The organism is Pseudomonas sp. Fl5BN2, assembly GCF_009908205.1.
Lineage (GTDB): Bacteria > Pseudomonadota > Gammaproteobacteria > Pseudomonadales > Pseudomonadaceae > Aquipseudomonas.
Genome location: NZ_JAAARL010000004.1, coordinates 285,806 through 342,124, shown reverse-complemented (window position 1 = coordinate 342,124; position 56,319 = coordinate 285,806). Strand labels below are relative to the sequence as shown.

Sequence of the window (56,319 nt, the reverse complement as noted above, 5' to 3'; positions counted from 1 at the left end):
TGCTCCACTCCTGCGCTCAAGTAACCGTAGGCGCCGTCTTCGGAGAGGCTGATGCAGGACCGGGCCTGGCTGCCATCGTCATCGTTGACCAGGACAATCTGCTGGGTGAAGTACTGGATCGACTGCTGCTCCGGCCCCAGCAAGAGCAGGTTCCAAGCTTCGGCGCCCATGCGGAATTCGCCCTGGTTGGTGAATTCGGCGGTCCAGCCGTTGGCGAGGGAGATGTGGTGGCTACTCATCAGCAGTCCTGATCGTGGTGTATTGGAAATCGTGCCAGGGTACTGCCAATCCGTTGAGTAGCAGTGTTGGCCAGCAAGAGGATTTCGTGCGCGGCGGTTTTTTCGTGGCTGCAACCTTGATGGATGGGTCGCAAACATCCTCAGTCTTGTTATAAGCCTGCTGCTTGCCAGGGGCCGATTGCGTTCGCGGGTTTGGCATCAAGCCCATTCATGCTCGGTCAGCCTTTTGAACTCGGCGCAGGCTTCTTCAAACTGCAGCCTTGAGAACTCGGCGCGTTGAACATGGAGGTTCCAGGCGACCGCAGTGACAACGCCATTGATCAGGTCGACGGCCCGGCCAAATCGCTCCCAGATCAGCTTCTCTCCCCGCACTACTTGCTCGACTACGGCAACCGTGCAGCTCAGGTCCATGTCGTCGGGGCAGATCAGCAGAGGGACAACGGTCGAGCAGTCCTCGGGCAGCGGCGCCAGTAACTGCCAGGCATGTTTTTGCTGCTCGTCATCGATGAGCCAGCCTTGGGCCGGCACCAGCCCCTCGGTATCGTCTTCACCTGATTGGGTGTAGATCACGCCCTTGATCCACTGGTCGAGGGCTACACCGTCGATGGTGAAAACCGGGTGGGGGGCCTTGCTGTACTTCGATTGATGCATGACGGCGTTGATCGAGTTCATGTGGCTCACGTTAAAAGCTGGGTGGGCGGCTTACACACGGCGAGCAGTGCGGGATTCAGTGGTGCAGCGCCAGGCGTCTCTTGGCCTTGTAGCTTTGCTCCAGGTGTTGAAGAACGGGGCCGTTACGGCCCCATCCCACACCTGTCACTGACCGCTCAGCAACGCCGGCGTACGCGGTGGAATCAAGCGTTTGCTCCCGGTCGACTCGAACGCCGAAGCCAACCGCAGCAGGCGCGAATCGTCATAGGCACGGCCGGCAAAGGTCAGGCCCACCGGCATGCCGATGTCCGCCATCACGCCCATGGGCACGGTCACCGTCGGTACGCCCAAATGGCGGATCGCCAGGTTGCCATTGGCCACCCACACGCCGTTGCTCCAGGCAATGTCCGCCGACGCCGGGTCGACATCGGCATTCGCCGGGCCGACATCGGCCACGGTAGGAAACAGCACCGCGTCCAGCCCCAGTCGATCCATCCACTCTTCGAGGTCGATGCGCCGGGTCTGCTCGAGCCCGCGCAGGCCGTCGGGCAGGGTGGTGATCTGGTCCCAGGTCTTGAGCCCGCGCTTGGCCATGTTCACGTATTCATCCATGCCGGCGGCCAGGTCATCTTCGCGGTTGGGCAGGGTGCCCGGGTCGTGGGGGAAGATCTGCGGTCCGTCGACATCGGCCAGGCGGTTGAGCTTGGGATCGTCGTTGGCCCGCAGGAAGTCGTCGAAGGCCCAGCCCGACAGCTCCCACAGCTCGTCATGGAGGAACTCCTTGCTGACCAGGCCGCGGTTGTACACGGTCGGCGCGCCGGGACGATCGCCTTCGCAGTTCGACACCAGGGGGAAATCCACTTCCAGTACTTCTGCGCCGGCCGCTTCCAGGGCTTTGCGCGCCTGTTCCCAGAGAGCGATCACCGAAGGCCGGGTGTTGATCCGCTGGCCAGTGGGGCCGCCGATGCCCGGGTTCTCGCTGGTGCCGGCTTCGGCGTCGGCGTTGATGTACATGCGCGGCACCCCCAAGCGCTTGCCGGCCAGGGCGGCCGGGCTTGCTGCCAATTGCGGGTAGGACGCCGGGCGCACCGAGGCCACGCTGGGGATTGGCACCCAGGGCTGCAGGCGCCACAGGTCGCCGCGGGTGTCCGGGTCTTCGGCCACCACCACGTCGAGCACTTCCAGCAGGTCGGCCATGGTCCGGGCGAAAGGCACGACCACGTCCATGGTCGGGGTCAGCGGCCAGTTGCCGCGCACCGAGATCACTCCGCGTGACGGGGTGTAGGCGCACAGGCCATTGTTGGAGGCCGGGCCACGGCCGCTGGACCAGGTTTCCTCGGCCAGGCCGAAGGCGGCGAAGCTGGCGGCGGTGGCCGTGCCGGCACCGTTGGACGAGCCCGAGGCGAAGGGCGCAGTCAGGTAGTCGGCGTTGTAAGGGCTTTCGGCGCGGCCATAGACCCCGCGCTGCATGCCACCGTTGGCCATGGGCGGCATATTGGTCTTGCCCAGGCAGATAGCCCCGGCGCCGCGCAGGCGCTCAATGGTGAAGGCGTCACGGTAGGCCACCAGCTCGGCGAAGGCCGGGCTGCCGGAAGCGGCGCTCAGGCCCTTGACCAGGTAACTGTCCTTGGCGGTGTAGGGGATACCGTCCAGCGGCCCTAGGGCCTGGCCCTTGGCGCGACGGGCATCTGCGGCCTGGGCTTCCTTGAGCGCCTCGGGGTTGGGCACCACCACCGCGTTGAGGGCCGTGGCAGTGCCCGGGCGGTCATAGGTGTCGATTCGCGCCAGGTAGGCCTGGACCAGCTCCACCGAGGTGGTCTGGCCGGATTCGAGGGCCGCGCGCAATTGCGCAATGGAGACTTCGGTGACTTCGATCATGCTGCTATCGCCGCTGGCTGGTGAGTGACTGGGTGCAGAGGGCGCCCAGGGCACTGCTGTTGTTGTCGAGGGTGTGCATTGGGTTTCTCGTGGTACGGCTGGGTACGACAAGGGGTGCATGGGAAACAGGTGGGCCTTTTTAGCATTTAGCGCGAGGCAGAGGAATCGTTGCTGGCGTTTGTGCACGTTGGCTGCGGCTAAAAAGCCCCGGCATTTCCTTTGGCTATGACGGCGACCAGAATCCGCTGGCTACGGGTTGGGCCGGTAAGAACAGTGGTTTCCTGGTGCTTGATCGCAACAACGACGGCGTGATTAGCAGGACCGCGGCGAGCCATTCCCAAGGTGCGAATCACTTCGAGCCGGGGTAGAAGCTGGCAATCACCTTCCAACTCGTCTGACCCTTGGGGAAGATCGGCTCACCGGAGAAGCGGTAGGTGCTCATGGCTTGCAGCACGGCCTGGTCGATAGCGCTGTCGCCCGACCCCTCCAGCAGCGAGATCGAGGGCACATTGGAGCCTGGGATACATTCAAGCTGGAGTTTGAGCGGCTTGACCACAGACCCGGGTTCGAGCTTGCTCGACACGCTCATCTGCAGGCTGCGCATCTTGCTGCGCAGCCTGTACGTCGTGGTGTCGACCCAGACCTTGTTGTAGCGCTGTTCCTGTTCGGCGCTCAGCACCAGCCCTTTTCCACGCAACCTGTCTATGCCTTTCCACGCATCGCCAACACTGCTGGCAAGAGCGCTGAGGTAAAGCTGCAGCGCGCCCTGAAGATCCTCAGGGCCGCCTTTGCCTTCCACCATCAGCCTGGCCAGACGGGTCGTACTCTCCGAATTCCCGGGCTTGGCAGTGGCACGCTGATAAAACGCTCTGGCCTTGACGTAGTCGGGTGGGCCGCCAATACCTTCTTCCTCCATGCGCCCGAGCTGGTAGTAGGCCGAGGCGTTCACCTCGGCTACAGACTGATAGAGGGCTTTGGCCTTAGGTACGTCTTGCGCCACACCGTGGCCACGTTCATACAGGTCGCCGAGCAGGGTCTTGCACTGCAGGTCGCCGTTGTCGCTGCGGTTACGGATGTAGTTGACCTGCTCCCGGGTGATGGAGCTCTGATCGCGAAATTGCCAGCAGCGCAAGCTGGCGAAGGTGTCTTGCTGCTCCTGATCGACGCCGGTGCTGTGGCAGCCGGCCATGAAAGTACTGAGCAGCAGTAAAACCACAACCTTGTTCATGCGGGGCATCCGTTGAATTCGCCCAGGTAGTCGAGTGAGGGAGTGCTGGAAGGTTTGCGCTGATTCGGGCCTGAAGAGTCCGATCGCTGGTCGCCATAGATTGACTCGCTGGCGACGAGGATGAAATGGCTGTAACCCGTCTGCGCCCGGCAGCGAAGCTGCTGTTGCTCAGCGTCGCTGTGGATCAGTGACTCCAGGTACTGCGGGCATTCCTGGCTCGAAACCAGCTCGACGAAGTCGGAGTCCATATAGAAGCCCAGCTCCTGCTTCAGGCGCCAACTGGGGTTGCGGTCTTCCCAGGCCTGGTAGTCGGCGGCACCGCTGTCGGGCGCAGGTTCTGCTTCCCACTGTTCGAAGGCGAAGCGTTCGGCCTCGGTGTTGTCGGCAAATCTGCCTGCGAACAGGTGGAAGGCGTAGTAGGTGTTGTGCTCTGGCATTGAGTGATTGGTCCCGTTTGATCCTGAATGTGCTCCAGCACTAGAGGGGTTGCCCGGTGGAACTCGGTTCATACCAGGCTGGTGCGCTCCAGGCGGACGACATGGCCGAGTCCGGCGTTGTTCAGGCGAGTTACCAGGTCTTCACGGGCAGCCCGGCCACCGTTGCGTACATATTCCAGCTCGGCGGCGCTGATCAGCACCACCGGCACCAGGCTGACCGGGGACAGGGGCATGTCTTCCAGGCGGGTCGGGAAGTCGGGGGCGGGGCCGCCGATCAGCACGCCGACGCAATCGTCTTCAGTGGCGAAGTGCGCAGGCAACTGGTCGCTGATGAAATGCGACTCGCTGAAACCGGGCAGCTCCAGGGACAGCACACCGTGCTGTTGCAACTGGTGGGTGATGCCGCCGGCCTCGGCCACGGTATTGGCCACATGGCGCAGTAGTTCGAAGGCCCAGCTCTTGGCGAACGGCGAGACGTCGCCCAAGGGACCTTGGGCGTGGGCGGGAATGTCCGCGGTTTCGATGAACAGTTCCATTTCAAAGCCGTTGCCCAGGTCGTCGCCTTCGACGCCATCGAACGGGTCGCTAAGGCCTTCAGTGGTGAGCAGCAGGGTATTGGGCCGGCGCACGATGCGAAACGCCTGGCGGGTCGAAGGCCAATCGGGGCCGCCCATCAGACTGGGGCTGATCATGTAGCCAAGCACGTCGGACTCGCAGGTGCCGAGGCTTTGCCAGTGACGGTCGAGGCAGGCGGCGGAAGCTTCGCGGGTGGCGAGGTTGGCCTGTTCGGCCTTGCTCAAGTGCAAAGGATCGGTGGATTGATCAATGGCTTCGCTCGCGGGAGTGGCGCAGAGGATTGACTCGGCGCTTTGGGGCTCGGGCTTTTTGACGGCGTTGAGCAGCTTTTTGAAGAAGTCCATGGGCGGTCCTTGCAGTGGGGCGGTGTTGTGCTGGGGTACGGCGAGTGACAGGGCAAGCATTGTGCCGGGTTGGCAAGGAAGCGGAAACCGCAAGGTTGTTTTTACTCGAGGGAAGGGCGAATCGAAGGACGGGTGCCTTGCCTTTCCAGCGCCAGACACCGGAGAATTCGCACCCACCGAATATCAAGGAAAGACACTCAACATGCTCTACCCGAAAAAACTGAGCTCGGAGTTTTCCGGGGCACTGAGAACCTTCAGTTTCTGGGTCGCCAACGGCACCCTTGGTTATCCATTGCTGGAAGGTGTCGACTATCGAGCCTGCCTGGGCCAGGAGCCGAGCATGCTGGAGATGGCCTATGCAATCTTTGCCAATGTGCTGGAACTGGATGAGCAGGGTGTACCGGTGAACGCCAAGTACGCAGAGCACCGGGCGGCGCAATACATTCGCCAGTATTGTGACCCGGGGTACAGCGCGGTGCCGGGGTTTGAGGCGTGGGAGCAGGCGTTGCACGAGCCACCGGACAGGGATGATTCCAAGCCATGGCCGCTGGCTGTGGTCTAGGTTGCGGAAGGTGCTTGGCAGGCGTCGGCGTTGGGCGCTGAACCGCTAAGCGGGCGCTGTCCTCAACGCGACGCTGCGTGGCGCGCTACGCCAGGCACGGATCGATCATCCAAGGAATGAACATGACATTGACTGTCGAACGATTGGTCGCCATCGCGATGGCCAATCCAATAAACGCCGAGATCACTTCACGCTTGCCTGCACTCGGATTGGATCAATGCCTGCTCACGGCCGGCTGCCTGTTCCAAGCCGTGTGGAATGATCAATCGAACTTGCCCGCCGCTTGGGGAGTAAAGGATTACGATGTCTTTTACTTCGACAATGATCTGTCCTGGGAGGCCGAAGATGAGGTCATCCATTCGGCCCAGGGACTTTTCCAGGACCTTGAGGTTAACGTTGAACTCAAGAATCAGGCTCGCGTCCATCTCTGGTACAGCCAGCGGTTTGGCCGACCTTGTCCTCGGCTACAGTCGGCGAAAGAAGGCATTGACCGTTACCTGATAGCGGCGACCTGCATTGGACTGGATGTGCAAACGGGTGAGGTGTATGCGCCGTATGGCTTGGCCGACCTAGAGCTAGGCGTGCTTCGGATCAATCCAGAAAATCCCCAGCCGGATTTGTTTGCTCAGAAGGCAAAAAGTTATCAAGCTCGCTGGCCTTGGCTGAGGATCGTGGAAGCCAACATTGATGATTAAGGACAATGCATGTCACTGATTGCGCAACGAGTAGCGCAGGCCCGCAACGGCGCCAACGATAAAGTCATTTGCCGGATGGCCTCCGGTTGGGCAGTCATGGGCGACGTACAGTTTCTCGAGGGGTATTGCCTGTTGCTGCCCGACCCTGTGGTTGCGAGCCTGAATGATCTCGATAGCCAGGCCAGAGCCGTTTATCTACTGGACATGGCCCGCATCGGGGACGCGGTTCTGCAGGCCACCGGGGCCCTGCGCATGAACTATGAAATCCTCGGCAATACAGAGCCTGAACTGCATTGCCACATCTTTCCTCGCTACGCCAGCGAGCCAGAGCAAAAGCGCAAGATGCCCGCATGGTTCTATGACTGGAAAACCGCGATTGCCTATGCCGAGGAAACCCATGGGCAATTGCGCAAGCGCATTGCCCAACTACTGCAAGCAGCGAACCCCAACCCTTGAATGCCGCGGGCTAGCGCTTGCTATTGAGCGCAGCGGGCCTGTTCATGAATGGTCCCGTAGCCCTGAGATTCACTCATTCGTCTCAACATCAACATGGAGTAGGCAGTATTCGATGGACATCCAATTTCGCGGTAACGCAATGCTTGATAACCCAGCGGTAGGCACCTGTGACGAGTACCGCGTGAGCGCCATCTCCAGCCTGGAGGATCTGCTTGAAGCCTACCGCACGATCGCCGCCAACCACCCTGGTTTCAGGCCGCTGCTGTCGCTCGATGATCTGCCGCAGGCCCGCTACACCTCGGGGCATGCACGCAATAACCTGGGGCTGGACGATGCCTCGGAGCAGGAGATCGCCGGGTTACCGGCAGAATGTTTCGAGGACGGCGAGTACCTGGGCTATCCAACCACGAAAGCCGAGTTCGCGATCCTTTATCGCAACTTCGTCGAGCAGGCGGCAGCCACCTCGTTCGCCGACGCTTGCGCTCATGGCCTGACGCTCGATGAACATGGCCTGCAAGAGTGGATTGATTACCAGGACAATCCCGTTTCGCTGCTCGATCAGCCGCTCTCGGCGCTGCTGGTTCCGGTCGAGCATAGCTGTGAGGCACTCGCAGCTTTTCCCAACGGCTATTTCACCAGCGACCTCGGCCCGGCACAAAACTTTGCGGTTGCGCGCCATTTTGCTCTCAGCCATGGCTATGAGTTGATGGGTGTGGGCGCGTCCTATCTCGGTTTTCTACGTGCAGAACCTCCTGACCTATCCGTAGCCAACGCGGTGGCGACAGACTTCTGTGCGCTCTACAACACCCTTGAAGAGCACCGGGAAACATTGGTTTCAGTCGTTACAAAGGCTATTGCCGCTCGGACACATCTGTGGCTGCGCTACGTGGAGTGAGGCTCAGGGAAAGGCGGTGCCGAGGGGCGCGGTAAATGACTACGACCCTCGACACCTGCTGTGGGGCGGTTGCTAGCTGTGGCAAGCAGCAGTGGGTGACGACCAGGTGCGGCGAGACAAGCCCGCCCGAACCGAAACATCAGGCTCTCTTGCCAGCGCATCCGTGGTTAAACATCCATCAAATAAAGTGAAGGTGCATGTCCTCTCGTAGATCACCGTTAATTGCCTTTGTCATGTCCTGCCTGATAGCCGGTTGGGGCCTGGTGTATGTCGGTCGTGTCAAATGGGCGCTGCGTGTCGCAGGGCTGTCGTATGGCGGGTTGGTGTTGGCTGGCGCCCTGGGCTGGATTGCCAGCCCCAAGGGCATCTATGCATTCTTCATATTCGTTATGCTGGTCAAGCTGGTCTCGGCCATCGCCGCCGCAGTACTCAGTTGCCGACATGATGATGCAATGACGCTGCCCAGTGTCCGGTTCCATTGCTTTTATGTCGCCGCTCTCATCGTCGTTACCCTGGTATTGCTCTATCCGCTCAGATCGACAGTGTTCGGTTATCAGCTTTATTACGTCCCTAGCGGCTCTATGGTGCCGACCTTGGCAATCGACGATTACATCGTCACAGACACCCGCTACAGCAAGCCGAAGGTCGGAGATATCGTGGTGTACCGGTTCAACGGTTCGGAGGCTACCAAGCGTGTTGCTGCAGTAGGTGGCGACACTCTGCAAATCGTCAACGGTGACCTGATCGTCAATGGGCAGAATCTCGGGCTGTTCTTTGCACCCGCAACCCAGGTTAAACAGGCGTATTCGCTGAACCTGGCGCCGCTCAAGGTCGAAGCGGATCATGTGTACCTGTTAGGCGACAACCGCGATGTCAGTAACGACAGCCGTTTCATGGGCCAGGTCGCACGCGGCGACATTACGGGCAAGGTGACCGGGATATGGCTCTCCAAGGACGCGGCAAGGATCGGGAGCACTTTTGAGTGAGCGCCGCCATCGATGACGCGCGGGTTACTTCCGACTGTGGCCCATCATGAGTTCCGGTTTTCGCAGAGGGGCATAGGAGGGAATTGATGGAAGCATTCAAGGTTCGCGAGCTGAGACACACCGACATCGATGCGCTGCTGGCATTCGAAATCCACAACCGTGAATGGTTCGAGTCCCATATTGATGCGCGCGATCCGGCTTTCTACTCAGTGCAGGGTGTTACCGAGCACATTGATGGCTACTTGTCCGACTTTGCGGATGGCACCTGGCACCCGTTGGTTATCGAGGACGCCACTGAGCGCATCGTCGGGCGAGCAAATCTGAAAAGCATCCATGCGCCGGAGGGCGAGGCGCAAGTCGGCTATCGGATTGATCAGCACCTTTGCGGGCAAGGGTTGGCGACACTGGCGCTGAGGCATCTGATTCAACAGGCACAGGCGCGTTGGCAACTGAGGCAACTGGTCGCCTATGTCTTCAAGGAAAACATGGGCTCTCGGAAGGTGCTGGGGCGCTGCGGGTTCGTGCTTGAGCAACCCGCTGAAAACGCAGCGGTGGGAGGGGAGTACCGTTTCGTTCTTGCGCTCTAGCGGTCGCCCGCCAGGGATGTACCACCGCCCCTGGACAAAGGCTTGAGGGGCGGTCTTGGAGGCTCTTTGCCACGCATCAGCCTTGCAGATTGAGGCAGGCCTGAGTCTGCGCGGGCAGGCCATCCAAAAACTCGGAGATCTGCCGCGCACTTCGCAGATGGATCACCGGAACCAGCGGCCCGATGGCCGAGCGAACGGCCTCGATACCGGGACGGTTCACTCGGTCAAAATTCCAGATGAAGTGCAAGAACTTCAAGAACTCCTTATTCAGCTTCTCTGCGCAACCTGCCGGAAGATCAGCGCGTGGTCGTTTCAGTGCGCTGCGCAGCATCACTCGCCTCAAGCATGTGGCACGGGGCGTGTCGAGCCAGATGACCAGGTCTGCGCGGGGCAGGCGCAGATCGAAGGTTCGCCGAGCATAGTTACCCTCACAGATCCATTCATCCCCGCCGATGGCCTGCAGGACCCGGGAGCGGAAAACTGGGTTGTCGGCTTCGATCCAGCCGGGCTCCCAGAACAGCCTGTCGAGGTGCACCACCGGTAAGCCGAGGCGGCTGCCTATTTCACGTGCCAGCGTCGATTTACCACTTCCCGCGTTGCCTAATATCACGATGCGCTGCATGAGCAAATCCCTGCTGTAAACGGCCAAGTTTATCATCCGCATGGTTGTCTTGGTGTTCACCCAAGAGACTTGAATACCTTGGCCAGCGACTCTTTTCGCCCATGCTCTGCCGCAATCCCACGCAGGCAAAATGAGCAGGTGACAAGGAATAGCTAAGGAGCGAGCCATGACCCCGGTCGCATAAAGTTGAAATGCACCGCGTTGATCGACAGAATCGCCCCCGTTCCGGCCAAAGGTGCCGGGCGTTCGTGGTGAAAAGGGGCAGCAGTTGAACCAACAGACATTGTCCATGCGCCTGGAGCGCGTGGCAGCGCACGTACCCGCAGGTGCACGCCTGGCCGATATCGGCTCGGATCACGGCTACCTGCCGGTGGCGTTGATGCGCCGTGGCGCCATCGCCACGGCGGTGGCGGGGGAGGTGGCATTGACGCCGTTCCACGCAGCCGAGCGCACGGTGCGCGAGAGCAGCCTGGAGCAGCGGATCACGGTGCGCTTGGCCGATGGCCTGGCGGCGATCGAAGCGGCAGACAGAATCACCGCCATCAGCATCTGCGGCATGGGCGGCGAGACCATCCGCGACATCCTCGACAGTGGCAAGGCCCACCTGAGCGGCCAGGAGCGCTTGATCCTGCAGCCCAATGGTGGCGAGCAGCCGCTGCGCCAATGGCTGATGGAAAATGACTACCGCATCCTCTGCGAGGAGCTGCTGCGAGAGAACCGGTTCGACTATGAAATCATTGTCGCCGAGCGCGCCGGCCCGGTGACCTACAGCGCCGAGGAGCTGTACTTCGGCCCGCTGCAGATGCAGGCCCGCAGCCCGGCGTTCCTGGCCAAGTGGCAGCGCCTGCTGCGGGTGAAGCACAAGACCCTGGCCCACTTCGCCAAGGCGCGGCAGGCAGTGCCCGAAGACAAGGTCGAGGACGTCGCCCGGCAGGCTCGCTGGATCACCGAACTGCTGGCTTGACCTCAGCGAGAGGCGAGTGCTGGCTTGCTCGTTGGCCGAGCAAGATCAACCGATGGCGCTGTTTTGTCAGCGCGATTAGTTGGACAAGCCCGCCACCTTGGCCCGCGCCGCATGCAGCTTCTGGTAGCTGTCGATCAGCCGCTGGTGCCGGTCGAGGCCTTCCAGCTGCATGCTGGTCGGGGTCAGGCCGTAGAAGCGCACGCTGGCGTTCACCGAACCAATCACCGCATCCATCCGCTCGTTACCGAACATCCGCCGGAAGTTGGCCTCGTAGTCCGCCAACTCCAGATCTTCGTCCAGCTCCATCTCCAGCACCGCGTTCACCGCCTGGTAGAACAAGCCACGCTCGACGGTGTTGTCGTTGTACTGCAGGAACATTTCCACGAGTTCCTTGGCTTCTTCGTATTGCTGCAGGGCCAGGTAGATCAGCAGCTTCAACTCCAGGATGGTCAACTGGCCCCATGCGGTGTTGTCGTCGAATTCGATGCCGATCAGGGTGGTGATATCGGTGTAGTCATCCAGCTCGCTTTCTACCAGGCGCTCAACCAACGCCTTCAGCTCGGCCTCATCCAGGCGATGCAGGTTGAGGATGTCGGCTCGGAAAAACAGCGCCTTGTTGGTGTTGTCCCAGATCAGGTCGTCCACCGGGTAGATTTCCGAGTAGTCCGGCACCAGGATGCGGCAGGCGGTGGCGCCGAGGTGCTCGTACACTGCCATGTAGGACTCTTTGCCCATGGCTTCGAGAATGCCGAACAGTGTTGCGGCTTCCTGGGCGTTGGAGTCTTCACCCTGGCCGGAGAAGTCCCACTCGACGAACTCGTAGTCCGACTGGGCACTGAAGAAGCGCCATGACACCACGCCGCTGGAGTCGATAAAGTGCTCGACGAAGTTGTTCGGCTCGGTGACCGCGTGGCCTTCAAAAGTCGGCTGCGGCAAATCGTTCAAGCCTTCGAAACTGCGGCCTTGGAGCAATTCCGTGAGGCTGCGTTCCAGCGCCACTTCCAGGCTTGGGTGCGCGCCAAACGAGGCGAACACGCCGCCAGTGCGTGGGTTCATCAAGGTCACGCACATCACCGGGAACTCACCGCCCAGGGACGCATCCTTGACCAGCACCGGGAAGCCCTGGGCCTCCAGGCCCTGAATCCCCGCGAGAATTCCCGGGTACTTGGCCAGCACTTCGGCCGGTACATCCGGCAGGGCGAATTCGCCTTCGATGATTTCGCGCTTGACCGCGCGCTCGAAGATCTCCGACAGGCACTGCACCTGGGCTTCGGCCAAGGTATTGCCGGCGCTCATGCCGTTGCTCAGGTACAGGTTTTCAATCAGGTTGGAGGGGAAATACACCACCTCGCCGTCTGACTGGCGTACGAACGGCAGCGACACGATACCGCGCGCTTCATTGCCCGAGTTGGTGTCGAACAGGTGCGAGCCGCGCAGCTCGCCCTCACGGTTGTAGATTTTCAGGCAGTAGGCGTCGAGGATTTCCGTCGGCAGCTCATCTTTGCGGCCAGGCTGGAACCAGCGCTCATCCGGGTAGTGCACGAATGCCGCGTTGGCGATTTCTTCGCCCCAGAACTGATCGTTGTAGAAGAAGTTGCAGTTGAGGCGCTCGATAAACTCGCCCAGGGCCGAGGCCAGTGCGCCTTCTTTGGTCGCGCCCTTGCCGTTGGTGAAGCACATCGGCGAATGCGCATCGCGGATATGCAACGACCAGACGTTGGGCACGATATTGCGCCACGAGGCGATTTCAATCTTCATGCCCAGGCCGGCGAGAATCCCGGACATATTGGCGATGGTCTGCTCCAGCGGCAGGTCTTTGCCGGCGATGTAGGTGCCGGCTGCCGAGGTCGAATGAGGCATCAACAACGCCTGGGCATCGGCGTCGAGGTTTTCCACCTCTTCAATCACAAACTCAGGCCCGGCCTGCACCACTTTCTTTACCGTGCAACGGTCGATGGAACGCAGGATGCCCTGGCGATCCTTGTCGGAGATATCCGCCGGCAGCTCGACCTGGATCTTGAAGATTTGGTTGTAGCGGTTTTCCGGATCGACAATGTTGTTCTGGGAGAGGCGGATATTGTCGGTGGGGATATCGCGGGTCTGGCAGTACAGCTTGACGAAGTACGCCGCGCACAAGGCCGAGGAGGCCAGGAAGTAGTCGAACGGACCGGGAGCCGAGCCGTCGCCCTTGTAGCGAATGGGTTGGTCGGCCACCACCGTGAAGTCGTCGAACTTGGCTTCAAGTCGAAGGTTGTCGAGAAAGTTGACCTTGATTTCCATGGGGGGCACCGGTGCGACGAGGCAAAAAAATGGTGGGCATTATCCGGGTTTTTGACCAGGATGTGTTGTGGTTTTCGGTGAGGGCTGCTGATCGGTCCTGGGTTGCCGCGACGCAGGAAGTCGCTTTTTTGTAGCGAGCCCAGTGTTCAGGCAGGTTTCAGGCGATGGGGGCTCGAAGCCGTGCCGGGATGACTTCTGCTCCGTTGCCCTCGGTGCTGTCGAGCTTTATGGCTTTTTACAGCGGTAGGTCTCGCCGGCAATGATCATTGAGTCCTCTTTGGAGCAAGTGCGGGTGTAGCCCGAATACACCAGGGTGCCGCCTGCTACTTCACCATCAACGCACGACTTAAGCTCATCCTGGTCTGCAAAGCCGTACTCCATGAGACTGACCCCAGCAATGCCGGCCAGTCGCGACAGGTTTGCCCCGTTGATTTCTCCATGCTCGCCAAAGTCAAAAGCCATTGGCGTGCTTGTTTGTCTCGCTGGGTCGTACCGCTTCTAGTCGCCAGTTGCTCGGCGGTGAAGTGAACTTCGTCCATGGTTTGCAGTGGCCAGAAGATCCAGGAGGGCTTTTTTCATTTGGGGCGAGTTACTTGAGGCAGGTGGGCACTTGGGGGAATTTCAGCATGCGGGGTGGAAAGCCCACTCAAGCCGCGCTCCAGATCCAAGTTTTTCTAATGGCTGCTCTAAAAAATCGTGGTTTGTTGATTGCAGGCCATTAATTTAAGTTGGCCCGGTACTGAGGCCTGGAGCACCGGTTGCAGTTCGCGTTTTGAACCCTGTTTTTCTTCATTGCAGTGACGTACTGCTGACCTATCAATACCCATTTGGAAATCACTGATGAAGCGTTTGTCGCTTTCCGCTCGAAAGCTAATCCTGACCCTTGTCTTACCCCTGTCTTCGCTATTTGCCTGCCATTCAGCATTTGCCGGATCCGAGTCATTGGAGCAAAAACTCTCTGCACTGGAAAAGCGTGCCAATGGCCGTATTGGCATGGCGCTGATCGAGTCGGGCAGCCAAAGAATGCTGACCTATCGAGGGGATGAGCGCTTCGCCATGGCCAGTACTTTCAAGGCACTGCTGGCTGGCGCAGTGTTGCAAAAAAGCGTCGGGCAGCCAGGTCTCTTGAGCAAGCGAGTCACTTACGATAAAGCATCTTTAGTCGTCTACTCCCCGGTTACCGAACAGCACCTGGAGGAGGGCATGACGGTCAGCGAGCTGTGCAAGGCAGCGGTTGAGTGGAGTGATAACTCAGCGGCCAATCTGCTGCTGAAGGAGCTGGGTGGCCCCGCGAGCGTGACCCAACTGGCCATGTCGCTGGGCGACGACAAAACACGCCTTGATCGATGGGAGCCGGAGTTGAATTCTGCGATTCCTGGTGATGAGCGTGATACATCGACACCACTCTCGATGGCTCGGAACCTGCTGAAGTTGACCGTCGCAGATGGGCTGCCGAAAGAGCAGCAGCAGTTGTTGGTCAGCTGGTTGAAAGACAGCAAGACCGGCGCACAAAGTATCCGGGCTGGGGTTCCAGGGGGGTGGCCAGTCGGCGACAAGACCGGCGCAGGTGAATACGGAACCACCAATGACCTGGCAATAATCTGGCCACCTACAGGGCAGCCGCTGGTGCTGGCCATTTATTTTACCCAGCGGGAGCAAAAGGCGCAGGCGCGTCGGGATGTTCTGGCTTCAGTCAGCAAAATGGTCTTGGCTGAATTCACGGGTAACCCGACCAAGCATTGAGGACGGGGGGCTTGCGAAAGCACGTGGCTAAATCGCGGTGAATAATCCGAGACTTTCCGAAGCCGATGGCAGTTATTTGGAAGCAGCTCTATCACGCTCATCTCCACGTAAAATGCTAACGAAAGCATCCCCTGACACCGGGCGTCCAAACAAATAGCCCTGAAGAAACTCCACGCCATGTTCGGCCAAATAGTCTCGTTGCTGTTTGGTTTCGACGCCTTCGGCAACCACGCGCAAATCCAGCTTGGCCGATAGTTCGATGATGCTGTCGAGTATGTGCCGGGACAGGGCATCGACACCGATCATCGCCACGAAGCTTTTATCGATCTTCAAGTAGTCAACGTTGAGGTTACGCAAGTAGCTGAGGCTGGAGTGACCGGTGCCGAAGTCGTCAATGGCGATCATCACACCCAGTTCATGCAGTTCCTGGAACAGCTTGTGGGTCACCTCGGTGGGCTCGATCAGCTCGCGTTCAGTCAGCTCCAGCACCAGCGTTACATGCCCCGGGGGAAAGGCCCCGAGGAACTCTCGGCAGTCCTGTAGCAAATCCATGTCCTGGCAATGGCGCGCCGTGATGTTCACTGCGATATGAAACCCCGGTTTGAGCAACCGAGTGTGAGAAGCCAGCAGCGAAGCGGTCTGGCGCAGTAGCGAGCGGGTCATAAGCACAATCAGCCCACAGTCCTCCGCCAGGGGAATGAACAAGTCCGGGCGCACCAGGCCTTCCTTTGGATGCTGCCAGCGCATGAGCACCTCGGCGCCAGCCCACTCAGCGTTGTCGCTGCGCACCACCGGTTGCAAGTAAGGGATGAACTCGTTGGCCTCGAGGGCCCGCTGCAACTCGTGAGTCGGCGCTGATGAACGCTTTTGCAACCGGTGCCCGATGCCGGCTGCCAGTAAGCCGAAAAATACCAGCAGGCAGAACAGAGCGGGGTAGTGCGAGATCATGTAACGCCATACTTCGCCCTCGGGCATGCTGGCCTGGATGCTATAGGGGTAGCGGGTGGACGCCCGACGATTGGGGGCGACGGCCGGCGCCGGTACAGCGGTTTGCTGGACTTGGCCGTCTACCGACAGCCAGTTACGCCCTACCTGCAGTATCAGGGGTCTATCGCGGCTTATCAGGCGCAACGCATTGGTCAGGTGGTAGCCGTTGACTCTGGTCAGTGCACTCTGCTCGCCGAGGCTGACCCGATAGATCAACACCGATCTGTCAGTTGTCGCCTGTTTGCTGTTGAGTAACCACAGTTGGCCATCAACGTAATTGGAGGGATTGAGTTCTACCACGCGATCGCTGCCAAACAGCGAGCTGCAGTAGTTGCTGTTGCGCCATACCAGATTGCTCGAGCGCACGAAGGGCTGGCGAGTTACCAGTTCGCGCAATATCAGCCGGGTGGGGGCATCGCATGCATGACCTGCCAGCGGCAGGATCTGGTGGGCGACATGGGCGGCGTTATCCAGCATGAGGTCCAGCTCACGCACGGCCTCTTGCGTCGTCTTGTCGGTAATTTTCTCAAGCGTCAGCTCGGCCTGCATATACAAAATCACGCTGCCCAGCAGGATGGGTAGAAGACCGGAAACTAACACGACCCAATAGCGATGCTGGCGTTTTTGCAGGGAGTTAAGATTCAGTGGCATCGACGCAACCTTTTACAAGCAACGACGAACGTGCGTGTCAAATAATCGCAGTGCTTGTAAAGGCGGTTCAAAGGCCGGTTTGCATGAGGGCCATGGTAGGTAGCCCTCTGGAAACATGCTTGTTGGAAAGCACTTCATATCTGCTGTTACTGGCGTCCAGCTGCTCATAATCTTCTGCCTAACATTCCATGGCCTCTAGCTGGGCCTGTTACTGACCGGTGGGTAAAACACTCACAGATAGGGCCTGAGTAGTCAATGAATCACTGCTGCTTTTGTAGAAGTGCAATGGCTGCTTCTGGCCGACCCTGTTGAAAAAAAACGGTCACGCTAAGAGGGTGTAGACAAAATCAAGCCGTCAGTCGACGTGTGAGTGTACGTGCCTCGGCCAACCACACCCATGCGCAGGCCCCAATGAGGAAACTCGAGCGGCAGCATGCGCCATGAGCACCCCCGTTCAGTATCAGTCAAGCAGCTGGGGTATCGTTGCTCCGGCAACTGGCGTCGGTGGGTTGCGTTGTAGCCATGGGAGTTGCGAGGTTCGGGGGGCATAACGCTGCCCGTGGCGCGTTGTTTTATACGTGTAATCCCCGCCAGCTTCAGGCTTCTGCAAATGTGTGGTGATGAGCGGTGATACCCGTTTCAGCGTGGAATGCATCCGCTAATTCGGCTTGGCTGGAGAAAGGATGAGCCTGTACAAGCTTGACGAGCATTGGTTGCCGCTCTGCGCCAATCAGGGGCGGGCGTCCGGTTCAGGGCATGACTTCAAGGCTGTGTAGGCAGCAGGAGTGGCAAGTTTAGTTTGTTGTGTCTAAACCCTCTTGGAGGTTATCTCCAGACGAAAGCGTGCATTTCAACTTGGAGAGAAAACATCCCGTTTTGGCATGAAAAATCGGGCAAATAATTCGGACTGCGACTTGATGTTCAATTTTGCGTAAATATTGCGGCGATGAACTTTTATCGTTTCTGCCGAGAGGGAAAGTTTTCCTGCTATCTCCTTGTTGGAGAAGCCACTAAGCAACAATCTGAGTACGTCACTTTCGCGCGTTGTTATTTGTGTGCCGAACTGGCTAATCGTTTCTGGGCATAGCGATGGTCCGGCGAGACTTTTCTCTACGTCAATCTCAAAACTCATGCGCTGATGCATTAATGCAGTGACCCATGGCTTGATAATATCAAGCATTGTAATTTGTTCTTGATTGAAGTGGGCGTTGCTGCCAATGGAGACGCACAAGGTTCTATTGGCGTCGAGTTGAACGTTATACTGCACCTCGTCGGCCGAAATATATTGTGCAAAGTATTTATGATAATACTCGGTTTCAAGAAAGTACTCAGGCGCAATATCAAGCAGGTGAAAGAAGCCGCTCTGTGGGTTTTCTCGATTGGCTATATAAAATGGGTCGAGTAGATAAAGACCCTTCACATAGAGATGAATGAACGCATCTACCTCTTCGGCATCTGCTATTTCGGGAAGGCTGACAACTTGTACGTGTTGGTTGCTAAAGATTAATACAACCCAGTTATCGATCTGTACATATTCATTTAGTGTGCGAATAAGTGAACTCCAGAATTCTGGACGGTTCAACTGCATGATCAGCTTCCCAATCGATCGGTGCCAAGCCAGGCTATGAAGGTCGAGTGGCATTTTCTACCCCTTTAGGGTTAGGGATTCGTAGGTCAGAGGTAAGTAATCGTAGGTATTTACTATTGGGTAATGCCCGGTATATTCGCTGTCAGGGTTTACGATGGCCATGAGGGCGTGTCGTCTTGACAAGGATGTTGCATGAGAAAGTCTCATTTGCGAACCATTTTTTCGGTCGCGTTTCTCTGTGCCGGAATAAGCACATCAGCGGCGGCGGTAGAGCCTGGGATGTACCTGTATAACTGGTTCGGGCTTATCGCACCGCAGACCCCAAAGGAGTTCGAAAAGGAAACCGGCACCAGAATTCATATGGATGCCTTCGACAGCGCCGAAATCATGCAGAGCAAGGTAATGGCTGGGCGCACGGGGTATGACGTGGTTGTGGCGACCTCCAATGTGTTGCCAAGCCTGATTCAGGCGGGCGTGCTTCAGCCGTTGGATCCTGATCAGCTGAGCAATTTTTCACACATCGATCCTGATATCTTGTCCCAGCTCGCGGTCAACGATCCTGGTAATCGCTACGCTGTGCCCTATTTATGGGGCACTACCGGGATTGGCTATGACGTTGACAAAGTCAAAGCGGCATTGGGTGATAACGCTCCGGTCAATAGCTGGGACTTGATCTTCAAAGAAGAGAACATCAGCAAGCTGCAGTCCTGTGGTGTGGCAATGCTCGACTCGCCCAGCGAGATCATTTCGATTGCCTTGAATTATCTTGGGCTCCCTAGCAATAGCAAGAACCCGGATGATTACCAGAAAGCTCAAGCGCTGCTGTTGAAGATTCGTCCTTACATCCTTTATTTCGACTCGTCCAGAATCGACGCTGACTTGGCGGATGGCAATATCTGTGCCGTTGTGGGCTGGGCCAATGGTGCCCTCGCTGCGCAGTCCATCAACGAAAAGTCCAACACGGGACGCAAGATTACCTACAGCCTTCCTCGCGAAGGTGCGCTGGTCTGGTCGGAGAATCTGGTTCTGCTAAAAGACGCCCCCCACCCCAAGGAAGGTATGGCGTTTATCAACTACATGTTGCGGCCGGAGGTTATTGCCAAAACCTCAAATCACACGCTGTATCCTAATGCTAATAAAGATGCCACTGAGTTTGTTGAGCAGAAGTTGCGCGAAAACCCTTGGATCTACCCAGACAAGGAAACTGTCGCGACCTTGGTTCCGCTTGAGCCGCTGCCATTGAAGCTGGAAAGGATTCGCACGCGGGTCTGGACTAAGGTGAAGAGCAGTATCTGATCTGGCTTGACTCTTCGCTTGCTGTTTCATGCGCTTTTTAGTGCGTGTTAACTCATTGTTTAAAACACTCGGTGAAATGTACTCGCTTTGCGGAAGATGATCTTTTCCGCAAGGCGGTATGCGACAGCGTCCGTTCAACAGGTTATGCAAGAAGAGAACAGTGGATGTTAAGCCCAGCCAATCAGACCCACTTCAGTTTGACCATCGACGGTTTCGAACATGACTTTCAAGTGCTCGCATTCAGCGGGGAAGAGTCGATCAGCAAGCCTTACTTCTTCAACGTGGAGCTTGTTGGGCAACGGCCGGACCTGGATCTGCAACGCCTCTTCGATGCGCAGGCATTCCTGGCTTTGGATGCACAGGGCAATGGCATTCATGGGCGCATCTATCACATTGCCCAAGGCAGTAACGCTCAGGGTTTGACGCATTACAACCTGGCCCTGGTTCCGCATCTGTCCTACTTGCGCCACCGCATCAATCAGAGAATCTACCAGCAGTTCTCGGTGCCGAAAATCGTCGCCTTGATCCTTGAAGAACATGGGATTCTGGGCGACGCCTACCGATTTGAGCTGGGCTCGACCTACCCTGCGCGCGACTACTGCACCCAGTACGATGAAACCGATTTGCACTTTGTTCAGCGCTTGTGCGAAGAGGAGGGGATTCACTTCCACTTCCAGCACAGCGCTCAAGGCCACGTACTGGTCTTTGGCGATGACCAGGCGGCTTATCGCAACCGTTTCCCATCGCTTGCGCTGGACCCTTGCGATCTCCCGCCTTTGGTTCACCAGAAGCCTCGGGCGCCAGACAACCAGACGGCGCTGGTCATCGCGCTGGAAGACCAGGCGAGCCCGTGTGATCGACGCCTCAAAAGGGTCAAGGTCAAGTTTCCCTGGGATCGCGAAGGTCGGTTTGACGACAAGAGCAGCTGCTGGCTGGAGGGCGCGGCCAATTGGCGTTGTGAACTGACGCCACTGCGACCCGGCGTGGAGGTCAGGGTCGCCTTTCTTGAAAGCGACCCCGATCAACCGCTGATCAGTGGTTGCCTGTGTTGCAGCTAAATGCCCCTTATGGGCAGATGTTCCTGGCGGCGAATGTCTCGCCAGTGATCCTGATGGACGCCTCTTTTGAGCAGACGCTGGTGATGCTGTTGATCACCACTTTAAGAACGCTTGAATTTGGGAACAGCGAAAAGAACAGCTCGAAATACAGGTAGTCCTGGACCAAGCACGCCGCGAGGTCGCAATGGTCTTGCAAGAGCGTGCTGAAACTGGGGTAGCCCAGCGCTGCGAGCTCCGGAATGTCGACATAGCCTTGGGCGATATCGTCGGTTTTGCATTCGGCAATAAAAGTTTCTGCGCACTCCACAAAGCGTGGTGGCAGGTCGCTGTGGTTGACGCACAGCTCATAGGGCGTTGCAGGGATCGACAGCGCCTCGCTGAAGCCCAGGCTGCGATAGCCGACGGTTCGTGGGTCGATGAGTTGGCCGGCTGAGGTGAATTTCATGCTGCTGTTCCGGGGTTCGCGGGTGATCAAATAGGGGCTCTGATCCATGAAACCGTATCAGAGCTCTGTCAGTATCCGTGGCGCTCAATGAGTCCATGGTCATCAACGAAGGTTCAAGGAATGCAATCGCGAGATCCAGGCCGGCCATCAGGTTGGGGAGCTTACTACGCGCACCACAGAGAGCGGCCGATATCATCGCTTCTAGGTGCGGCGCTCGAGAGGCTGAGCCCTCAGGTGAACTGGCGGCAGGCCATTGATCTGGGCTGTGGCAGCGGCAATGAAACCCGCGCCCTACTGGCGGCGGGTTGGGATGTGGTGGCGATTGACCAGGAGCTCGCGGCAATTGAAATGGTCAGCGCCATCCGCGCGGACTTCCCGGGCGTCTGCTTGGAAACCCGCGCGCAACAGTTTGAAAGCCTCGCGATATTGCCGGCCGCCTCGTTGATTCACGCGGGCATGTCGATACCCTTTTGTCATCCGCAGCATTTCGAGAAATTCTGGGCCCAGGTCAGGGCTGCTCTGCTGCCGGGAGGCCTCTTCGTTGGGCAACTGTTCGGCAACCGGGATGATTGGGCGGGCGACCCGTCGAGAACCTTTCATTCCGAGTCACAGGCCCGTGGTTTGTTGCAGGGGCTCGATCTGATCCGCTTCGAGGCGCATGAATACGATGGCCCCAGCCTGCGTGGCACCAAGCATTGGCACCGCTTTGAGGTGATCGCCCAACGGCCGGCGCCCCACGCCTGAACCGACAGTGCGTGGAGCGCTAGGTCGGTATGCGCTTCAGGCTGAAGGTATGTGGCCATCGACCCGGTTGCGTGGCCGGGACTCAGCCGCCACGACGTAGTAAAGGATGTAGCCCGAATACACCAAAGCCCCGGCTGCCACTTCATGCTCAAAGCATTGCTTGAGTTCATCCTCATCGGTAAAACCGTACTGCGCGAGCCGGTTCTTGGCAAAGCCGGCGAGCCTGGACAGGGTGACGCCGTCGATCTCTCCCTGCTCGCCAAAGTCGAAGCTCACCGTTGCCGTTGGCAGGTGAACGGCGCAGCCATAGCCGTGCTTGAAGTAACGAATGCCGCCAGTCAGCTGCCCTTGCTCTGGAATATCGAGCCCCGCCCAGTCGCTGTTGCTGGCAGGAAGGGGGATGGCGCATTGTTGCATCAACTCGACGGCGCAGCGGACGCTGGCCTGGTAGTCGCACACAAGCTGGGCGAGGCGTGGGTTCATGGGGATGGGCGTCGTGGTCAAAGGGGCGGGGAGCCTGTTTGCTGTAACACGTTCAAGGACTCACTCTCCTCAACTTGCTCCAGGCGCCCGCGGCCATGGTAGTTCAGAAAGTCCCGCATCGGTGCGGTCAGGGTTTCCTGCGATGCAATGCGCCAGAACCGGGTATCCCCCAGCAGCGGTTGAACGCGCTTGATCAGTTCCTGCACCGCGTTGTGGTGCCCGGTGTGCAGCCAATGCCTGAACAGTTGCTCGTTGTCCTGCCGGGGTAGCTGCGCGGCCTGGAGCAGTACCAGCGTGTACCGGAAGTTAAGGGGCCATAGGCGCTTGAGGAAATCGATTCGCTCGGGAGTGGGCAGGCTTAGCAGCCATTTGCGCGCCTGTTTGTCTGCCTCGGCAGTGCCGGTTCTATTGGCCAGTTGTTCGGGGGTGAAGTGAGTGTCATCCATGATTTTCAATCGTCAGCGAAGCCTGGAAGGGACTGTAGTGTGTTCGATGTGATGCGCGAACAAGTTGCTCTATTTTTTTACATCATCCTGAAGGTAGACCTGGGAGCCTGTGGGAATGCGTTCCTTGTTGATCATGGCGGGTAGAGAGAAGGGGATATGGTTCAGGGTACGTGTGCTCCTGACTGACACAAAATATTCAATATGTGTGTGAATATGCTCGCCTTGTGGTGTGCAGATAAGCAAAGGCGCTCCGCTTTTTAGTTCGTGCGCAAAATCATGTGGAACACCGGGAACGAGCACGCAACCTTGACCCGTTATGCTGAAGACGTCTTCAACTGCAAAAAGAAATTGCATCAGGTGCGCCTTGATTGATCAGTTTTTCAATGTGGCCTGACTCTATCTTTTTAGGGAGAGCGCTTCCAACTACTTAATGCGTTACTCAGGTTTGAAGTATCTGGATTTGGAGCTTGAAAATGGGGTTCTCCACCACTGTCTGGGAATGGTACGGGCAGGATGAGTACAAGCGGGTGCTGGCGGTGGGAGAGGCCATCGATGCCCTTGGGTTCCTGGCACTGGATGCCGGCGCTCAGCAGGCCAGCATTCCTGATTGCGCCGCCTGTGAGGCCTGGTCCATGGCGATGTTGCCGTTGCAGGCGCTGCTGGCAACGTGTGCGAGTGCCTTGCCGGGTGAAGTCCGGGCTGGGGTACAAAACCTCTGGGACCTATGTAATGGCTTGTCCGAGGCGGCCTTTCATTGTGGTGACCGGGAGATCTTCGGGCATGGGCAGTGGCAGTCGCTGCGGGAGGCTGCCAGGCAGTTGTTGGGGTTGATGGAGGAGCAGCAGTTGCGACCCTTTCTGGAGGAGCTGATGGTGGACTGTCGACGTGCGCTCTATGGATTGAAGTCTTGACGCGCGTAGTTGTCAGAGACGCTCAACGACTGCGGCACAACCTGTGACTGAGTGGAAAGAGACGGATGTTCAACGAGCTGATTTTTACCTGTGAAGCACCTGCAAAAGAGGACGCCTATGCCGGTGGCGGGGCCTGCCTGCCCGACGATCTGGCTTGGCCCTGTGCACCGGACGGCGCGCTGTTGACACACTTACTGGCCTTTCCTGGGCACTGGTTTTCAGCAGCCTTGATCGACAGGGACTATTGGGTCTCGGTGTTTGTGCCTTACCTGCCGGGTGAGGTCGGCCACTATCGAAAGCTGCGGTCCATTAGCGGTAGTTCGCAAGCGATTGTCGTTGGCTATGTTCGAGCCAGTAGCGAGCGGAACGAGGCTGCCCAGCAGATTTCAGATCGCGGGGCGGTGTGGCTGGGGCTGAACTGCGACGCAGACGATGATGAGAACCTGGCCTCCAAGCTGGATGGCGTGGACGCTTGGTTGCAGTCGCCTGTTGCATCTGCGTCAGGACGCAGGCGGGTCGCTATTTATGGGGGCGACCTGGATCTGGCGCTTGCGCGTCACAAGGGCATGCTTTCGGACGGCATGGGTTATCTGTTTCTGGATGAGGACTTTTCACAGAGAACCGGCGCGGGGATTGGCCGGTTCTTTTTGCAGTTGGGGTAGGGCGATACCGCACTATCGAAAGCGGCGGCAAGGCTAGAGGCATTTGCTCAAGAGGCATTCGGCTTGGGTACGGAACCCAAGGTTGATGATCCAGCTGGTGCTGAGCAGTTGTACCGACGCTAATGCGCTGCAATTAGATAGCCAGGGTCTTTGGTCGAGCGGATGGTCAGAAAGGCAGGATGGACATGCCTATCCCTTGGCCGGAGCTTTACCCAAGGGGCTGCGGCGCTTGGAAGCTACCAGTTTGGATTCACCAGCGTCGGCACCTTTCTCTGGGAGCACGTTCCAGGAGATATTGCGAACGCGGTACTGAGCTGGCGTTTTTTTGGCCTTGGGCCGAACGGTTTCGAGAGTTGCTGCCTTTTCTGAGGCTGGCGACACGAAAGCACTGGGCTCCATCGAAAACCGCTCCGCCAGCGCGTATGCCATCTTGTGACTGATGGGCCGACTCCCACTGAGCACCTTGGACACTGCTGTTTTATCGCCAATTTCAGGGAAGTCAGAGCCTGTGAGCCCGAGCGTCTCCATCAGATCCCTGATCAACTGGACAGGGGTGCAGGTCGCCTCAAAAGCAGCGTTCGATTCGCGAAACTGCTCGGAGTGGCGCTGGTAGGCCAGAATTTCATCCTCGAGTTCGGCAAGAATTTTTTCTTCGACCTTGCTCAGTTCGCGCCCGTCAGTGAGCTCATCAAGCAGGTCGGTCGCACGCTCATAGTCGGCAGGGGTCTTGATGCCGTGCACAAACTCACCGCGCAAGCGCTCCAGTACCGCGTGCAGCTCGCCTAGCGTTGCGATCACGGTTTGAAGTTGGTTCCGGGCTGTGCTCATCGTTTTACCCCTTTGTTTCGTGCATACCAGGCGTTGGCAAGGTCGTAGTCGGCATGGGTGTAGATGTGTTTGACGTAGAACTTCTGCCGGGCGTAGTTGACTCCGCCGATCACCCTGAGATTGTTGCCGCCTACGTCGATCACGACCCAATTCGCTGCGGCTCTGGGTTTGAACAAGTCGATCCCTTGTGTACCGAAAAGCTTTTGCAGGTCCGCGAATCCATTCGGGCGTGCCATCCTCAAAATCCGCAGGCAACGATCAAGCCCGGCCTTGTCGTTCGGGTACAAAATCGCAGCGTCGGCAAAACGTGATGGCGTGAGAATGTCCATAGGCTTCCCTGTCATTGAGCCAATGCTACTCTGGTTGTGTTTTTTGACAACTACGGTTTGTCGGCAGCCTGGGATTTAATGGTTCCACCTTGCGGGGGGTATTCCCCAGCAGGTTACGACTGTCGCGCAGAGGGATTTCTGCGACCTTGGCGATGTGCTGCTGGTTGGTGTTGTCAGCATTTTCCGGTGCGCGAGAGGCGCTTGAAACGCGGGTTGGCGAACCGAGAGAGACTATGGGCGTTGGGTCCCGGAGGGGACAAGTCAGACACGTCTGCAAGTTTTGTAGGATTGCGTTATGGGGCTTGGCGGTTTGAGAACTGGTCAGTTTTCTGGGACATATCCGTTGCTGCGCTCATGGCGACTTGGAAGTCGTGCATATTGCGAGTTGGATGGTAGGGAAAGGGGCAGGGGCCGTTCCACTGGGACTGTCATAATTTCCTCTTGGTGCATTAGAAGAACAAGGCGCACTGCGTATCCTGCGCCTGCAAACGCAGAATCAGGCCCGAGGTGAATTCAATCACCAGGTGATGATCCGCAGGGAAGTAGTTCGAGAGGTAGAAGGTCTTGGCGGCGGCGCCGGCTTCCACCACGCCTATGGCATGCACTTGGAAGGTGTATGGAAACAATGAAGTACAAGGCCGCATAAGCCCTGAGGGTTTTGTAAGATACGAGAAAATAGTAGATAGCCCCGTGTTTATTAATGAGATCCTGGCTAACTCGCCAAAATAGAGGGCAACCATGAAAATAAACAACATCATCATCCCCGGAGTATCCATTGGGGGAGTATCGATTGGCGAGCAGATAGATAACATAGCCAAAACAATATTAAAGAGCGAACACCTTCTTGAAAAAACACCGAATGCATTAATCATAATTAATGGATTAATAACCGCATACCATGACAGCGAAGGTATAATTTCGGCAGTATCATGCAATGAAAAATTCCAAGGGAAGTACATGGATAAATTATGGCCTGGAATCACCGTTTCAGAGGTGCTGGCCAACTCAAAAGCACAAATGGCGTGGTCAGGTTTTGTTCAGGTAGACCAGCTTCGCGGAGTTGGGCTATCTCTTCCCGAAGAGCTTGACGACTTTGAAAGTCTCAGCGACATCCTTGATCCTGATTATGTATTTAATGAACTATGGGTATATGGGTTTTGACTTCCATTCCAGTTGCTAACTCTCCCAGATTGTCAAAGGTTACTGAAATAAATCAATGTCTAACCTTGGCGTCCTTTGATTGATACATGAATCGCCCCAGTTTAGTAGATGCCATGAGTGACTCCTTTTGGCCGTATTTACATATACCTTCCAACAGCAAAGGACGCTTAATGAGAGCCCCGCTACTCGCCCTGACCCTCGCAGCTCTATTGAGCGCATGCGCCATCCCCTACCAAACCCCGGAAGCCCGCGCCAGTATTGAGCGCGATCTGAAGCTCAGCGCAGACGAAATCGTCACTATCACCGAAACCAACTGGTGCTTGTTTCCCTATGGTGATTTGCAAGTGTGCAGACCCAAACAAGGCTTGGGTGTGCTGACCAAGAGCAAGCTAGTGCTGGCCTTCTATAAGGGCGGCATCTACCAGCAGGCTGAAGTAATCAACGCCAGCGATGTGCAGTGTGCCCACCTGCAAAGTGGCAGCACCGCAGCCGATACCTTCTACCTATTCAGTGAACGTTGGGCCGCCATGCTGGCGCCAATTACCGTGGGAGGTGCCTTGGCCCTCGACAAGAAAGCCCAGTTCCTGAGCGTGCTAGTGCCGCCAAACACTGAGAGTTTCACGGCTGCGCAAGGAAATTTCATTCAGGTCACCGATCGTAAGAATTACTCGGCTGTGGCGGTACCAGGTACCAAAATTTATGTAGGAACCAGCGAGAGTATTCACCAGATTTTTAATCCGTGTACGCAGGGAAAAAATCGCTCAGCCGCATCCTAAGCCCTGACCTGACCTGACCTTTCGAATGAAACAGTCCCGGCAGCAATTGAAGCGCAAGTAGTTCAATGCAGGCCCGATGCGCCGGGTCTGTGGAGAGCCGACAGTTACAGACACAATAAATAAGAAGGGCTGTATTGGGTCGATTGCAGTCAATTTTAAAAGACCTCTCGCCCCCAAAAAACATATCCCCCGACCCCATAAGAAATGCTCCGCGCCACCAAGCAGCGCGGAGCGCCCAGGAGTCAGGCTTGAAGCCGCTAGCCCATAACCCCCAACAGGTCGCAACTGTCACGCAACAGAATCGCCGCTGCGTTGGGGATATGTTGCAGATCGGTATCGTCAGCACTCTTCAGCTCTGCGCGGGAGAGGCTTTCCAGCAGTTGAGTCACGGCCAGTAAACGTGCGGCACCGTTGGCATGCAGCACGTCGAGGGGGCGTTCTTGTCGATAAAGAGGCTGGGAATCAGGCAGTCGATGTCGGTGATGGGGATGTATTGCTGAGTTATGGAAACCTCCGCTTGTGGGTAAGGGAGCTGTCCTGTCGTCGCCAGTCGAATAGGTGGCAGCTATACGCGGGTTGGCGAGCCGACTCATCCCACAATAATCGGCAGATCCGAGGATCTCCCGCGTAAAGCCGCCATGAAAGATCGCCGTGAACATAAGGGTTCAGCGGCAATAGTTGCAAGCGGGACTGCCTGTGGGTGAGTAGCCAAGTCGCCAAACCCGGTCGCCGTTTGGGCGAGTGGGGACTATGGGCGTTGGGTCTTGGGGGGACAAGTCAGACGCGTCTGTAAGTTTTGTAGGATTGCGGAGGGGGACTTGGCGGCCTGCGAGCCGGCCAGTTTTACTCGGCGGTTGGGGTACATATCCGGTGCTGCGGTAACGGCAGCTGGCGGTTTCGCCCTTACGGCGAGTCCCTTTTTACAAACGCCTAAAAAGGAACCAAAAACGCTTGCCCTCCATGGGCCCCTCGCTGGGGCTCGGCGTTCCCTCACTCCGGCGCCGCTCCGGGGTCCCGCCGCCACAGGCCATCCATGGCCTGGGGCGGCTAGCTCGGCATCCTTGCCGAGCTGCCCCCTACGCAACGCCTGCGCTCGGCCGGCTGGGAAGGGGCCTGAAGATCAAGATCAAAAGCCAGAGCCAGAGCCGCGGCAAGCGGCGCGCCCGTCCGGGCGGCGCTTTTTTCTGTCTTGTTAAAGCAATCAGTTTCTCCTCCCGTAGGAGCCGGCTTGCCGGCGAAGAGGACGGTCTGGTCGTGCGCGGAATAAACATAGTTCAGCGCTGCCCTGGCGCAGGTCTTCGCCGGCAAGCCGGCTCCTACGAGGTTTCTGCAGGTCGTGGTTTGTCCTTCCGTTGGCCTTTGTGAATGAAGCTTTTATGACAAAAGTTCGGTAGCACATGGCCACGCAAGTCTTGGGTATGTAACGCGCTTGAGGGGGCCGCAAGGCCACTTTTTTAAGCCGAGGCGGGACGCCGGGAGTGAGGCTATGGGGACTATGGAACGCTACTCGAAAGTGGGCATGCAGGAGCTGGATCAACGGCTGTCGAAGATTGTCGAGGCCGCGCGCAAGAAGCCGGTGTCGGTCTATCGCTATGGCGCGCCGTGGGTCTGGATTGTCTCCCAGGATGACTGGCAGGGCGCGTCCAAGGAGGTGGCGAGTTATATCCCGCCAGGCCATTCGCTGGTGCTGCTGCGCCCGCAGATCGAGGACCTGCTGGATCAGCATCGGCAACTGTTCCTGGCCCTCAACGCCGAGCCGGGGATGCTGATTGCACCACGCACGGTGATGCACATTCTGTTGCTGCAGTTGCTGTATTCGGTGCCCAGCGAGCAGCAGTTGTATGAGCAGCTCAGCTACAACCTGCTGTTCCGCTGGTTCGTCGGCCTGGACCTGAATCAGAAGGTCTGGAGTTTCAATGTCCTCAGTCGCGAGATCGCCACGCTGTTGAACAATCCGCGGGCGGTGCAGTTGATCCAGAAAATCATCGGTGAAGTGTTCTGCGGCGCCTTGCTGCAAATGCCGGAGTTCTCGCTGAACTTCGCGCTTCTGCACACCTGGCTGGCCCGCCACGAAACCACCTCGACAGCCAGTCATTGAGTCGGCCAAACGCCGTGAAGTCGGCGACGGTCCAGGGCGCGTGGGCGCCAATCTTCAGTCATCTAGGGGGCGGTGTGGAGCATCTGTTGAATTCAGGATGGCCGGGCAGTAGCGGGCGTTGGTGGCCGTTGTGCGGCTGGTTGACCCTGTTGGCGCTGGTGCCGGCGGTGCAGGCCGAAGAGGGCGCACCGGTGGCGGCCGAGGCTACTCAGGCGGCGCCGGCGCGGTTGGTGGACGTCAATGAGTATTTTGTGCGCGGCAATACCGTGCTCGATGCGCGGGCCATCGAGGAGGCGGTGTATCCGTTCCTGGGGCCGCAGAAGGCCTTGGGGGATATCGAGGGCGCGCGTGATGCGCTGCAGAAGGTCTATCAGGCCCGCGGCTATCAGTCGGTGTTCGTCGAGTTGCCGGAACAGAAGGTCGAGGACGGCATCGTCTATTTGCAGGTCAGTGAAACCAAGGTCGGCCGGGTGCGGGTGGTGGGTGCCAAACATTATTCGCCTGTGGAGATCCGCGACCAGGTACCGGCGCTGAAAGAAGGCCAGGTGCCGGATTTCGCCACGGTGCAGAACCAGTTGTCCGGGCTCAATCGCAGTGCCGGGCGCCAGGTGATGCCGCTGGTGCGCGAGGGCCAGCGGCCGGGAACCATGGATGTGGATCTGCAGGTGGAGGACCAAAGCCCCTGGCACGCCAGCATCGGCTTGAACAACGACTACAGCGCCGACACCGAGAAGCTGCGCACAGTGGCGACGGTGGGTTACGACAACCTTTGGCAGTTGGGCCACAGCATTTCCCTGACCTATTTCACCGCGCCCCAGGACACCGACAACGCCAAGGTCTGGTCCGGTTCCTACACCGCGCCCCTGAGCGATCGCTGGGCTCTGCAGTTCTCCGGCTACCAGTCCGACAGCAACATCGCCACCATCGGCGGCAGCAACGTGCTGGGCAAGGGTCATTCCTACGGGGTGTCGGCGATCTACACCTTGCCTGCGGCCCGCAACTGGGCCAACTCGCTGTCGGTGGGGGTGGACTTCAAGGACTTCGACGAAGAGATGCGCTTTGGCCGCAGCAGCGACCAGATTCCGCTGAAGTACGCGCCGCTGACCTTTGGCTACAACGGCTACCGCTACAGCGAGAAAGCTCAGTTGGGCCTGGGCCTGAACCTGATCGTCGGCACCCGGCGCTTCTTCGGCTACGGCAGCGACGCCAAGGAGTTCCAGTACAAGCGCGACGAGGCCAATGCCAGTTTCTCGGTGCTCAAGGGCGACCTGAATTTCACCTACACCTTCGCCAACGCCTGGCAGTCGGCGTCCAAGGGGGCGTTCCAGCTGGCTTCGGGGCCGCTGGTGTCCAACGAGCAGTATTCCGCCGGTGGCGCTACCTCGGTACGCGGCTACCTGGCCGCCGAGCGCACGGGTGATGAGGGTTACCTGCTGTCCCAGGAGTTGCGCACGCCGTCCCTGGCCAAGTTTCTCGGCAGTTATGTGCAGGAGTGGCGTTTCTACGCTTTTGCCGAAGGTGCGCGCATGCGCCTGCACGAACCGATGGTGGAGCAGGAAGACCAGTACAGCCTGGCCAGCGTTGGCCTGGGTACCCGCGCCAGCTTGAGCAAGTGGCTGTCCGGCAGCCTGGACTGGGGTTACCCGCTGCTGGACGGACCCAATACCCAGAAATACGACCCGCGCGTGCACTTCAGTGTGCAGGCGACGTTCTGACGCCTTTTTTCGGAGAACCCTTCACATGCAACGCTTATTCCTGAGCCTGTTGATCTGCCTGGGCTTCGTGCTCCCGGCCACGGCCCATGCCTGGTGGCAGGACGACTGGCATTACCGCAAACAGATCTCGGTGGACACCACCCCGCAAGGCGCGGCGATCAACGAAGCCCTGGGCCGCACCGCGCTGCTGGTGCGCCTGCACACCGGCAACTTCACCTTTGACGGGGTCAAGGACGACGGCGCCGACCTGCGCTTTGTCGCCGCCGATGACAAGACCGTGCTCAACCACCAGATCGAAAGCTTCGACCCGCTGATGGGCATGGCGCTGATCTGGGTCGATGTGCCCAAGGTCGAAGGCGGCCAGCGCCAGGACATCTGGATGTACTACGGCAACCAGAAGGCCCCGGGCACCAGCAATGGTCAAGTGACCTTTGACCCCGGCTACACCGCGATCTATCACTTCGACGGCAGCAACGGCACGCCGGCCAAGGACACCACCGCCTACGGCAACACTGCACAGAACGCCACCGGCGCGGCCATCGACGGGGTGATCGGCCGGGCCCTGCAGTTCAGCGGCCAGCCGCTGCTGCTGCCGGCCAGCCCGTCGTTGCAGCACAACGCCGGCGGCGCCTTCACCTTCAGCGCCTGGGTGCGCCTGGATCAGGCCAGCGGCGAGCAGCTGATCCTGGCCCGTCGTGAAGGCGCCGGCAGCCTGCTGCTGGGGATCAACCAGGGCATGCCGTTCGTTGAAGTGGACGGTCAGCGTGCGGTGTCGAGCCAACCGCTGAACCCGGGACAATGGCAGCACCTGGCCCTGAGCGGCGAGGGCAGCAAGCTGGCGCTGTACGTCAATGGCCGGGAAACCGCGACCCTGGCCCAGGCCATTCCTGGCTTCAATTCGGTGCTGGCCATCGGTGCCGACCTGCCGCCGGCGGCGGGGGCCGAGGCCAGCCCGTTCCTGCCGTTCACCGGGGCCCTGGATGAGCTGCGCCTGTCCAAGGTTGCACGTCCGGCGGCGTTGATCCTGGCGGATGCCAGCGCCCAGGGCGCGGAGTCGAAGCTGGTGGTCTACGGCGTCGATGAGGAGCAGTCGGGCTTCGGTTTCGGCAGCCTGGGATTCCTGCTCAAGGCGGTGCCGGTGGACGCCTGGGTGATCATCCTGGTGCTGGTGGGGATGATGGTCCAGTCGTGGATCATCATGCTGCGCAAAAACCGCATGGTCAGCCGGGTCAGCGCTGCCAATCAGGTATTTCGCGAGCAGTTCGCCAAGGTCGGCACGCGCCTGGAAATGTTCGCTGACGATCAGGCCCTGGCCCAGCGCCTGGAGCATTCCTCGCTGTGGCGCCTGTACCAGGTGGCGGTCAAGGAGATCCGCACCCGCCGCGAACAGGGCGCCGATACCTCGTCGGTGTCGGCGGCGACCATCGAGGCCATCCGCTGCTCCATGGACGGCGTGCGCACCCGGGAAAACCAGCAGTTGAGCGCCAAGCTCTCGACCCTGTCCAACGCCATCGCCGGCGGCCCCTACATCGGCCTGCTGGGCACGGTGCTGGGGATCATGGTGGTGTTCCTTGGCACCGCGATGGCCGGTGACGTCAACATCAACGCCATCGCCCCGGGCATGGCCGCGGCCTTGCTGGCCACCGCCATGGGCCTGTTCGTCGCGATCCCGGCGCTGTTTGGCTACAACCGCCTGATTACCCGCAACAAGGAAGTGGGCGCCGACATGCGGGTGTTCGTCGATGAGTTCATCACGCGTCTGGCGGAGCTGCATGGCGAGAGCCAGCACAGCGAAGCCGCGCACTGGCGGGTGGCTCACAGCAACGCGTCGGTTCCGGCCTGAGGAGAACTGCCATGGCTTCTGTGAATGCGTCCCACGATGACGAAGACGACGCGGCCGTCGACAGCATCAACATTACGCCCCTGGTGGACGTGCTGATGGTGGTGCTGGTGATGTTCATCCTCACCGCCACTGCCCAGGTCTCGGGCATCCAGATCCACCTGCCCAAGGCCAGCGCCTCGGTGTCGTTGTCGGAGGCCAAGACCAAGGCGATTTCAGTCAACGACGGCGGCCAAGTGTTCCTAGATGCCTACCCGGTGACCCTCGGCGAGCTGGAGGAGCGCCTGCGTATCGAGAAGGCGCAGAACCCGGACTTCCCGGTCATCGTCCGCGGCGATGCCACGGTGCAGTACCAGAAGGTCATCGAAGTCCTCGACCTGTTGCGCCGCCTGGAGTTGTCCCAGGTTGGCCTGGTCACCGGCAAACCGAGCCAGGGCTGAGTCATGACCGCACAACAACCAATCCAGCTACCGCCGGTGCAGCGCAAGCCAGACCTCGTGCGCCTGTTGAAGTGGGGCGCCGGGCTGCTGCTCGGCGCCGTCGCCGCCTGGCTGCTGTGGCAGTGGGCCAATGACATGGCCGGGGTGCGTCGGGAAGCGCCGAAGGTGCCGACCATCATCCCGTTGCCGCCACTACCGCCTCCGCCACCACCGCCGCCGGAAAAACCCAAAGAACCGGAGCCGGTGGAGGAAAAGATCCCGGAACCCGAACCTACGCCGACTCCGGAGGAGGTCAAGCCCGAGGACGAGGCGCCGCCTTCGCCGGCGGATGACCTGGCCAACCCGATGCAGATCGACGGTGACGCGCAGTCTGGCAACGACGGCTTCAACGTCGGCGCCGGCAAGGGCGGCGGCATGGCCGGCGCCGGTGGTGGCGGCCTGGGCACTGGGACCTACAAGCAGTACCTGGCCGCGATGTTCCAGAAGGCCCTGCGCGAAGACCCGGAGTTGCGCAAGAAAGCCTATGCGGTGCAGGCCGATCTGTGGCTCGGCGCCGAGGGCCAGGTGACCCGCGCCGAGCTGGTGAATTCCAGCGGCGATGCCCAGACCGATGAGCAGGTGCTGGCCGCGTTGCGCGCCACGCCGCGCTTGAAGGAACGGGTCCCGGCTTCCCTGACCCTGCCAGTGCGCCTGTCCCTGAAGGGCCGGCGTCCGGATTGATCGAACCTCTTTTGCAGTTTCTACAGGAGTTGTGTGCAGATGATTTCCACCGTGAATCGATTGACCCTGGCGCTCGGCCTGGTCGCCCTGACCCTGGCCGGCTCGGCCGTGGCCGCTGCGGCCGCGCCCTCGGAGAACGCCACGATCAACCTGATCCGTCTGTTGGTGCAGCAGGGGGTATTGAAGCAGGAGCAGGCCGATGGCCTGATCGCCCAGGCCGAGAAGGAGGCCCAGCAGGCCCGTCAGGCCAGTGCCGCCACCGCTGTGGCGGCCACCGGGCCCGCCGCAGCGCCGGGGGACGTGCGGGTGCAGTACGTGCCGGCCATCGTCCGTGACCAGATCCGCGACCAGGTCAAGGCCGAGGTCATGGCCACCGCCAAGCAGGAAAACTGGGCCCAGCCCAACACCTTCCCGGATTGGGTGTCGCGCATCAGCTTCGATGGCGATATCCGCCTGCGCAGCGAGTCGCGGTTCTTTTCCGACAACAACAACAACCAGATCACCGACTACGCCAAGCTCAATGACAGCGGGCCCTACGACGTCAACAAGAACACCAACAGCAAGCTGCCGCCGCTGCTCAACACCCGTGAGGACCGCGACAACCTGTTTCGCCTGCGGGCACGCCTGGGCATGAAGGCGATCATCGCTCCGGAATGGACCGCCGGCATCCGCATCGGCACCGGTTCGGACAACAACCCGGTGTCCACCACCCAGACCCTGGGTGGCGGTTTTGGCAAGAAGGACATCTGGCTCGACCAGGGCTACCTGACCTGGAAGGCCACCCCGGACTTGACCCTGACCGGCGGCCGTTTTGCCAACCCGTTCTATTCCACCGACATGATGTATTCCAACGACCTGAATTTCGACGGCGTGGCGGCGATCTTCAACCACAAGCTCAACAGCGACTGGGGCCTGTTCGGCACGCTCGGGGTGTTCCCGGTGGAGTACACCAACGACACCGCCAGCAGCAACGGCTGGGACAAGGAAGAGAGCGACACCAAGTGGCTGTTCGGCGGGCAGATCGGCGCCAACTGGAAGATCAACCGCAGCAACAGCCTCAAGGGTGCGGTGGCCTACTACCGCTTCGACGACATCGAGGGCCAGCGCTCCAGCCCTTGCTCGCCATGGGCCGGGGACCCGGGCTGCGACACCGACACCAGCCGTGTGGCGTTCATGCAAAAAGGCAACAGCGTGTTCCTGCTGCGCGACATCACCCCCAACCCGGCCACGCCGGGCCTGACCCCGCAGCCGCAGTTTGTCGGCCTGGCCTCGAAGTTCGACGTGCTCGACCTCAACCTGGCCTGGGACACCGAACTGCCGGATGACTTGAAGCTGCGCAGCCAGGGCAACTTCATCCATAACCTGGCCTACGACAAGGGCGAAATGCTCAAGCGCAGCGAGGGGCAGATCGTCAACAACATCAACCGCAATGGCCAGTTCGAAAGTGGCGGTAATGCGCTGCTGGTGCAGTTCACCCTGGGCAACGCGCTGGAGATGAAGAAGACCGGCGACTGGAACCTGCTGGCTGGCTACAAGTACATCCAGCCGGACGCCTTGCCGGACGGCTTCAACGACTCTTCGTTCCACCTCGGTGGGACCAACGCCAAAGGTTATTTCATCGGCGGCAACTACGGCATCGACAAGAACATCTACGCCAGCGCCCGTTACTTGAGCGCTTCAGAAGTCTATGGCGCGCCGTTCGAGGTCGACGTCATGCAGCTTGAACTCAACACGCGTTTCTAAAGCGCAGGGAGATGACGGTATGAACACCCGAGCGAGGGCAGGGGCCATCTGGTTGCTGGCCTGGGGCGTGCTGACTGCCGGCCAGGCCTCGGCCGAAGGCATGGAGGAGCGCCTGCGCACCCAGTTGCGCAGCACCACCCAGCAGTTGCAGGCGTTGCAGAGCGAACAGGCCCAGGCCAGCGCGGCGCGGATTGCTGCGGAAAACTCGGCCAAGGACGCCCAGGCGCAGATCAAGCAACTGAGCGCCGAACTGGCCAAGACCCGGGGCGTGGCCGAGCAACTGGTGGGCCAGCAGCAGACGCTGCAAAGCCAGGCCCAGGCCCAGGCCGCCGCCAATGGTGAGCAACTGGGCAAGTTCAAGAAGGCCTACGACGAGTTGCTGGTGCTGGCCCGAGGCAAGGAAGCCGAGCGGGCCAAATTGCAGGTGCAATTGGCCGAACGTGACACACAAGTGCAGCAATGTGCAGTCAAGAATCAACAGATGTACGGCATCGCCAAGGAGATTCTCACGGCCTACGAAAAAATCGACGTGGCCGAGGTGGTGAAAATCCGCCAGCCGTTCGCCGGCAGCGCCCGGGTCAAGTTCGAGGAACTGGCCCAGGGCTTTGGCGATGACCTCTACCAGACCCAGTTTGACGCGCGCAGCGCAGCGCAAGCCCATTGATTGACCACAAGGAAGATTGCTTCATGACGCAGACCATCTTGATCGACAGCGTGACCATCGACAGCCTCACCGAGCTGCTGCAAGGCGCCGGTTACCGAGTCAACCAGACCGAGCAGAACGGCATCGTGCAATTGCTCAGCGCCAGCCAGGGCATCGGCTACGCGGTGCGTTTCGGTAACCCGACGGCCGAGCCGGGCCACTATGTGGACTTTACCTTCAGCTGCGCGCTGCGGGTCCAGGGCGAATTGCCCGGCGGTTTGGCGGAACTGTGGAACGCCTCGCGACGCTTTGCCCGGCTGTCGCTGCAGGGCGAGTTCCTGGTGATGGAGATGGACGTGGTGGTGGCCGGGGTGGGTGAGACCCACCTGCGTGGCAACCTGGAGCTCTGGGACCGTTTGCTCCAGGAGTTCATCGTCTATCTGCGCGAATACAGCCAGCAGGCTGCGCAGTTGCGCGCCCAGGCCGAACAACCGCCGGAGCAGCAATCAGAGCTGCCACTCGACGCGGCCTCCGCCAACCCCCGTGAAGAGGCGGCGACCCTGTGAAAAAGCCAACCCTGGTGGTCGGCGCCGGGGCCTTGGCGCTGCTCGGGCTGGCGGTGGGCTTGAGCCTGCGCCCGGGCAACGATCCGGTGGCGGCCCAGCAACCGGCGCTGGCGGTGTTGCCACCGAGCGTGGCCAGCGGCCCGGCGGTGGCCCGCCTGGGCACCCAGCAGGTGGCGGTCGAGGAGCTGAAGGCGCTGTTTGCCGGCTTGCCCGAAGCGTCCCGCGAGCAGTTGCGGGGCAATCGCCCGGCCCTGGAAGCCTGGATTCGTTCACGCCTGGCGCAAAAGGCGGTGCTGGAACAGGCCGATGCCCAGGGCTGGGGCCAGCGTCCGCAAGTGCAGCAGCAGACTCGCGATGCGACCGAGCAGATTGTCTTTCGCGACTACTTGCAGTCGGTCAGCCAGGTGCCGGCGGATTACCCCAGTGCTGCGGAACTGCAACAGGCCTATGACAGTGGCAAGTCGGCCTGGCTGACCCCGCCGTTGTACCGGGTCAGCCAGATCTTCCTCGGTGTCGCTGATCCACAAGCCGCCGAGCAGGTGCGCCGGCAAGCCTTGGAACTGAGCCGCAGGGCCCAGGCGGCACCTGCAGAGTTCGCCGCCCTGGCCGCGCAATACTCCCAGGACCAGGACAGTGCCCAGCGCGGAGGGGATTCCGGCCTGCAACCGCTGCAGCAACTGGTGCCGGAAGTGCGCAACGCGGTCTCGCGACTCAAGGTCGGCGGGGTTTCGGAAGTGCTGCAGAGCGCAGCGGGTTTTCACATCCTCAAGCTCACGGCGCAACAACCGGCCCGGACCGCCAGCCTGGATGAGCTACGTGATCGCTTGACCGAGGCCCTGCGCGCGCAACGCCAGGAGCAGATTGCCAAGGCTTACCTGGAAGGCATGCTCAACACCGCGACCCTGAGCATCGACGGCGCGATGCTCAACCAGGTCCTGGAGGAAAAACTCTAACCGCAGCCGGCGCAGGCAGCCTTACGGGCTGCTTCGACGGCAAGCTAGCGCCTGCTGCGAAGGCAAACTTGCGCGGTTCACCGCCTGCAAGCCAAGGAAGCAACACCACCACGACAGGGAGTCACCCATGGCATTTCTCGAACCCGCTCCACTCCTAGTAGGCGCCGCCTACATCGCCCCCCAGGAACCCCGGGAAGCCTGGCTGACCCTGGCTGCCGGGATCGACCCGGAGGTTGCCCAGTATTTTCTGGTCAGCGCCCGCTGCGGCTGCTTCATGCAGGCGGCCCGCAGCCTGAACATCAAGGCCACGCTGTTGCGCAAGCAACTGGCGCTGTTGGAGGAGCACCTGCGGCGCTCACTGTTCTGCTATCAGGGGAATGCCTTGAGCCTGAGTCGCGAAGGCCTGCAGTTGCAGGCACAACTGATTGCCCTGGCCAACCAGCGGCGGTTGCCGGTGATCGAGCAACCCTTGATCCGCGTGGCCGTGGCGGAAACCATCCTCCACGACATCCTCGGCCGTGACTTGATCGCCCTGCTGCGGCGCAACGCCAGCGCCCGCCTGGAAATCATCTCCATCGACAGCGACCTGTCGTTGCAGGCCCTGAGTGCCGACCTGGTGTTGTGGCTGGCGGGGGAGGACTCGCCCGTGCCGGGCCCCAGTTTCGCCACGCGCGAGCCGGTGCCCCTGGCGCGCATCGACTATCTGCCGCACATCGCCAAGCGTTATTCCCGGGCCGCGGCGCGCCCCGACAGCCTCGACGACCTGACCGACTACATGCTGGTGCAGTGGCAGCATGACCGCCAGGTAGAGCCGTTCCGGCCGTGGAATGGGCTGGTGGAGCAGCGCCTGGCCGGGGTGGTGCACGTGCACTCCTATGAACTGATGCTGGAGATGATCCGTTGCAGCGCCTGCATCGGCCTGCTGCCGCGCTACATCAGCAGCTACGACCGTGGCCTGATTGCCTTGCCCGGGCTGTTCGCCGACAGCATGCAGCGCCGCGCCTGGCTGGCGGTGAACGCCCAGGTGCAACACGAAGCCGAAGTACAGCAACTGGCGGATCTGATCCTCAACACCTTCAGCGAACGCCAGGAGTGGTTTGTTTAAAGGAGGGGTTGCGGTCAGCTCAAAGGAAGATAAGCCGACAGGGGGGATGTGGACTCCGTGGTGTGACTCTCAAAAAGACCTTGATGCTGGTCATTGTTAGCCAAGTGGTGTCTGGCGGTCAGCCGCCTCGTCAGAACACCTCCGAGGGCCTTACACTCAATGGCCACTTCGACTTCAAGGACGACCTCGCCATGCCCCATTCCTATCCGACCATCGTCATCGAACGTTTCAACGAAGCCCACCTCGACGGCGTGACGGCGCTGTACAGCGAGCCGAGCGTGGCGGCCCAGACCCTGCAGATGCCTTATCAGTCCCGTGAGCTCTGGCGCCAGCGTCTGGCGCAGCGTGTGGACAACGAGCGGCAGGTGTCCCTGGTGGCCTTGCACCAGGGGGCGGTGATCGGCAGCTGCAGCCTTGAACAGTTCTCCCGGGTACGCCGTGCCCATTGCGCGGGCATCGGCATGGGGGTGTCGCCGGCCTGGCAGCGCCAGGGTATCGGCAGTCGCTTGCTGGCCGCGGTGCTGGAGGTGGCGGACAACTGGATGAACCTGCGCCGCGTGGAGTTGACGGTGTATGCCGACAACCAGGCGGCCATCGGTTTGTACCAGAAGTTCGGTTTCGAGACCGAAGGCCAACTGCGTGATTACGCTATTCGTGGCGGCCAGTATGTCGATGTCCTGAGCATGGCTCGCTTGCGCACCATGCCCTGATCGACTCGCCCTGCAAGGGCCGCACAAGTGTCGCGGCCTCGCGCTTTTCGCCCTCTCTGCTTCGATGCACTGACCCGGGCAAATCGCTTCCCGGGCAGGCTATTTGCTCCTCCCATCAGGTCTGGACGGCATCGAGCAGACCGACTCGGGGAGCCCGCTGAATTCGAAAAGCAGGTTGATGTGCTCCCAGCCCAACGGCGACAGGTATTGACACAGGCCGGCAGCGTCCATCGCTGGCAGCGGATTGCACTCAAGGGTGGGTTCCTGCGTAAGCAGGCCTTGGACGTCTAAGGAGAACTACGATGGGGGTGATCCCCCTCGTCGTAGCTCGGTATGGCCGCACTTAAATTTCTGGCCGTCGATCAGGGTGTTCCGCATCGAAACCCTGCTTGGGGTGAGCAGGCAGCGGATGGTCGTTCATCAGGTTAGGGAAACGTAATTGAGGATTCGCATCAAGTTGCCTCTCAAGATCCGAGTAAAACGCATGCAGTTTCTCATCTGGTGAATATCCAAAATCATACATGGGGTCTGGTTGAGCCTCGAAGGCTCCAATGAGAGAGCGAAACCCTGTTGAGTTACCTAATGAAGCTGCTCGTTGGTAGTAGAACAGCGCACGCGGTTTATTCTGCTTGGCTATTTTATAAAACGAAGCGGTTTCTGATACGGCTTTAGCGTTTTCTTGAGCACCTGCACAGCGATAGTACTGTTCCGCCATGTCATCATCCTGCCTCTCCCGTGGCAGTGCAAACGCGAAATGGCGGCCCAACTGTACTTGTGCCATCGGACTGCCCAACTGCGCCGCCTGGAACATATATGAACTGGCCATCCGGTCTGACTTCAGCACCCCGCGCCCCTGTTCAGCCACCACCGCCCAGTCGTAATACCCCAACGGCACCTTGAGTTTCACCATGCGCTCATAGAGGTCGAGCATCTTGCTGGTATCTTGCTCCACCCCCGGCTGGCCCGGCCAACCCGTGCGATAGAGGCCCGCCAGGTTGTGCATGGCCTTCCAATGATCTTTGGCGATAGCTTTTTCATACAGTTCAAGGATGCTTTTCCAGTCTTTCACGCCGCGTGCTTTTTCCAAGGCGCGGGCCTGTTGAAACCACCGTTCTGCTTCGGCATCCAGCGGCGGGTTATGGTCTTTTTCGTAGGCACAGGTAAAGGTGGGGTAGGCCATCGCTGGAGCTCCGCTCAATAAAACACTAGTAATGAACCCAAAAAATAAAAACGCTTTAGTCAACGGCTTGCGCATAGGGTGTCTCCACGTCCCAAAAACGAGTGAGATGGGCTGTAAGAGGAAGTTTCCGTCCGTTATTTTTCCAATTCTCATCCATTACATCATTCCAACGTTGGAAGTTTTTTGGCGCATCACAGCGCCACTGCTCATCATTGAATGACTTGCCAGCATGCAATTTCCATAGCTCGTCGCGCCACTGCAGGGCCAGATCCGGATCGGGTGCCGCTAGGCCCAACTCGGAATCAGTGTGCATGCTGCGTGTATTGATGTTCGCTGAGCTGAGCAAGCTGAACACATCGTCCACGACCAGCAGCTTGGAGTGCACGTAGATGTCCCGGAAAAACGCCTGCCGTCCTTCGGGCAGTGTACAGCCCGGTTCTGGCGTGCACGCAGTGAGCGTCGCAATGACCACCTTGAGCCCCGGTAGCTCTTTAAGGGTGTAGGGTTTTTCCTCCTCCTGTTCCTCAGCGTCCGGCTTCGGTTGCCCAAGTTGAGGAATGTCCTCTGGTTTGAGGCCTCCCAGACGCCTCTCCGACTCTGGAGTGACGCCCTGTTGTTCCAGGCGGGCAATGTCGCTCTTCAGCGATTCAATCTGCTTGAGCTGATTGCGCTGCACACCGGGATTGGCACTCAGGTGTGTGTTCAGATAACCCAGACGGCTACGTTTTTGCACCATCTCTTCCACCAGGGTGCGTTGAGCCTGAGGCATCAGTTGCTCCTGCCCCAGTTCCTGCAAGGCTGCGTAGGTCGTGCTAGAAAATTTGCCGCTGTTCGGGTTGTTGGTGACCACGAACAAATACAGGTCTTTGTCGCGGCCTTTGGCGCGATAAGCCGCCGCCAATTCACGTAACTGTTGAGCAAACGGGGCGTAGCGGAAATACTGATTTTCAATATAGGCGTAGTTGCGCACGTTACCCAAAGCGTTGTGATGCAGCTCGAGAATCGAGGTTTCTGCGCCTTCTTGCGGTTGCGTACGGCATATCTGTGCGGTAACGGTGCCGGCATCTTTAAAATGACTCGGCTTGATCGCTTGGCGTTGTTCCAGCAGGCCATCTTTAAACCATTTCTTGATCCAAAAGGTTTCCCGATCCCACGCCGTGCAAAAATTATGGTTCAGGTCATGCAATACCGGTCCTTGCACCCTCATGGACAGATCCTGCCAAGGGCCGAAGCCCGGACTGCGCTGCGCTGCAGCGTCGTCATACAGGTGGGCGCTGGTATCCCAGTAGTTGCGGTGCATGTTGTGCCCCATGACGAAACCCACTGTGTTAGCAGCGTCTTCATAGTCGACCATCACCATTTTCTGGTGATGGCTGGCGAAGAAGCTCAGCGCCATCATGTGCAGGAAGTTGACGTCGGGCGCTTCGCCTTTGATCAGGCGATAGAGTGTCGCCAGACGGCCCTTTTCTTTCTCCATCTGAGGTCCGCGCAGGATTGCATTGAGCGGAATTTCCGTGGAAAAGTCGCGGGTGCGGAACTCGACGTTCTGCATTCGCCCATCGTGCACGCGGCTGAACCATTCCCGGGTGTATTCCTGCTCGTCGGGGGAGTATTGGGGCGCGCCTGAACCCTTGATTATGTTGTAGCTATTTTGCTCGTTCAGTTGCTGTTCGATGTTGGCCAGAAGGCTCTCCAACTCGCGCTCGCGTGCGGGGCTAGGAGGCAGTGAGGTAAACCCCGCTCCGTCCATTCGCCCTTGAGCCGCTTGCCGTTTGGCCGCCTGCAGTTTGTCCAACTCATGCTGATAGTAGGTGCGTTGAGTTTGCAGAGCCTGACGATACTGGCGGTCGCTATTGGAAGCAGCGCTTCCACGGGTCACCCCCGAGCCCATGGCGGTGCCACCCGAGCCCATGAGTCCGTCACCGATCACGGTGTTTTCCATGAAGTTGGCCAGCGGATTTTTCCAGATCAAAACTCGCGTCTTGACGCCATGTCGACCTCTAACGTCAAGCATTTCCCCGATCCGGTCGCCGTCAGGCTTGAAACGCATTGCAGGGTCAAACCCCCAACTGATGATGTCGATGCTTTTGTTTGCCACGAGGATGGCGTCATACACTGCACCGAATGCCCGCTGGCCGTTGATCAGTGGCGTGATGTACATCCCGGTGCGCGGTGGATAGAGGGCTTTTTTGGCGTACCAGTCCATGCTCAAGGTCGCGCCATGATGTTCAGTGGGTGTGAGTTGAATTAATTGGTCGCTGTAGTCAGTGGTCATTCCATGGCTCCCCGCAATCAATGGCCCTTGGGCGTGTTGGTCGGAGCCAACGTCAAGGCACGGTAGTTTTCGGCCGAAGCCAGCGGTTCAAGCTGATCCATCGTGGACTGATAGTCGCGATAACCCTGACGACCTAGCTGGTGATACACGGTAGCGGGTTCGCTGGCTTCTTCTTTGGTTTCAATATCAAAGCGGTGACCATTGACCAATTCGACGGCATAGGCTTGAGTGCCGGGTACATGCTCGAACCGCACGACACCATCGGCCCCGGTCAGTCCTTCCTGGATAACCGCACCATCGGCGAACAGGGTATATGGCTCATCTGGATACCCCGGCATACCCGGCAGCGGACTCAACACCGCACTCAGTTTGTGAATGACTTCTGGAGCCGATTGCGAAACCCTGGAAGACATCGCCTTACCTGCTTTATCCCAGTCCGCCGGTAACGGAATGACCGGCAATAATGCCGCATTCTCGGAACCCTGGCCCGGCACCCCACTTGGCTTGATCTTTTCCACGGGCTCACTCATCGTAATCCCAGTCGCATCCAGCTTGATAAAGTGACCGCCGGCTTTCAAGGTGAGCTCTGCGCCGGCTTCGATCACCAGCTTGCAGCCCGCTTTCAGGTGAATCTCTTGACCGACCTCGATGAGTAGGGCCGTGCCGATCCTGATGTGCTGGTTCTGGCCGATGATCAAGTGATCATCGACTTTGACTTCCACCTTGCGGTCACCTTGAGTGGTGCGGTGCTCTTGAGCTTTGAACTCGCTGTAGCTATTTTTTTCTACCGTGTCGTGACGCTCGTTGCCCACCCGGATCTTCTGGTCGTTCTCGATGTTTTCATCCCAGTCACGCTGGGCGTGGATGAATATCTGCTCTGCGCCTTTTTTATCCTCGATGCGAAGTTCGTTGAAACCACAGCCACCGGGAGAACTGAGGGTCTTGAACACGCTGCGGGTCTTGTTCGCCGGCAACGGATAAGGCACCGGGGTGTGCTGGTTCGGCACGCAGCCGGTCACCAGCGGCTGCTCGGGGTCGCCACCGATAAAGCTCACCAGCACCTCCATGCCGATCCGCGGGATCACCACGTGGCCAAAACCGTCACCGGCCCAACTGCTGGCCACCCGCACCCAGCAACTGGAGAACTCGTTGCGCTCGCCCTCGCGGTCCCAATTGAACTGAATCTTTATCCTGGAGTGCTCGTCACACCAGATTTCCTCACCGGCAGGACCGGTCACCAGCGCGGTCTGGCTGCTCAGGCGGGGCTTGGGAGCCGGCTCTTTAGGCCGAAAGAAGGTCTCGCTAGGGATAGCGCTGAAGGTGTTGCGGTAACCCTGGCTGAAGCGGCCATCGGTGCTGGTGTCGCTGGTGACCGATTCTTCCAGCGCCTGCGGTTGGCGACCTTCATGCTCAACCTCTACCAGCAGCCACATCTGGTTGTATTCGCTGCGCGGGTGCTCGCTCAGGCTCAACAGATGGCCGCTGCGAAAGGTCGGCAAATCACTCTGCCCCTTGGCCAGTTGGTAGTCGGCGCGATGCCCTTCAAGGGCGATCTGGCTCAGTTGTTTGCCCGCTGCGCCGGTGCTGTAGCGCCCCGGGTAGCGGTAGTCCTCAAGCACTGGCAAGGCCTCGATGCCGGCCCCGCTGTGCAAGGTGCTGGGCACCGGGTCGAGCTTGGCACCGCTGGAGGCGCTGCGCGGGTCGGGCTTTTTCAGGTCGTAGTCACGCCGGACTACCTGGCTGGTACGGGTGCTGAAGCGCACCGCGAAATGGCTGACCACCGGGTCTTCGGCGGCCAGGCCGCTGCCTTGCTGATAGCGCGCAGTGGCCAGGATCGGGTAGTCGGTCTGGTTGTCGGAAAACACCAGCAGGTGCCGGTCGAGGCTGTGTTCGTGGTGCCAGTGAATACCGTCTTCGAAGCACAGGCGTTGTAGAAACTCAAAATCCGTCTCGCCGTATTGCACGCAGTACACACGGGGTAGCGAAGGCTTGGGGGCGATAGTGAACCGGTATTGGTCGGCGAGAATCCCGTGTTCCTTGAACAACTTGGCGATGATCTGCGGCACCGTCAGGTTTTGGTAGACCCGCTGGTTGTGCCGGTGCTGCAACTGGTACAGGTGCGGTCGCAGGATCAGGCGATAGCGGGTAATGCGCTTGCCGCTGTCGCCCACTTCGACATCGTCGATCAGGCCATGGATGCCTTCGCCACGCAGGCCGAACTGCAAGTAGGCGGGCTGGTTGAGCAGGCTCTCCAGGTCGACCTCGGGGTTGTCCGAAACCAGTTCGATGCGGATCGCATACAGCTCGCTGATGGCTTCGCGGCCCTTGAAGGCCAGCACCTTGAAGTCGTGGCGAACAGAGGGGATGGACAGCACAAACTGCGCAGTGTCAGCCGACGCGAACATAGGCTCATCCTTAAGCTTGAGAGAAAACCCAGCCGGCGCCGTACCTGGCTCGGGTGTTAGTTGGTGCACAAACTAGCAACACGGCAAAGCCGTTGAATTAGGACGTATCCCAAGGGAGCACGAGAATGCTCTGAATCCTCAGGGTCGTGCTTCAACCACGCGCCAGGGTGTTTGCGCTTCGGCATAGCTCAACTCTCCAGATGCCATGCGCTAATGGCGCATCTCGTAATATCCCACCAGAAATCGCCGCACATCACGCGGATCGAACTCTTCCAGACGCTCGCCGACGCGTGAGTTGGTCAACAAAGTGCTCGGGGCGGCGACAAGTTGCTGAACCATGCGCGCAGTGGTGGATTGATTCACGGGGGCCAGGAACTCGTACCGTCGGACATGTCGCAAACCTGACTGGCGTCAGAGCCGCAAGCTGGAAACCGGCCAATTCAGCCCGCTACGGATGCGCGGAAAACCTTAATACGATTTTGTCCGTATTTTGCGGGCGCCCCGGCTCGTCTCACTCGATCTGTATTTCTCCGCAGGGTCGGATTATGACCCTCTAAAGCTTATGAGTTCTTTCTTGTCAAAAAACGGACAGCGGAAAGCCTCTAGCACAAGGGTCTTATCGGAAACTCATATAGTCAATATATTGGCTAAATCTCCGACCTTTATCCGTAAAAACAAATATTAGTCGTAATGTTGACGGTGCCTGTTTGATATCAGATGATGGCCCACCCCGAGCGCTTGATTTTTCGACGTTTTGTTGACGAATGAGGTCGCTGGGGTGTTTTCGCCGATGCGTGCATCAAGTGCGACTACAGTGAATCGCAGGGCCTGGTGTTGAGAGGCTGGCGCTTTAGCAACAATCGTTTTGAATTCTCCACTCTTTGGAACTCTTTATGTCTGCCGAACGGATACTGGTTACAGGTGGGGCTGGCTTCATTGGCTCGCACCTTGTCGACACATTGTTGGCCAAGGGGTATGCCGTTCGGGTACTGGACAATCTGTCTACCGGCAAGGTGGGCAATCTGCCGATCAATCATCCATCCCTTGAACTGCTGGTCGGCGATGTTGCTGATGCACAGGCGGTTGGCGAAGCCATGCATTCCTGCGACGCGGTGGTTCACCTGGCAGCGGTCGCTTCCGTGCAGGCTTCGATCGAAGACCCGGTACGCACTCACCAGAGCAATTTCATCGGCACCCTGCGGGTCTGCGAAGCGATGGTCGAGGCTGGGGTCAAGCGCATCGTGTTCGCTTCCAGTGCCGCGATTTACGGCAATAACGGCGAAGGCACGGCGATTCATGAGGACACTCCCAAGTCGCCCCTGACGCCCTACGCAGCGGACAAGCTGGCAAGCGAGTACTACCTGGATTTCTATCGCCGCCAACATGCGTTGGAACCGGTGGTATTGCGCTTCTTCAATATCTTCGGCCCGCGCCAGGACCCGTCTTCGCCGTATTCCGGGGTGATCAGTATTTTCAGCGAGCGCGCCAGGAGCGGCCAACCGCTCACGGTGTTCGGCGACGGTGGGCAGACCCGCGACTTCGTGTATGTCGAGGACCTGGTGAAGATCCTCGCCCAAGGGCTGGTAATCGCCGAACCCAAGGGTGATGCAACCAATGTCGGGCTCGGCCGCACGACCACGCTCAACGACCTGATTGCAGCGCTTGGGGACATCAGCGGAAAGAGCCTGGACGTCAGCTATGCTCTTGCCAGATCCGGCGATATCAAACATTCAAAAGCCGATAACCGCCGTTTGCTTGAACGCTTTGATCTGAGTACTCCGATTAGCGTGGCCGAAGGATTATCGCGTCTTTACCGCAGCCTTTAGTTGCATCGCATTGCCGATATCCGGGGCTTGGGCCGCTGGCCGATGCTGGGTTGAATTAGAACAATCAAAGAGTGAACTATGGGAATGAAGTATCGCAGGACGCGCACGTGCAAGATGATGATGCGTCTGTTCACCGCGTTGGCCTTATGTGTCACTCACTCAGTGGTACAAGCCCAGGTTCCAGCTCCGGCAAGCGTCGGGTTCTGGTATGGCGATCGCCCCCCATTGGCGGAGCTGGCCCAGTTCGAATGGGCGGTGGTCGAATCCGGCCATATGAGCACTGCCGATGTCGCCACGTTGCGCAAGCTTGGCAGTCAGCCATTCGCCTACCTTTCCGTGGGTGAGTTCGATGGCGATCGTTCGGCCCTGGACAAACAATCCCTGGCGCAAAGCGCAAGCCCAATCCGCAACAAGGCCTGGGACAGCCAGGTCATGGACATTGCGACTCCCGCCTGGCGCGAGCATCTGTTCAAGCGTGCCACTGAGCTGCAGGCCCAGGGTTATGCCGGCCTGTTCCTCGACACCCTGGACAGCTTTCAGCTGCTGCCAGAAGCCGATCGCGAGCCCCAGCGTAAGGCGCTGGTGACCTTCCTGCGTGAGCTACACAGCCGTCAGCCGAGCCTCAAGCTGTTTTTCAACCGTGGTTTCGAAGTGCTGGGTGAACTCGATGGCGTCGCGTCCGCCGTGGCGGTGGAGTCGATCCATGCCGGTTGGGATGCCTCGGCCAAGCGTTACCGTCCGGTGTCCGAAGCCGACCGCAACTGGCTCGAAGGTGAACTCAAGCCCCTGCGTGCACGGAACATTCCGTTGGTGGCGATTGACTACCTGCCGGCCAATCGTCGCGATGAAGCCCGCAAGCTGGTTCAGCAGTTGAGCCAGGAAGGCTTTATTCCGGTAGTGACCACCCCCGACCTGAACGCCCTGAGCATCAGCACCGTGGAAGTCCAGCCGCGGCGCATCGCCATGCTCTACGATCCACGTGAAGGCGAGCTGTACGACCATGCCGGGCACCGCATGCTCGGCGGCTTGCTGGAGTACCTGGGGTACCGGGTGGACTACCTGCCGGTCGACGACTCCTTGCCTACGCATGACTTTCGCGGGCTGTATGCCGGCGTCGTGTTGTGGATGACCAGTGGCCCGCCGCAGAACAGCCGTGCCTTCTATAGCTGGCTCGGCAAGCGCCTCGACGAGCAGGTGCCCGTGGCGATCATGGCCGGTCTGCCGATCGAGGACCGAGCCTTGCTCAAGCGCCTGGGCCTGAACCTTGCCGCACCTACGGCCCGTGCGCCGTTGCATGTGCTCAGCCAGGACAACAGCCTGATCGGCTCCTTCGAGGCGCCGGTGGTGCCGAGAACCCGCGAGCTGACCCTGGTTTCGCTGCTCCCCAATGGGCCGAAGCCGGCGTTGTTGCTGGGCGATGACAAGGGCGGCAAGTTCGCAGCGGTAGTCACCGGCGATTGGGGCGGCATGGCGCTGGCGCCTTATGTGGTTGAAGCCAACGTCGAGCGCAGCCGATGGATTCTCGATCCGTTCGCGTTCATTCAAAAGGCCTTGCGCCTGCCTGAACAACCGCATCCGGATACCACCACCGAGAACGGCCGACGGATCGCCACCGTGCACATCGACGGTGATGGCTTTCCGTCCCACGCCGAGGTCCGGGGCACCCCGTACTCCGGGCGCCAGGTGCTGGATGACTACATTCGTCCCAATCCGTTCCTGACTTCGGTATCGATCATCGAAGGGGAGATCGGGCCCAAGGGCATGTCGCCGTTCCTGGCCCGGGAACTGGAGCCGATTGCCCAGGAAATCTTTGCCGACCCCAAGGTCGAGGTGGCTACCCATACCTTCAGCCACCCGTTCTACATGCAGCCGGACAAGGCCAGGAAGGACGAGGACTTCCACGCTGAATACGGTCTGCGGTTGAACATTCCGGGCTACAACAAGCTGGACTATCGGCGAGAAATCTACGGTTCACGGGACTACATCAACAGCCGCCTGACCACTGCGCAAAAACCGGTCAAGCTGATTTTCTGGCCCGGCGATGCCTTGCCGAGCGCCGAGACGATCAAGATGGCGTATGACGCAGGGCTGAAAAACGTCAATGGCGGGCAGACCATCCTGACCAAGGCCAATCCTTCGCTGACAGGCCTGTATCCCTTGTTGCGTCCTACCGAGGGCGGCCTGCAGTACTACGCGCCGGTGATCAACGAGAACATGTACACCAACCTCTGGAAAGGCCCGTACTACGGTTTCCGGGATGTGATCGATACCTTCACCTTGACTGACAGCCCACGGCGCTTGCGCGGTATTCACCTCTATTACCACTTCTATTCGGGGACCAAGCAGGCGTCGATCAAGGCGATGAACGAGATTTACCAGTTCATGCGCGGTCAGCAGCCGATGTCGTTGTGGATGAGTGACTACCTGAACCGGGTTCATGGGTTGTACCAGGCGAGCCTGGCACGCACCGCCAATGGCGATTGGCAGGTACGTGGCATGGATGGCCTGCGAACCTTGCGCCTGGAGCCGAAACTTGGCTGGCCGGACCTGGGGCGTTCCCAGGGTGTCGCCGGTGTGCGTGACCTTCCCCAGGGGCGTTATGTACACCTTAGCAGTGACCGCGCAGTGCTGGCCTTGCGTGCCGATCGCGATCCGCGCCCGGCGCTGGAGGAGGCGAATATTCCCTTGCGCGACTGGCGTTACGTGAGTGATCGACAAGTGACGTTCGCGTTCGCCGGTGAATTCAACCTGGAGTTCTCGGTGCGCTCGGCCGGCACTTGCCGTGTCGAAATACAGGGGCAGCGTTATCCAGGCAAATCCGCGCAAGGTCTCTGGCATTTCCAGGTTCCAGTCAAGCAGGTGAGTGATGGCCAACTCTTCTGCAACTAAAAGTACTCGTTTGCTCAACCCTTGGGCGCTGCTGCTGGTAGCCATCGCAGTCGGCGTGCTGCTGTGGGCAACCTTTCGCAATGAAGATGCGTTCCGCCCCAAAGGCGGAGCGCCGGACGAAGTATCGGCCAGCTACGCCGAGGTGCTGCTGTCGGCGCACCCGAACAGCACCGAGCTGCGCACCCAGCTGCTGGACCTGTTGATCCAGTTGGGCGATTACCCGCGTGCGGAGAAACACCTCGCCGAGTGGCCGAGTCCGGATCCGACGTTGCAGGCCTATTACCGGCTTGAGCTGGACGCCCAGGCGTTGAGCCAAAGCACCGACGCAGCGCAGCTCAAGGCCCTGGCCGAGCGGTTCAAGGCGTTCGACTATCAGAAACTGCCATCGGCACAACTCGAACGCCTGGCCTCGCTGGCCCTGACCGCCCAGGCTCCAGGATTGGCGGCGGATGCCTATGTCGAGCTGGCGCGGCGCGATCCCGCACAGCGCGATAAGTGGCTGGTGGATGCGGCCAAGTGGTACATGGCCAGCGAGCAACCGGGGCGCGCCGCTGACATCTATGTGCAAATGCTCAACGACAGCAAGCAGCCCGAAGAGCGTCGGCAACACTTGCAGGAAGCGTTCAAGGGGCTGGTGGCGGCAGATCGTGGCGCCCAGGCGGCCGAGTTGTTGGCCAAGGAATTGAGTGCCCAGCCGGACGCCGAGTTTGATCCGGTGCTGCTCGATCAGGGGGTCGATGTCGCGATGGCCCATGACCGTCGGGACCTGGCCGAGCTGTTCTTCAACGAGTGGCGCAAACTGCAGCCCGATAGCCCGGAGGTCATGGCGAAGGAGTTCAAGCAGCTTCTGGCGATTGGCAATCTGGCCGAAGCCGATGCGGTAGGGGCACAACTGTTGGCGCTGCGCACGGATGATGTGGCGCTGCTTGAGCAGATGGCGCACCTGGCTGAATGGCGTGGCGACAGTTCGGCGGCACTCGATTACTGGATTCGTCTGAGCGCACTGCGCGACAACCCAGCCGAGTTCGAACACACCTGGCGCCTGGCGATGCAGGTCTACGACTTTGACCGCGGCATTCCGTTATTGGCCGAGCGGATGAATAAACGCGCCTTGACCGATGTCGAGCTCGACGCCCTGGTGTATGCCGAAGAGTCCCGGGGTACCCCCGAGCAAGGTGAGAAGTGGCTGCGTGCCTATGTGGCCAAGTACCCGAAACAGCGGCTGGCCTGGGTTCGTCTGTTGCAGAACCTGGAAAACACCGAGCAGTACCCGGAGCGCCTGGTGATCTGGACGCGCTTCGCCAAGGGTTTTCGGTTGACCAGCACCGAACGTGTGGACTGGGCCAACAACTACCTGAAACTGTTCGACAGTCAGTCGGCCTGGAAGGTCATCACCGCGGTTGATGGCAGCAAGATCAACGACCTGAACTACTGGCAGTCCCGAGCTGCGCTGGCCTGGGACCTGGAGCTGGACGACGAGCTGCAGCTGGCCCTGGAAAAAATGCTGGCGATCAAGGGCTCGCTCAATAGCGGCGACGAAAGCGAGCTGATTACCCTCTATCGCACTCGGGATCCGCGCAGGAGCCTGCAGTTGATGGTCGACAGCTGGCGTGAACACCACAACCCGCAGCGCTTGATCGGCGCCTTGCAACTGGCGCAGGAGCTGCAGGACTGGCCGCTGGTGATCGACTTGCTCAAGGAGGCGGACCAGTATCCGGATGCTGCCGATTACGCCCAGGTGCTGGCCGCTCGTGGTGCCTTGGCGGTGCAACAAGGCCAGCCCCAGGAAGCCTTGCGTCTGTATCGGCTGGGCTTGAGCCGTTACCCGGATGACAACCTCTTCCGTGAGCGCCTGCTGTGGCTCTATGTGGACCTGGGGAGCAAGGCTGAACTCAAGCCGTTGTTGCAGCAATGGCGCTCGCTGGCGCGCAGCGACAGCAGCTTGTGGCTGCCGTTCGCCAGTGCCAGTCAGTTGATTGGCCGCAATACTGAGGCGCTGGCCTGGTATCGCCTGTATCTGCAGGCTAACCCTCAAGACTGGATGGTACAGGCGGCGTATGCCGATGCCCTGAATGAAGCCGGTTCTGCCGATTCAGCCCAGCGCCTGCGGCTCAAGCTCAACCGCGAGGTCACGCCTGAGCAGATTCGCGCCACGCCTCAGGGCTACACCACCTGGCTGCGGCTGCTGGCCAGCAGTTATTCGTCGCGCAAGGCACAGCAACAGGCCATGCAATGGCAGGACGGCTCCAAGCCGATGCTGCAGATCTGGTTCGATCAATTGCTGGCACGCCTGGATGACACCAACCAGTCGGCGCAGAAAGATGATTGGCTGGCCTGGGCACGCAGCCGTGGCCTGAAAGTCAGTGGCTACGAGCAGATCCAGCAAGCCTTGCGCGCGACCAACCGCGCCGCTCTCGAGCGTCTGGTGGCCAATGGTGGGCTGGATCCGGCGCAACAGGTCGAGGCCCTCAACAGTCTGGGACGAACAGGCGAAGCCCTGGGGGTAGGGCTCTCGGCCCTGGGTGACGAGCAGTCGCCGGCCCTGCGTGAACAGCTGCGTCGCCAGGCGATCGAGATGACCGAGCGCACCCCGCAAGGTGCGCAGATCGCCTGGGAGCGGCAGGACTACGGTGGACTGGTGTTCAGTGGCCCGCGCCTGACCATGGCGCATTACCTGAACGATAACTGGTACGCCTCGCTGGTGCTGGAGCAGGGCCAGTACAGTGGCGACAGCCTTGATCCGTCGAACCTGGGCACTGAACGCAATGCGCTGCTGACGTTGCAACGGCAAGTGGCCGATGGCAACTACAAGCTGATCCTCGACAGCAGTCTGCGCGATGACGACGATCGCAACGGCCTGGGCGTCAGTCGTACCTGGCAAGTCGACAGCGGCAATGAGCTGGATGTCGGCGCCGACTGGCACCGCAAGAACGAAGACAGCGGGCTGATGCGCACCTTCGGCCAACAGGATGATGTCTGGGTCGGCGGGCGGCATCGCTACTCGGCCCGCGACCAGTTGTCCTGGAACCTGTCGCAACGTTCGTTCTCGACCCGCGGCGGTGACAGCCTGGGCAATGGCCAGGCGCTGAAAATCGAGTTTGATCACACCCTGCAATTCGAGGGCCCGAACTGGGAACTGCGCAGTGGCATCGACTACCAGCGCAACAGCCTGAACAACCGCACGCTAGATAATCTGGCCAGTAGCGAGGGCGGCGGCATCGACCTGGCTGGGCTTGGGCTCACCAGCGCGACTGAACTGACGCCTCAGGAGCTCTTGCAGAAGCGTTACGGCCAGCTATTTTTCGGCAGTACCTGGCGACGCGGCTTCCCGGGCGCACTGAACCGTACTCGCGGGCAATACACCTGGCTGGTGGATGTCAGTTCGGGATGGCAGTGGACCGACAGCACGTTCAACTACGGCATCAGTACTGGTGTCGGGATGGAGGTGGTGGGCGGTGACGAATTGGCGCTGACGTTTGGCTATCAGTCGGCACCGCAGGGTGGTTCAGGCAAGTCCGGCGGTACCGTGGGTATCAGTTATGGCGTGCGGTTTGGACGCTGATCATGGCATTTCAACAGGAGTAACCCTTATGCAATCCATTCGCTACGTGAGTCTGGCCATGGCGGCCTTGCTCATGGCTGGTTGCAGTAGCTTCACCGGCAAAAGCAGTCCACAACTGCCCAGCAATGCCCGTTGGGGCGTGTTGCCGCTGGTGAACTATTCGCAGACGCCCCAGGCCGGTGAGCGCAGTGAGCAGATCCTGCTCAGCGTGCTGAGCAGCCGTGGCCTGCAACCCCAGGTGTATACCGGCACGCCGGGGCAGGGCGAGCCGGCCTTGCTCGACGACAGCGAGCGCTTGGCCGGTGGCATGGACTGGGCACGAGACCAGAAGCTGGATTACGTGGTGTCCGGTAGCGTCGAAGAGTGGCAGTACAAGAATGGCCTGGATGGCGAACCGGCCGTGGGTATCAGCCTGCGGGTGGTGGAAGCCAGCACCGGCAAGGTGCTCTGGAGCAACAGCGGCGCTCGTGCCGGTTGGTCCCGTGAAAGCCTTGCCGGCGCCGCACAGAAAGTGCTCGACAGGCTTATTGGTGATCTTCGGCTCGAGTGATTTTAATGAATTCTCCACACATGGATTACAGCCTTGCACCCAGTGCCAGTGGCCCGGCGTCCTGGCTGGAAACATTCCTGGTCACCGGACTGGTCATCGCCATCGGCGTGTGGCTGGCGCCTGAAGACCCGCTGCAGGTGCAAGGTGAATTCCCCTGGTCGGTGATGGCGCCGTTGCTCTTGGGCGTGCGCTACGGTTTTGTCCGAGGCCTGATCAGCGCCAGTCTGCTGGTGCTGGCCTTCTTCGTTTTGCGCCAGTCGGGGCTGCCGGCTTACGCCGCGATTGCGCCGTCCTATATTGTCGGCGTGCTGGTGTGCGGCATGGTGGTGGGGGAGGTGCGGGACTTGTGGGAACGCCGCCTGCTGCGCTTGCAGATGGCGAACGAATACCGTCAGTACCGGCTCGACGATTTTACCCGGGCGCATCAGATTCTGCGGGTGTCCCATGATCGTCTCGAACAGCGCCTGGCCGGCAGCGACCAGAGCCTGCGCAGTTCGTTGCTGGGCTTGCGCGATCGCTTGCGCGCGGTGCCCAACGGGCACGATCCCTTGACGTTGCTGGCAGAGCCGGCCCTGACCTTGCTCGGGCAATATGGCTCGCTGCGGGTGGCCGGTTTGTACCGTGTGGAGCCCGTGCGCGGGCAAGCGCCGAAACTGACGCAGCTGGCCGCGACCGGTGTCATGGGCGAGCTGGACAGCCAGGACTTGCTGGTCAGCCTGTGCCTGGAGCGCAATGAGCTGGTCAGTGTCAGTGCAGAACTGATCGACGCGGGTGGCCAGGCCAGTGTGTCTTCGTTACAGGCCTGTATCCCGCTGATCGACACCGAGGGGCAGGTCCTGGCGATCCTGGCGGTGCGCCAGATGCCGTTCTTCGCGTTCCAGGAGCGGACCCTGAGCCTGCTGGCCTTGCTGGCCGGGCATATCGCCGATTTGCTCCATCACGATGCCCAGGTGCTGCAACTGGAGAGCGCCGATGCCCAGCATTTCACTCGCCAGCTCAAGCGTTCGCTGATGGACGTCGAGCGGCACGGCTTGTCCGGCTGTCTCTACGCCTTCGAGATGACCCGGCCCAATGATGAACTGGCGCGGCTGTTCGAGCGCAGTCAACGCGGCCTGGACCTGCACCTGCCGTTGCATAACGAGCGCGGCCATGAGTTGCTCCTGGTGTTGCTGCCATTAACCAGTGCACAAGGCGCCGAAGGTTATGTGGCACGGCTGGGCAAGTTGATTCACGAGCACTTCGGCATGGCGGTGGAACTGGATGGCCTGGGTGTCAATGTCATGTTCTACGATCTGGAGTCGGCCCGGCAACGGGATGGGCTGCGTAATTTCCTGCATAACGAGTGTGGCCTGAATGATCAGCAAGTGGTTGTTTAGCGGAGCGCTGCTTTTCGAAATGGGCAGTTGGGCGAGTATCGCATTACAGCTGCCTGACCTGCAGATTGCGCTGCTGTACGCACTGACGCATGGCATTGCCTGTGCTTTGCTCGCCGGGGCGGTCTGGCTGCTGATGCCGGCGCGCTATCGCACGCCGTTGCCGTGGAGCCCGCTGTTCATTTTCAGCCTGGCCTTTTTTGTGCCGCTGATCGGGG

The 56,319-nt window shown here is 59.7% G+C and carries 54 protein-coding genes and 2 pseudogenes (2 of these 56 only partly in view); 32 read left to right on the top strand and 24 right to left on the bottom strand.

What is annotated here, in order from left to right; translation table 11 throughout:
* The 6 genes from GV819_RS07845 to GV819_RS07820 form a co-directional block, all read right to left on the bottom strand.
* Positions 1–239 carry the start of a hypothetical protein gene (locus tag GV819_RS07845; protein ID WP_161755177.1) on the bottom strand. The gene continues 259 nt to the left of window position 1, outside the view, so 239 of the gene's 498 nt are visible here — the first part of the coding sequence; the start codon lies at positions 237–239; its stop codon lies beyond the left edge, outside the window.
* A 198-nt stretch (positions 240–437) separates the two neighbouring features.
* The gene (locus GV819_RS07840; protein WP_178125955.1) at positions 438–911 is read right to left on the bottom strand and encodes a hypothetical protein; all 474 of its coding nucleotides are present in this window, start codon (positions 909–911) and stop codon (positions 438–440) included.
* A 144-nt stretch (positions 912–1,055) separates the two neighbouring features.
* The gene (locus GV819_RS07835) at positions 1,056–2,768 is read right to left on the bottom strand and encodes an amidase (RefSeq protein WP_161755175.1); all 1,713 of its coding nucleotides are present in this window, start codon (positions 2,766–2,768) and stop codon (positions 1,056–1,058) included.
* Between the two features lie 349 nt (positions 2,769–3,117).
* Positions 3,118–3,996 carry a tetratricopeptide repeat protein gene (locus GV819_RS07830; RefSeq protein ID WP_161755173.1) on the bottom strand — a complete coding sequence of 293 codons (879 nt, stop codon included), beginning with the start codon at positions 3,994–3,996 and terminating at the stop codon, positions 3,118–3,120.
* Complete coding sequence (locus GV819_RS07825; RefSeq protein WP_161755171.1) at positions 3,993–4,433, bottom strand: hypothetical protein; 441 nt, start codon at positions 4,431–4,433, stop codon at positions 3,993–3,995. Before GV819_RS07825 ends, GV819_RS07830 begins: the two co-directional genes overlap by 4 nt.
* 68 nt (positions 4,434–4,501) lie before the next feature.
* The gene (locus GV819_RS07820) at positions 4,502–5,353 is read right to left on the bottom strand and encodes a suppressor of fused domain protein (RefSeq protein ID WP_161755169.1); all 852 of its coding nucleotides are present in this window, start codon (positions 5,351–5,353) and stop codon (positions 4,502–4,504) included.
* 202 nt (positions 5,354–5,555) lie between these two features.
* Between GV819_RS07820 and GV819_RS07815 the strand changes: the two genes are divergently transcribed.
* The 6 genes from GV819_RS07815 (at position 5,556) to GV819_RS07790 (ending at position 9,534) form a co-directional block, all read left to right on the top strand.
* On the top strand, positions 5,556–5,915 hold the full coding sequence (locus tag GV819_RS07815) for a DUF7677 family protein (protein WP_161755167.1): 360 nt from the start codon (positions 5,556–5,558) through the stop codon (positions 5,913–5,915).
* 122 nt (positions 5,916–6,037) lie between these two features.
* Entirely contained in the window at positions 6,038–6,610 is a 573-nt protein-coding gene (locus GV819_RS07810; protein WP_161755165.1) for a nucleotidyltransferase family protein, read from the top strand.
* Positions 6,611–6,619: 9 nt separating this feature from the next.
* Positions 6,620–7,066, top strand: coding sequence for an HIT family protein (locus GV819_RS07805; RefSeq protein ID WP_161755163.1), 447 nt, complete (start codon positions 6,620–6,622; stop codon positions 7,064–7,066).
* A 112-nt stretch (positions 7,067–7,178) separates the two neighbouring features.
* A complete protein-coding gene (locus GV819_RS07800; RefSeq protein WP_256667402.1) occupies positions 7,179–7,961 on the top strand; it encodes a DUF4253 domain-containing protein in 783 nt (260 codons plus the stop codon).
* 197 nt (positions 7,962–8,158) lie between these two features.
* Positions 8,159–8,947 (top strand): signal peptidase I, encoded by a 789-nt coding sequence (gene lepB, locus GV819_RS07795; RefSeq protein ID WP_161755160.1) that lies wholly within the window; start codon positions 8,159–8,161, stop codon positions 8,945–8,947.
* Between the two features lie 86 nt (positions 8,948–9,033).
* Positions 9,034–9,534: a GNAT family N-acetyltransferase gene (locus tag GV819_RS07790; protein WP_161755158.1), complete on the top strand. Its 501-nt coding sequence runs from the start codon at positions 9,034–9,036 to the stop codon at positions 9,532–9,534.
* A gap of 76 nt (positions 9,535–9,610) precedes the next feature.
* On the opposite strand, the gene GV819_RS07785 is transcribed toward GV819_RS07790, so the two are convergent.
* Positions 9,611–10,156 (bottom strand): AAA family ATPase, encoded by a 546-nt coding sequence (locus tag GV819_RS07785; protein WP_161755156.1) that lies wholly within the window; start codon positions 10,154–10,156, stop codon positions 9,611–9,613.
* 268 nt (positions 10,157–10,424) lie between these two features.
* Here GV819_RS07785 and GV819_RS07780 point away from each other — a divergent pair, with 268 nt between their 5' ends.
* A complete protein-coding gene (locus tag GV819_RS07780) occupies positions 10,425–11,120 on the top strand; it encodes a tRNA (adenine(22)-N(1))-methyltransferase (RefSeq protein ID WP_256667401.1) in 696 nt (231 codons plus the stop codon).
* A 75-nt stretch (positions 11,121–11,195) separates the two neighbouring features.
* On the opposite strand, the gene GV819_RS07775 is transcribed toward GV819_RS07780, so the two are convergent.
* Together GV819_RS07775 and GV819_RS07770 are read right to left on the bottom strand one after the other, a co-directional pair.
* Positions 11,196–13,400, bottom strand: a complete 2,205-nt coding sequence (locus GV819_RS07775; RefSeq protein ID WP_161755154.1) for an OsmC domain/YcaO domain-containing protein — start codon at positions 13,398–13,400, stop codon at positions 11,196–11,198.
* A 225-nt stretch (positions 13,401–13,625) separates the two neighbouring features.
* Positions 13,626–13,862 carry a hypothetical protein gene (locus GV819_RS07770; RefSeq protein WP_161755152.1) on the bottom strand — a complete coding sequence of 79 codons (237 nt, stop codon included), beginning with the start codon at positions 13,860–13,862 and terminating at the stop codon, positions 13,626–13,628.
* Between the two features lie 378 nt (positions 13,863–14,240).
* On the opposite strand from GV819_RS07770, the gene bla reads away from it, so the two are divergent.
* Entirely contained in the window at positions 14,241–15,143 is a 903-nt protein-coding gene (gene bla, locus GV819_RS07765; protein ID WP_161755150.1) for a class A beta-lactamase, read from the top strand.
* A gap of 72 nt (positions 15,144–15,215) precedes the next feature.
* Here the strand turns inward: bla and GV819_RS07760 are convergent, their stop codons facing one another.
* From GV819_RS07760 to GV819_RS07750, 3 genes and pseudogenes are all read right to left on the bottom strand, one after another.
* Positions 15,216–16,781, bottom strand: coding sequence for an EAL domain-containing protein (locus GV819_RS07760; RefSeq protein ID WP_161755148.1), 1,566 nt, complete (start codon positions 16,779–16,781; stop codon positions 15,216–15,218).
* Between the two features lie 408 nt (positions 16,782–17,189).
* Positions 17,190–17,491: pseudogene (locus GV819_RS07755) on the bottom strand (IS5/IS1182 family transposase); the annotation flags it as partial.
* Positions 17,492–17,631: 140 nt separating this feature from the next.
* Entirely contained in the window at positions 17,632–18,423 is a 792-nt protein-coding gene (locus GV819_RS07750; protein WP_161755146.1) for a response regulator transcription factor, read from the bottom strand.
* Between the two features lie 138 nt (positions 18,424–18,561).
* On the opposite strand from GV819_RS07750, the gene GV819_RS07745 reads away from it, so the two are divergent.
* Both GV819_RS07745 and tssI (GV819_RS07740) read left to right on the top strand, forming a co-directional pair.
* The gene (locus GV819_RS07745) at positions 18,562–19,665 is read left to right on the top strand and encodes a polyamine ABC transporter substrate-binding protein (RefSeq protein WP_161755144.1); all 1,104 of its coding nucleotides are present in this window, start codon (positions 18,562–18,564) and stop codon (positions 19,663–19,665) included.
* Positions 19,666–19,829: 164 nt separating this feature from the next.
* Positions 19,830–20,723: a type VI secretion system tip protein TssI/VgrG gene (gene tssI / locus GV819_RS07740; protein ID WP_161755296.1), complete on the top strand. Its 894-nt coding sequence runs from the start codon at positions 19,830–19,832 to the stop codon at positions 20,721–20,723.
* A gap of 7 nt (positions 20,724–20,730) precedes the next feature.
* Here tssI (GV819_RS07740) and GV819_RS07735 read toward each other — a convergent pair whose 3' ends face one another.
* A complete protein-coding gene (locus GV819_RS07735) occupies positions 20,731–21,168 on the bottom strand; it encodes a hypothetical protein (protein WP_161755142.1) in 438 nt (145 codons plus the stop codon).
* 120 nt (positions 21,169–21,288) lie between these two features.
* On the opposite strand from GV819_RS07735, the gene GV819_RS07730 reads away from it, so the two are divergent.
* Positions 21,289–21,912 (top strand): class I SAM-dependent methyltransferase, encoded by a 624-nt coding sequence (locus GV819_RS07730; RefSeq protein WP_161755140.1) that lies wholly within the window; start codon positions 21,289–21,291, stop codon positions 21,910–21,912.
* 36 nt (positions 21,913–21,948) lie between these two features.
* On the opposite strand, the gene GV819_RS07725 is transcribed toward GV819_RS07730, so the two are convergent.
* From GV819_RS07725 to GV819_RS07715, 3 genes are all read right to left on the bottom strand, one after another.
* Positions 21,949–22,395 (bottom strand): DUF6896 domain-containing protein, encoded by a 447-nt coding sequence (locus GV819_RS07725; protein ID WP_161755138.1) that lies wholly within the window; start codon positions 22,393–22,395, stop codon positions 21,949–21,951.
* Between the two features lie 17 nt (positions 22,396–22,412).
* Complete coding sequence (locus tag GV819_RS07720; RefSeq protein ID WP_161755136.1) at positions 22,413–22,841, bottom strand: hypothetical protein; 429 nt, start codon at positions 22,839–22,841, stop codon at positions 22,413–22,415.
* Between the two features lie 69 nt (positions 22,842–22,910).
* Positions 22,911–23,195, bottom strand: coding sequence for a hypothetical protein (locus GV819_RS07715; RefSeq protein ID WP_161755135.1), 285 nt, complete (start codon positions 23,193–23,195; stop codon positions 22,911–22,913).
* Between the two features lie 119 nt (positions 23,196–23,314).
* Here GV819_RS07715 and GV819_RS07710 point away from each other — a divergent pair, with 119 nt between their 5' ends.
* Entirely contained in the window at positions 23,315–23,752 is a 438-nt protein-coding gene (locus GV819_RS07710; protein WP_161755132.1) for a hypothetical protein, read from the top strand.
* A gap of 65 nt (positions 23,753–23,817) precedes the next feature.
* On the top strand, positions 23,818–24,414 hold the full coding sequence (locus tag GV819_RS07705) for a hypothetical protein (protein ID WP_161755130.1): 597 nt from the start codon (positions 23,818–23,820) through the stop codon (positions 24,412–24,414).
* 189 nt (positions 24,415–24,603) lie between these two features.
* Here the strand turns inward: GV819_RS07705 and GV819_RS07700 are convergent, their stop codons facing one another.
* The 3 genes from GV819_RS07700 to GV819_RS07690 form a co-directional block, all read right to left on the bottom strand.
* On the bottom strand, positions 24,604–25,242 hold the full coding sequence (locus GV819_RS07700; RefSeq protein WP_161755128.1) for a helix-turn-helix domain-containing protein: 639 nt from the start codon (positions 25,240–25,242) through the stop codon (positions 24,604–24,606).
* Positions 25,239–25,571 (bottom strand): type II toxin-antitoxin system HigB family toxin, encoded by a 333-nt coding sequence (locus GV819_RS07695; RefSeq protein WP_161755126.1) that lies wholly within the window; start codon positions 25,569–25,571, stop codon positions 25,239–25,241. The genes GV819_RS07700 and GV819_RS07695 overlap by 4 nt, the downstream gene beginning before the upstream one ends.
* 449 nt (positions 25,572–26,020) lie before the next feature.
* Positions 26,021–26,197: a hypothetical protein gene (locus tag GV819_RS07690; protein WP_161755124.1), complete on the bottom strand. Its 177-nt coding sequence runs from the start codon at positions 26,195–26,197 to the stop codon at positions 26,021–26,023.
* Positions 26,198–26,309: 112 nt separating this feature from the next.
* On the opposite strand from GV819_RS07690, the gene GV819_RS07685 reads away from it, so the two are divergent.
* Together GV819_RS07685 and GV819_RS07680 are read left to right on the top strand one after the other, a co-directional pair.
* On the top strand, positions 26,310–26,732 hold the full coding sequence (locus GV819_RS07685) for a hypothetical protein (RefSeq protein ID WP_161755122.1): 423 nt from the start codon (positions 26,310–26,312) through the stop codon (positions 26,730–26,732).
* Positions 26,733–26,902: 170 nt separating this feature from the next.
* Positions 26,903–27,508 carry a hypothetical protein gene (locus tag GV819_RS07680; RefSeq protein WP_161755120.1) on the top strand — a complete coding sequence of 202 codons (606 nt, stop codon included), beginning with the start codon at positions 26,903–26,905 and terminating at the stop codon, positions 27,506–27,508.
* Positions 27,509–27,765: 257 nt separating this feature from the next.
* Here the strand turns inward: GV819_RS07680 and GV819_RS07675 are convergent.
* Positions 27,766–28,013, bottom strand: a pseudogene (locus tag GV819_RS07675) (short-chain dehydrogenase).
* Positions 28,014–28,994: 981 nt separating this feature from the next.
* On the opposite strand from GV819_RS07675, the gene GV819_RS33685 reads away from it, so the two are divergent.
* From GV819_RS33685 to GV819_RS07620, 11 genes are all read left to right on the top strand, one after another.
* A complete protein-coding gene (locus GV819_RS33685; protein ID WP_178124718.1) occupies positions 28,995–29,606 on the top strand; it encodes a transposase in 612 nt (203 codons plus the stop codon).
* An 86-nt stretch (positions 29,607–29,692) separates the two neighbouring features.
* Positions 29,693–31,321, top strand: coding sequence for a ShlB/FhaC/HecB family hemolysin secretion/activation protein (locus tag GV819_RS07665; protein WP_178125954.1), 1,629 nt, complete (start codon positions 29,693–29,695; stop codon positions 31,319–31,321).
* 25 nt (positions 31,322–31,346) lie between these two features.
* Positions 31,347–33,164: a DUF2341 domain-containing protein gene (locus GV819_RS07660; RefSeq protein ID WP_161755118.1), complete on the top strand. Its 1,818-nt coding sequence runs from the start codon at positions 31,347–31,349 to the stop codon at positions 33,162–33,164.
* Positions 33,165–33,175: 11 nt separating this feature from the next.
* Positions 33,176–33,601 carry an ExbD/TolR family protein gene (locus GV819_RS07655; RefSeq protein WP_161755116.1) on the top strand — a complete coding sequence of 142 codons (426 nt, stop codon included), beginning with the start codon at positions 33,176–33,178 and terminating at the stop codon, positions 33,599–33,601.
* A 3-nt stretch (positions 33,602–33,604) separates the two neighbouring features.
* Positions 33,605–34,321, top strand: coding sequence for an energy transducer TonB family protein (locus GV819_RS07650; protein WP_161755114.1), 717 nt, complete (start codon positions 33,605–33,607; stop codon positions 34,319–34,321).
* Positions 34,322–34,360: 39 nt separating this feature from the next.
* A complete protein-coding gene (locus GV819_RS07645; RefSeq protein ID WP_161755112.1) occupies positions 34,361–36,064 on the top strand; it encodes a putative porin in 1,704 nt (567 codons plus the stop codon).
* 19 nt (positions 36,065–36,083) lie between these two features.
* Positions 36,084–36,728: a DNA repair protein gene (locus tag GV819_RS07640; protein ID WP_161755110.1), complete on the top strand. Its 645-nt coding sequence runs from the start codon at positions 36,084–36,086 to the stop codon at positions 36,726–36,728.
* Between the two features lie 23 nt (positions 36,729–36,751).
* Complete coding sequence (locus GV819_RS07635) at positions 36,752–37,273, top strand: YbjN domain-containing protein (RefSeq protein WP_161755108.1); 522 nt, start codon at positions 36,752–36,754, stop codon at positions 37,271–37,273.
* Entirely contained in the window at positions 37,270–38,226 is a 957-nt protein-coding gene (locus tag GV819_RS07630; RefSeq protein ID WP_161755106.1) for a peptidylprolyl isomerase, read from the top strand. Before GV819_RS07635 ends, GV819_RS07630 begins: the two co-directional genes overlap by 4 nt.
* A 127-nt stretch (positions 38,227–38,353) precedes the next feature.
* Positions 38,354–39,331, top strand: a complete 978-nt coding sequence (locus GV819_RS07625) for a LysR family transcriptional regulator (protein ID WP_161755104.1) — start codon at positions 38,354–38,356, stop codon at positions 39,329–39,331.
* Positions 39,332–39,522: 191 nt separating this feature from the next.
* On the top strand, positions 39,523–40,041 hold the full coding sequence (locus tag GV819_RS07620) for a GNAT family N-acetyltransferase (RefSeq protein WP_161755290.1): 519 nt from the start codon (positions 39,523–39,525) through the stop codon (positions 40,039–40,041).
* 343 nt (positions 40,042–40,384) lie between these two features.
* Here the strand turns inward: GV819_RS07620 and GV819_RS07615 are convergent, their stop codons facing one another.
* The 4 genes from GV819_RS07615 to GV819_RS07600 form a co-directional block, all read right to left on the bottom strand.
* The gene (locus GV819_RS07615; protein ID WP_256667400.1) at positions 40,385–41,296 is read right to left on the bottom strand and encodes a tetratricopeptide repeat protein; all 912 of its coding nucleotides are present in this window, start codon (positions 41,294–41,296) and stop codon (positions 40,385–40,387) included.
* Positions 41,277–43,496 (bottom strand): phospholipase D-like domain-containing protein, encoded by a 2,220-nt coding sequence (locus GV819_RS07610; protein WP_161755102.1) that lies wholly within the window; start codon positions 43,494–43,496, stop codon positions 41,277–41,279. Before GV819_RS07610 ends, GV819_RS07615 begins: the two co-directional genes overlap by 20 nt.
* Before the next feature lie 17 nt (positions 43,497–43,513).
* Positions 43,514–45,901, bottom strand: a complete 2,388-nt coding sequence (gene tssI, locus GV819_RS07605; RefSeq protein ID WP_161755100.1) for a type VI secretion system tip protein VgrG — start codon at positions 45,899–45,901, stop codon at positions 43,514–43,516.
* 210 nt (positions 45,902–46,111) lie between these two features.
* Positions 46,112–46,300 carry a hypothetical protein gene (locus tag GV819_RS07600; RefSeq protein WP_161755098.1) on the bottom strand — a complete coding sequence of 63 codons (189 nt, stop codon included), beginning with the start codon at positions 46,298–46,300 and terminating at the stop codon, positions 46,112–46,114.
* 494 nt (positions 46,301–46,794) lie between these two features.
* On the opposite strand from GV819_RS07600, the gene GV819_RS07595 reads away from it, so the two are divergent.
* The 6 genes from GV819_RS07595 to GV819_RS07570 all read left to right on the top strand — a co-directional run.
* On the top strand, positions 46,795–47,727 hold the full coding sequence (locus GV819_RS07595) for an NAD-dependent epimerase/dehydratase family protein (protein WP_161755096.1): 933 nt from the start codon (positions 46,795–46,797) through the stop codon (positions 47,725–47,727).
* Between the two features lie 78 nt (positions 47,728–47,805).
* Complete coding sequence (locus GV819_RS07590; protein ID WP_161755094.1) at positions 47,806–50,616, top strand: bifunctional glycoside hydrolase 114/ polysaccharide deacetylase family protein; 2,811 nt, start codon at positions 47,806–47,808, stop codon at positions 50,614–50,616.
* Positions 50,594–54,178, top strand: coding sequence for a tetratricopeptide repeat protein (locus GV819_RS07585; RefSeq protein WP_161755092.1), 3,585 nt, complete (start codon positions 50,594–50,596; stop codon positions 54,176–54,178). Before GV819_RS07590 ends, GV819_RS07585 begins: the two co-directional genes overlap by 23 nt.
* Before the next feature lie 28 nt (positions 54,179–54,206).
* On the top strand, positions 54,207–54,728 hold the full coding sequence (locus GV819_RS07580; protein WP_161755090.1) for a penicillin-binding protein activator LpoB: 522 nt from the start codon (positions 54,207–54,209) through the stop codon (positions 54,726–54,728).
* Between the two features lie 5 nt (positions 54,729–54,733).
* Complete coding sequence (locus tag GV819_RS07575) at positions 54,734–56,104, top strand: PelD GGDEF domain-containing protein (protein ID WP_161755088.1); 1,371 nt, start codon at positions 54,734–54,736, stop codon at positions 56,102–56,104.
* Positions 56,082–56,319 carry the beginning of a tetratricopeptide repeat protein gene (locus tag GV819_RS07570; protein WP_161755086.1) on the top strand. 752 nt of this gene lie beyond the right edge of the window, so the window shows 238 of its 990 coding nt (coding positions 1–238); it begins with the start codon at positions 56,082–56,084; its stop codon lies beyond the right edge, outside the window. Before GV819_RS07575 ends, GV819_RS07570 begins: the two co-directional genes overlap by 23 nt.

What these genes read in the sequence shown, in the direction of transcription:
- GV819_RS07590 (WP_161755094.1), top strand. Translation starts at nt 47,806, where the DNA reads ATGGGAATGAAGTATCGCAGGACGCGCACGTGCAAGATGATGATGCGT.
- GV819_RS07830 (WP_161755173.1), bottom strand. Translation starts at nt 3,996, where the DNA reads ATGAACAAGGTTGTGGTTTTACTGCTGCTCAGTACTTTCATGGCCGGC.
- GV819_RS07730 (WP_161755140.1), top strand. Translation starts at nt 21,289, where the DNA reads ATGCAATCGCGAGATCCAGGCCGGCCATCAGGTTGGGGAGCTTACTAC.
- GV819_RS07840 (WP_178125955.1), bottom strand. Translation starts at nt 911, where the DNA reads ATGAACTCGATCAACGCCGTCATGCATCAATCGAAGTACAGCAAGGCC.
- GV819_RS07610 (WP_161755102.1), bottom strand. Translation starts at nt 43,496, where the DNA reads ATGACCACTGACTACAGCGACCAATTAATTCAACTCACACCCACTGAA.
- GV819_RS07800 (WP_256667402.1), top strand. Translation starts at nt 7,179, where the DNA reads ATGGACATCCAATTTCGCGGTAACGCAATGCTTGATAACCCAGCGGTA.
- GV819_RS07585 (WP_161755092.1), top strand. Translation starts at nt 50,594, where the DNA reads ATGGCCAACTCTTCTGCAACTAAAAGTACTCGTTTGCTCAACCCTTGG.
- GV819_RS07575 (WP_161755088.1), top strand. Translation starts at nt 54,734, where the DNA reads ATGAATTCTCCACACATGGATTACAGCCTTGCACCCAGTGCCAGTGGC.
- GV819_RS07810 (WP_161755165.1), top strand. Translation starts at nt 6,038, where the DNA reads ATGACATTGACTGTCGAACGATTGGTCGCCATCGCGATGGCCAATCCA.
- GV819_RS07650 (WP_161755114.1), top strand. Translation starts at nt 33,605, where the DNA reads ATGACCGCACAACAACCAATCCAGCTACCGCCGGTGCAGCGCAAGCCA.
- lepB (WP_161755160.1), top strand. Translation starts at nt 8,159, where the DNA reads ATGTCCTCTCGTAGATCACCGTTAATTGCCTTTGTCATGTCCTGCCTG.
- GV819_RS07680 (WP_161755120.1), top strand. Translation starts at nt 26,903, where the DNA reads ATGAGAGCCCCGCTACTCGCCCTGACCCTCGCAGCTCTATTGAGCGCA.
- GV819_RS07710 (WP_161755132.1), top strand. Translation starts at nt 23,315, where the DNA reads ATGGGGTTCTCCACCACTGTCTGGGAATGGTACGGGCAGGATGAGTAC.
- GV819_RS07700 (WP_161755128.1), bottom strand. Translation starts at nt 25,242, where the DNA reads ATGAGCACAGCCCGGAACCAACTTCAAACCGTGATCGCAACGCTAGGC.
- GV819_RS07635 (WP_161755108.1), top strand. Translation starts at nt 36,752, where the DNA reads ATGACGCAGACCATCTTGATCGACAGCGTGACCATCGACAGCCTCACC.
- GV819_RS07745 (WP_161755144.1), top strand. Translation starts at nt 18,562, where the DNA reads ATGAGAAAGTCTCATTTGCGAACCATTTTTTCGGTCGCGTTTCTCTGT.
- GV819_RS07695 (WP_161755126.1), bottom strand. Translation starts at nt 25,571, where the DNA reads ATGGACATTCTCACGCCATCACGTTTTGCCGACGCTGCGATTTTGTAC.
- GV819_RS07645 (WP_161755112.1), top strand. Translation starts at nt 34,361, where the DNA reads ATGATTTCCACCGTGAATCGATTGACCCTGGCGCTCGGCCTGGTCGCC.
- GV819_RS07770 (WP_161755152.1), bottom strand. Translation starts at nt 13,862, where the DNA reads ATGGCTTTTGACTTTGGCGAGCATGGAGAAATCAACGGGGCAAACCTG.
- GV819_RS07775 (WP_161755154.1), bottom strand. Translation starts at nt 13,400, where the DNA reads ATGGAAATCAAGGTCAACTTTCTCGACAACCTTCGACTTGAAGCCAAG.
- GV819_RS07805 (WP_161755163.1), top strand. Translation starts at nt 6,620, where the DNA reads ATGTCACTGATTGCGCAACGAGTAGCGCAGGCCCGCAACGGCGCCAAC.
- GV819_RS33685 (WP_178124718.1), top strand. Translation starts at nt 28,995, where the DNA reads ATGGGGACTATGGAACGCTACTCGAAAGTGGGCATGCAGGAGCTGGAT.
- bla (WP_161755150.1), top strand. Translation starts at nt 14,241, where the DNA reads ATGAAGCGTTTGTCGCTTTCCGCTCGAAAGCTAATCCTGACCCTTGTC.
- GV819_RS07620 (WP_161755290.1), top strand. Translation starts at nt 39,523, where the DNA reads ATGCCCCATTCCTATCCGACCATCGTCATCGAACGTTTCAACGAAGCC.
- GV819_RS07615 (WP_256667400.1), bottom strand. Translation starts at nt 41,296, where the DNA reads ATGCGCAAGCCGTTGACTAAAGCGTTTTTATTTTTTGGGTTCATTACT.
- GV819_RS07820 (WP_161755169.1), bottom strand. Translation starts at nt 5,353, where the DNA reads ATGGACTTCTTCAAAAAGCTGCTCAACGCCGTCAAAAAGCCCGAGCCC.
- GV819_RS07625 (WP_161755104.1), top strand. Translation starts at nt 38,354, where the DNA reads ATGGCATTTCTCGAACCCGCTCCACTCCTAGTAGGCGCCGCCTACATC.
- GV819_RS07655 (WP_161755116.1), top strand. Translation starts at nt 33,176, where the DNA reads ATGGCTTCTGTGAATGCGTCCCACGATGACGAAGACGACGCGGCCGTC.
- GV819_RS07705 (WP_161755130.1), top strand. Translation starts at nt 23,818, where the DNA reads ATGTTCAACGAGCTGATTTTTACCTGTGAAGCACCTGCAAAAGAGGAC.
- GV819_RS07720 (WP_161755136.1), bottom strand. Translation starts at nt 22,841, where the DNA reads ATGGATGACACTCACTTCACCCCCGAACAACTGGCCAATAGAACCGGC.
- tssI (WP_161755296.1), top strand. Translation starts at nt 19,830, where the DNA reads ATGTTAAGCCCAGCCAATCAGACCCACTTCAGTTTGACCATCGACGGT.
- GV819_RS07580 (WP_161755090.1), top strand. Translation starts at nt 54,207, where the DNA reads ATGCAATCCATTCGCTACGTGAGTCTGGCCATGGCGGCCTTGCTCATG.
- GV819_RS07790 (WP_161755158.1), top strand. Translation starts at nt 9,034, where the DNA reads ATGGAAGCATTCAAGGTTCGCGAGCTGAGACACACCGACATCGATGCG.
- GV819_RS07725 (WP_161755138.1), bottom strand. Translation starts at nt 22,395, where the DNA reads ATGAACCCACGCCTCGCCCAGCTTGTGTGCGACTACCAGGCCAGCGTC.
- GV819_RS07785 (WP_161755156.1), bottom strand. Translation starts at nt 10,156, where the DNA reads ATGCAGCGCATCGTGATATTAGGCAACGCGGGAAGTGGTAAATCGACG.
- GV819_RS07760 (WP_161755148.1), bottom strand. Translation starts at nt 16,781, where the DNA reads ATGCCACTGAATCTTAACTCCCTGCAAAAACGCCAGCATCGCTATTGG.
- GV819_RS07715 (WP_161755135.1), bottom strand. Translation starts at nt 23,195, where the DNA reads ATGCAATTTCTTTTTGCAGTTGAAGACGTCTTCAGCATAACGGGTCAA.
- GV819_RS07685 (WP_161755122.1), top strand. Translation starts at nt 26,310, where the DNA reads ATGAAAATAAACAACATCATCATCCCCGGAGTATCCATTGGGGGAGTA.
- GV819_RS07735 (WP_161755142.1), bottom strand. Translation starts at nt 21,168, where the DNA reads ATGAAATTCACCTCAGCCGGCCAACTCATCGACCCACGAACCGTCGGC.
- GV819_RS07825 (WP_161755171.1), bottom strand. Translation starts at nt 4,433, where the DNA reads ATGCCAGAGCACAACACCTACTACGCCTTCCACCTGTTCGCAGGCAGA.
- GV819_RS07750 (WP_161755146.1), bottom strand. Translation starts at nt 18,423, where the DNA reads ATGCCACTCGACCTTCATAGCCTGGCTTGGCACCGATCGATTGGGAAG.
- GV819_RS07815 (WP_161755167.1), top strand. Translation starts at nt 5,556, where the DNA reads ATGCTCTACCCGAAAAAACTGAGCTCGGAGTTTTCCGGGGCACTGAGA.
- GV819_RS07640 (WP_161755110.1), top strand. Translation starts at nt 36,084, where the DNA reads ATGAACACCCGAGCGAGGGCAGGGGCCATCTGGTTGCTGGCCTGGGGC.
- tssI (WP_161755100.1), bottom strand. Translation starts at nt 45,901, where the DNA reads ATGTTCGCGTCGGCTGACACTGCGCAGTTTGTGCTGTCCATCCCCTCT.
- GV819_RS07835 (WP_161755175.1), bottom strand. Translation starts at nt 2,768, where the DNA reads ATGATCGAAGTCACCGAAGTCTCCATTGCGCAATTGCGCGCGGCCCTC.
- GV819_RS07660 (WP_161755118.1), top strand. Translation starts at nt 31,347, where the DNA reads ATGCAACGCTTATTCCTGAGCCTGTTGATCTGCCTGGGCTTCGTGCTC.
- GV819_RS07595 (WP_161755096.1), top strand. Translation starts at nt 46,795, where the DNA reads ATGTCTGCCGAACGGATACTGGTTACAGGTGGGGCTGGCTTCATTGGC.